Origin of the sequence: Colwellia sp. 6_MG-2023, assembly GCF_030547765.1 — a bacterium.
Classification (GTDB): Bacteria; Pseudomonadota; Gammaproteobacteria; order Enterobacterales; family Alteromonadaceae; genus Colwellia.
In genome coordinates, this window is sequence record NZ_JAUOPP010000015.1 from 1 (window position 1) to 57,671 (window position 57,671).

Annotated in this window: 47 protein-coding genes (1 of these 47 running past the window's edge); 21 read left to right on the forward strand and 26 right to left on the reverse strand. The window is 35.8% G+C overall.

From position 1 onward, the window contains the following. Positions 1-348 precede the first annotated feature (348 nt). Positions 349-1,575: a DEAD/DEAH box helicase gene (locus Q4503_RS10740; RefSeq protein ID WP_303602253.1), complete on the forward strand. Its 1,227-nt coding sequence runs from the start codon at positions 349-351 to the stop codon at positions 1,573-1,575. A gap of 82 nt (positions 1,576-1,657) precedes the next feature. On the opposite strand, the gene Q4503_RS10745 is transcribed toward Q4503_RS10740, so the two are convergent. The 5 genes from Q4503_RS10745 to fldB form a co-directional block, all read right to left on the reverse strand. Then, on the reverse strand, positions 1,658-4,477 hold the full coding sequence (locus tag Q4503_RS10745) for a TonB-dependent receptor plug domain-containing protein (RefSeq protein WP_368506797.1): 2,820 nt from the start codon (positions 4,475-4,477) through the stop codon (positions 1,658-1,660). A gap of 281 nt (positions 4,478-4,758) precedes the next feature. Continuing rightward, on the reverse strand, positions 4,759-5,829 hold the full coding sequence (locus Q4503_RS10750; protein WP_215971909.1) for a FecR family protein: 1,071 nt from the start codon (positions 5,827-5,829) through the stop codon (positions 4,759-4,761). Between the two features lie 53 nt (positions 5,830-5,882). Next, on the reverse strand, positions 5,883-6,452 hold the full coding sequence (locus Q4503_RS10755) for an RNA polymerase sigma factor (RefSeq protein ID WP_215971910.1): 570 nt from the start codon (positions 6,450-6,452) through the stop codon (positions 5,883-5,885). Positions 6,453-6,591: 139 nt separating this feature from the next. Then, positions 6,592-7,845, reverse strand: a complete 1,254-nt coding sequence (gene srmB, locus Q4503_RS10760) for an ATP-dependent RNA helicase SrmB (RefSeq protein WP_215971911.1) — start codon at positions 7,843-7,845, stop codon at positions 6,592-6,594. A 108-nt stretch (positions 7,846-7,953) separates the two neighbouring features. Continuing rightward, positions 7,954-8,469, reverse strand: a complete 516-nt coding sequence (gene fldB, locus Q4503_RS10765) for a flavodoxin FldB (RefSeq protein ID WP_215971912.1) — start codon at positions 8,467-8,469, stop codon at positions 7,954-7,956. 252 nt (positions 8,470-8,721) lie between these two features. Between fldB and dsbC the strand changes: the two genes are divergently transcribed. The 4 genes from dsbC to lysS all read left to right on the forward strand — a co-directional run bounded on the left by dsbC (position 8,722) and on the right by lysS (position 14,246). Continuing rightward, a complete protein-coding gene (gene dsbC / locus Q4503_RS10770) occupies positions 8,722-9,525 on the forward strand; it encodes a bifunctional protein-disulfide isomerase/oxidoreductase DsbC (protein WP_215971913.1) in 804 nt (267 codons plus the stop codon). A gap of 36 nt (positions 9,526-9,561) precedes the next feature. Beyond that, complete coding sequence (gene recJ / locus Q4503_RS10775) at positions 9,562-11,331, forward strand: single-stranded-DNA-specific exonuclease RecJ (RefSeq protein WP_303602254.1); 1,770 nt, start codon at positions 9,562-9,564, stop codon at positions 11,329-11,331. 161 nt (positions 11,332-11,492) lie between these two features. Continuing rightward, a protein-coding gene (gene prfB / locus Q4503_RS10780) for a peptide chain release factor 2 (protein WP_215971915.1) occupies positions 11,493-12,591 on the forward strand; the annotation gives its coding sequence in 2 pieces (ribosomal slippage) (positions 11,493-11,567 and positions 11,569-12,591; 1,098 coding nt in all). A 62-nt stretch (positions 12,592-12,653) separates the two neighbouring features. Then, complete coding sequence (lysS, locus tag Q4503_RS10785; RefSeq protein ID WP_215971916.1) at positions 12,654-14,246, forward strand: lysine--tRNA ligase; 1,593 nt, start codon at positions 12,654-12,656, stop codon at positions 14,244-14,246. A gap of 59 nt (positions 14,247-14,305) precedes the next feature. On the opposite strand, the gene Q4503_RS10790 is transcribed toward lysS, so the two are convergent. Continuing rightward, the gene (locus Q4503_RS10790) at positions 14,306-17,293 is read right to left on the reverse strand and encodes a two-component regulator propeller domain-containing protein (RefSeq protein ID WP_215971917.1); all 2,988 of its coding nucleotides are present in this window, start codon (positions 17,291-17,293) and stop codon (positions 14,306-14,308) included. A gap of 307 nt (positions 17,294-17,600) precedes the next feature. Here Q4503_RS10790 and Q4503_RS10795 point away from each other — a divergent pair, with 307 nt between their 5' ends. Beyond that, the gene (locus Q4503_RS10795; protein ID WP_215971918.1) at positions 17,601-18,947 is read left to right on the forward strand and encodes a sodium-dependent transporter; all 1,347 of its coding nucleotides are present in this window, start codon (positions 17,601-17,603) and stop codon (positions 18,945-18,947) included. Positions 18,948-19,037: 90 nt separating this feature from the next. On the opposite strand, the gene Q4503_RS10800 is transcribed toward Q4503_RS10795, so the two are convergent. Further along, positions 19,038-19,748 (reverse strand): TIGR01621 family pseudouridine synthase, encoded by a 711-nt coding sequence (locus tag Q4503_RS10800; protein WP_303602255.1) that lies wholly within the window; start codon positions 19,746-19,748, stop codon positions 19,038-19,040. 78 nt (positions 19,749-19,826) lie between these two features. Between Q4503_RS10800 and Q4503_RS10805 the strand changes: the two genes are divergently transcribed. From Q4503_RS10805 to Q4503_RS10815, 3 genes are all read left to right on the forward strand, one after another. Beyond that, on the forward strand, positions 19,827-22,715 hold the full coding sequence (locus Q4503_RS10805) for a pitrilysin family protein (protein ID WP_303602256.1): 2,889 nt from the start codon (positions 19,827-19,829) through the stop codon (positions 22,713-22,715). A 121-nt stretch (positions 22,716-22,836) separates the two neighbouring features. Next, complete coding sequence (gene gshA / locus Q4503_RS10810; RefSeq protein ID WP_303602257.1) at positions 22,837-24,426, forward strand: glutamate--cysteine ligase; 1,590 nt, start codon at positions 22,837-22,839, stop codon at positions 24,424-24,426. Between the two features lie 769 nt (positions 24,427-25,195). Beyond that, positions 25,196-26,209: an MBL fold metallo-hydrolase gene (locus Q4503_RS10815; RefSeq protein ID WP_303602258.1), complete on the forward strand. Its 1,014-nt coding sequence runs from the start codon at positions 25,196-25,198 to the stop codon at positions 26,207-26,209. 168 nt (positions 26,210-26,377) lie between these two features. Here Q4503_RS10815 and Q4503_RS10820 read toward each other — a convergent pair whose 3' ends face one another. Next, entirely contained in the window at positions 26,378-28,720 is a 2,343-nt protein-coding gene (locus Q4503_RS10820; RefSeq protein ID WP_303602259.1) for a TonB-dependent receptor, read from the reverse strand. 383 nt (positions 28,721-29,103) lie between these two features. Between Q4503_RS10820 and Q4503_RS10825 the strand changes: the two genes are divergently transcribed. Continuing rightward, positions 29,104-29,433 carry a multidrug efflux SMR transporter gene (locus Q4503_RS10825; protein WP_215971962.1) on the forward strand — a complete coding sequence of 110 codons (330 nt, stop codon included), beginning with the start codon at positions 29,104-29,106 and terminating at the stop codon, positions 29,431-29,433. Positions 29,434-29,518: 85 nt separating this feature from the next. On the opposite strand, the gene Q4503_RS10830 is transcribed toward Q4503_RS10825, so the two are convergent. Beyond that, positions 29,519-30,262, reverse strand: coding sequence for a DNA/RNA non-specific endonuclease (locus Q4503_RS10830; protein ID WP_303602260.1), 744 nt, complete (start codon positions 30,260-30,262; stop codon positions 29,519-29,521). A gap of 241 nt (positions 30,263-30,503) precedes the next feature. Next, the gene (locus tag Q4503_RS10835; protein WP_303602261.1) at positions 30,504-31,406 is read right to left on the reverse strand and encodes a LysR family transcriptional regulator; all 903 of its coding nucleotides are present in this window, start codon (positions 31,404-31,406) and stop codon (positions 30,504-30,506) included. Positions 31,407-31,566: 160 nt separating this feature from the next. Here Q4503_RS10835 and Q4503_RS10840 point away from each other — a divergent pair, with 160 nt between their 5' ends. Both Q4503_RS10840 and Q4503_RS10845 read left to right on the forward strand, forming a co-directional pair. Further along, entirely contained in the window at positions 31,567-32,088 is a 522-nt protein-coding gene (locus tag Q4503_RS10840) for an NADPH-dependent FMN reductase (RefSeq protein WP_303602262.1), read from the forward strand. Positions 32,089-32,872: 784 nt separating this feature from the next. Next, the gene (locus tag Q4503_RS10845) at positions 32,873-33,493 is read left to right on the forward strand and encodes a hypothetical protein (RefSeq protein WP_215971925.1); all 621 of its coding nucleotides are present in this window, start codon (positions 32,873-32,875) and stop codon (positions 33,491-33,493) included. 372 nt (positions 33,494-33,865) lie between these two features. Here the strand turns inward: Q4503_RS10845 and Q4503_RS10850 are convergent, their stop codons facing one another. The 3 genes from Q4503_RS10850 to Q4503_RS10860 form a co-directional block, all read right to left on the reverse strand. Further along, positions 33,866-35,170, reverse strand: coding sequence for an HlyC/CorC family transporter (locus tag Q4503_RS10850; RefSeq protein WP_215971926.1), 1,305 nt, complete (start codon positions 35,168-35,170; stop codon positions 33,866-33,868). Positions 35,171-35,214: 44 nt separating this feature from the next. Beyond that, on the reverse strand, positions 35,215-36,015 hold the full coding sequence (locus tag Q4503_RS10855; protein WP_303602263.1) for an inner membrane protein YpjD: 801 nt from the start codon (positions 36,013-36,015) through the stop codon (positions 35,215-35,217). Between the two features lie 101 nt (positions 36,016-36,116). Then, the gene (locus Q4503_RS10860) at positions 36,117-37,295 is read right to left on the reverse strand and encodes an SO_0444 family Cu/Zn efflux transporter (protein WP_303602264.1); all 1,179 of its coding nucleotides are present in this window, start codon (positions 37,293-37,295) and stop codon (positions 36,117-36,119) included. A gap of 197 nt (positions 37,296-37,492) precedes the next feature. On the opposite strand from Q4503_RS10860, the gene ffh reads away from it, so the two are divergent. Together ffh and Q4503_RS10870 are read left to right on the forward strand one after the other, a co-directional pair. Next, positions 37,493-38,878, forward strand: a complete 1,386-nt coding sequence (gene ffh, locus Q4503_RS10865) for a signal recognition particle protein (RefSeq protein ID WP_215971929.1) — start codon at positions 37,493-37,495, stop codon at positions 38,876-38,878. A 347-nt stretch (positions 38,879-39,225) separates the two neighbouring features. Further along, positions 39,226-40,092 carry a mechanosensitive ion channel family protein gene (locus Q4503_RS10870; RefSeq protein WP_215971930.1) on the forward strand — a complete coding sequence of 289 codons (867 nt, stop codon included), beginning with the start codon at positions 39,226-39,228 and terminating at the stop codon, positions 40,090-40,092. Positions 40,093-40,159: 67 nt separating this feature from the next. Here the strand turns inward: Q4503_RS10870 and Q4503_RS10875 are convergent, their stop codons facing one another. From Q4503_RS10875 to rimK, 4 genes are read right to left on the reverse strand one after another with little or no spacing between them, the layout of a single operon-like run. Then, a complete protein-coding gene (locus tag Q4503_RS10875) occupies positions 40,160-41,041 on the reverse strand; it encodes a mechanosensitive ion channel family protein (protein ID WP_303602265.1) in 882 nt (293 codons plus the stop codon). Positions 41,042-41,090: 49 nt separating this feature from the next. Next, positions 41,091-41,519 (reverse strand): ATP-dependent zinc protease, encoded by a 429-nt coding sequence (locus tag Q4503_RS10880; protein WP_215971932.1) that lies wholly within the window; start codon positions 41,517-41,519, stop codon positions 41,091-41,093. 8 nt (positions 41,520-41,527) lie between these two features. Further along, positions 41,528-42,553 (reverse strand): succinylglutamate desuccinylase/aspartoacylase family protein, encoded by a 1,026-nt coding sequence (locus Q4503_RS10885; protein WP_215971933.1) that lies wholly within the window; start codon positions 42,551-42,553, stop codon positions 41,528-41,530. Between the two features lie 11 nt (positions 42,554-42,564). Further along, positions 42,565-43,470 (reverse strand): 30S ribosomal protein S6--L-glutamate ligase, encoded by a 906-nt coding sequence (rimK, locus tag Q4503_RS10890; RefSeq protein WP_215971934.1) that lies wholly within the window; start codon positions 43,468-43,470, stop codon positions 42,565-42,567. 147 nt (positions 43,471-43,617) lie between these two features. Between rimK and Q4503_RS10895 the strand changes: the two genes are divergently transcribed. Beyond that, positions 43,618-44,466: a LysR family transcriptional regulator gene (locus tag Q4503_RS10895; RefSeq protein ID WP_215971935.1), complete on the forward strand. Its 849-nt coding sequence runs from the start codon at positions 43,618-43,620 to the stop codon at positions 44,464-44,466. Between the two features lie 77 nt (positions 44,467-44,543). Here the strand turns inward: Q4503_RS10895 and Q4503_RS10900 are convergent, their stop codons facing one another. From Q4503_RS10900 to Q4503_RS10920, 5 genes are all read right to left on the reverse strand, one after another. Beyond that, positions 44,544-44,792: a hypothetical protein gene (locus Q4503_RS10900; RefSeq protein ID WP_215971936.1), complete on the reverse strand. Its 249-nt coding sequence runs from the start codon at positions 44,790-44,792 to the stop codon at positions 44,544-44,546. A 25-nt stretch (positions 44,793-44,817) separates the two neighbouring features. Next, positions 44,818-45,096, reverse strand: coding sequence for a hypothetical protein (locus Q4503_RS10905; RefSeq protein WP_215971937.1), 279 nt, complete (start codon positions 45,094-45,096; stop codon positions 44,818-44,820). A gap of 315 nt (positions 45,097-45,411) precedes the next feature. Next, positions 45,412-45,621 carry a hypothetical protein gene (locus Q4503_RS10910; protein WP_303602266.1) on the reverse strand — a complete coding sequence of 70 codons (210 nt, stop codon included), beginning with the start codon at positions 45,619-45,621 and terminating at the stop codon, positions 45,412-45,414. A gap of 79 nt (positions 45,622-45,700) precedes the next feature. Further along, a complete protein-coding gene (locus tag Q4503_RS10915) occupies positions 45,701-47,074 on the reverse strand; it encodes a serine hydrolase (protein WP_303602267.1) in 1,374 nt (457 codons plus the stop codon). A 354-nt stretch (positions 47,075-47,428) separates the two neighbouring features. Beyond that, positions 47,429-48,397, reverse strand: a complete 969-nt coding sequence (locus Q4503_RS10920; protein WP_215971940.1) for an integron integrase — start codon at positions 48,395-48,397, stop codon at positions 47,429-47,431. Positions 48,398-49,088: 691 nt separating this feature from the next. On the opposite strand from Q4503_RS10920, the gene Q4503_RS10925 reads away from it, so the two are divergent. The 6 genes from Q4503_RS10925 to Q4503_RS10950 all read left to right on the forward strand — a co-directional run bounded on the left by Q4503_RS10925 (position 49,089) and on the right by Q4503_RS10950 (position 52,544). Next, on the forward strand, positions 49,089-49,604 hold the full coding sequence (locus tag Q4503_RS10925) for a hypothetical protein (RefSeq protein ID WP_303602268.1): 516 nt from the start codon (positions 49,089-49,091) through the stop codon (positions 49,602-49,604). A gap of 456 nt (positions 49,605-50,060) precedes the next feature. Further along, positions 50,061-50,504, forward strand: coding sequence for a DUF3592 domain-containing protein (locus Q4503_RS10930; protein ID WP_303602269.1), 444 nt, complete (start codon positions 50,061-50,063; stop codon positions 50,502-50,504). Positions 50,505-50,618: 114 nt separating this feature from the next. Further along, positions 50,619-51,020 (forward strand): IS200/IS605 family transposase, encoded by a 402-nt coding sequence (gene tnpA, locus Q4503_RS10935; protein ID WP_303602270.1) that lies wholly within the window; start codon positions 50,619-50,621, stop codon positions 51,018-51,020. A gap of 116 nt (positions 51,021-51,136) precedes the next feature. Next, positions 51,137-51,541, forward strand: coding sequence for a hypothetical protein (locus Q4503_RS10940; RefSeq protein ID WP_303602271.1), 405 nt, complete (start codon positions 51,137-51,139; stop codon positions 51,539-51,541). A 205-nt stretch (positions 51,542-51,746) separates the two neighbouring features. After that, on the forward strand, positions 51,747-52,274 hold the full coding sequence (locus Q4503_RS10945; protein WP_303602272.1) for a hypothetical protein: 528 nt from the start codon (positions 51,747-51,749) through the stop codon (positions 52,272-52,274). Between the two features lie 15 nt (positions 52,275-52,289). Beyond that, positions 52,290-52,544, forward strand: coding sequence for a hypothetical protein (locus Q4503_RS10950; RefSeq protein WP_303602273.1), 255 nt, complete (start codon positions 52,290-52,292; stop codon positions 52,542-52,544). A 51-nt stretch (positions 52,545-52,595) separates the two neighbouring features. Here Q4503_RS10950 and Q4503_RS10955 read toward each other — a convergent pair whose 3' ends face one another. The 4 genes in view from Q4503_RS10955 to Q4503_RS10970 are tightly spaced (at most 6 nt apart) and all read right to left on the reverse strand, a layout consistent with a single transcriptional unit that may run on beyond the window. Continuing rightward, a complete protein-coding gene (locus Q4503_RS10955) occupies positions 52,596-53,147 on the reverse strand; it encodes a hypothetical protein (RefSeq protein WP_303602274.1) in 552 nt (183 codons plus the stop codon). Continuing rightward, entirely contained in the window at positions 53,147-53,737 is a 591-nt protein-coding gene (locus Q4503_RS10960) for a hypothetical protein (protein ID WP_303602275.1), read from the reverse strand. Before Q4503_RS10960 ends, Q4503_RS10955 begins: the two co-directional genes overlap by 1 nt. Before the next feature lie 3 nt (positions 53,738-53,740). Beyond that, the gene (locus Q4503_RS10965) at positions 53,741-55,207 is read right to left on the reverse strand and encodes a hypothetical protein (RefSeq protein WP_303602276.1); all 1,467 of its coding nucleotides are present in this window, start codon (positions 55,205-55,207) and stop codon (positions 53,741-53,743) included. 6 nt (positions 55,208-55,213) lie between these two features. Then, positions 55,214-57,671, reverse strand: the 3' portion of a protein-coding gene (locus Q4503_RS10970) for a phage tail protein (RefSeq protein WP_303602277.1). It continues 878 nt past the right edge of the window; the window shows 2,458 of its 3,336 coding nt (coding positions 879-3,336); its start codon lies off the right edge, out of view — the gene reads right to left on this strand; its stop codon occupies positions 55,214-55,216.

Here is a 57,671-nt window from a genome sequence, read left to right on the forward strand (position 1 = left end):
TCGTCTGAGCTTATATTAGATCATAAAACTGTTGAAATTGATATTTTATTAGATCATAAAAATATCGGAATTGGTATAATGTGTTGTTATTGCTTACGGTTTAATGATTTGTTATGCGAACTAATATCGAGGAAACCATCGCATCAGGTTAAGGAGATTAAAGTTTTATATGAACATTAATAAACTTATTTTTTTATGCTGTACCTTGATAGATGTAAGCTATAAAAAAGGTAGCTATCTATAAAGTGGGTAATAATTTTAAAAGCCGCAATTTTCTTTTTTGAGTTTTACCTATATCAGGAGAAAAATCTGATAAACTGACCTTCTTATTTTGTTATGTAAATTGATATGAAATTCTCTAGTATTCCACTCATAAATTCCTTACAAGAAAACCTTAAAGTACTTGAGTATACACAGGCAACTGATATTCAAGTAAAAGCAATACCTCTTATTTTAGCGGGTAATGATGTTATGGCTAGGGCAAAAACAGGTACAGGTAAAACTGCTGCTTTTGCGTTACCAATACTCAATAATCTTCTTGTTACTCCCAACAGAACTAGAGCATTATCTGTTCTGGTGCTTGCGCCAACTCGGGAACTAGTTCAACAGATTTATACGAACTTTAATCAGTATAGTGTTAATACTGATATTAAAGTGGTAGCGGTCTTTGGTGGGGTAAGTATCAAGCCGCAAGTGAGTAAGCTTGCTGAAGGTGTTGATGTTTTGGTTGCAACACCTGGACGATTACTGGATTTATTATTTAATAAGCATATAAGCTTGGAAGCGTTGTCTGTTTTAGTTTTTGATGAAGCTGATAGAATATTAGATCTTGGTTTTAAAGCCGAAATTGATCGTATCATGCAGCAAGTACCAGAAAAAAGACAGACGTTGTTATTTTCTGCCACGTTTGATGATTCTTTATATAAATTTAGTAAATTATTATTAAAAGATCCTCAAGTGATCACTATTGATGAAAAAACGGAAGTGGCCGATAGTGTTGAGCAGTTAGTCTATACTGTTGATGCAGATCGAAAGCGTGAATTACTTTCTTATTTAATTGGCTCTAGGAATTGGAAACAAGTTCTTATTTTTACACGAACTAAGCAAACAGCAGATGAGCTTGCAAAAGAGCTTTGTAAAGATGGTATTAAAGCTAAATCACTCCATGGTGATAAATCACAAGGTGCGCGAGATAAAGCACTATTAGAGTTTAAAGAAGGAAAAACACGCGCTCTGGTTGCTACTGATGTTGCTGCTCGTGGTATTGATATAGCTGATTTGGGCTATGTAGTAAATTATGAGTTACCTTATGTTGCGGAAGATTACGTACATCGTATTGGTCGTACAGGTAGAGCTGGTAAAAGTGGTTTAGCACTTTCGTTAGTTTCACCAAGTGAAGAATGGTTATTAACCGCGATTGAAAAAGTAATTGATGATAGATTATTACAGCAATGGTTACCAGGATATGAGCCTGATTTAACTAAGGTTAGTACTCCTAAAAGACCTGAAAGCAAGAAGAAAGCGCGAGATAAAGCATTAAGAGGTCGCAATAGTAATAATAGACGTAGAAAATAATTATAACTACTATTAATGTTATAAATAAAAAAAACCTGAATTAATTCAGGTTTTTTTTATTTTTATACTTTAGCATACTGTCTTAAAATTTATATTCAACACCAGCATAATAGAATGCGCCATTAAATCCAAATGGTGCAGAACGTCTAGAATATGTAAATACGCCAGGGCTATTAACGATCACATTACCACTTGCATCAACAATAGTACCTGTACGTGAGTTACCAATTTCATTTTTATCAGGGTAAACATCAAATAAATTATTGCCGCCAATATTGAAAGAAATATTCTCATTCATTTGGTAACTTACACGTAAATCAGTTAACACTTCAGCACCATAAGTTTGTTGGCCACCATCCGTTACTGTGTATTCACCATAACGATTAAAAGCTAAGTTTACAGTAAAGTCTCCCACTCTATATAAACCACTTAAACTGATACGATCTTGTGGCTGCCACTCTTCGATAATTGATATATCTTGCTCTGAAAATATTTTATCAGGTGAAACATCGCCTAAACCACTATTGGCAGGTGCAAATATTTTAACAACATCAGTTTCTGTAAAGTTAGCTGCGAAAGTTAAATCTAAATCACCGCCTAACATTTCACCATTCCAAGTGGCTATTATATCAATACCTGATGTTTCGGTATCAGCACCATTAAGAAAGAATTGACCTCCACCAGCACCAGCAGCTAATAAGGCTGAATCTAATGCTGAAGATAAACCTTGGCCTAGTGAGTTGCTTAGGACAATACGATCATCAATATCAATTGAATACCAATCGATAGTTAAATTAATGCTATCAGCAAGTCGAATAACAGTACCAAGACTTAGGTTTGTTGATTCTTCTTCTTTTAACTCAGGAATGCCAATTGCTTGTGCTAACGTTGAATCATTACGGAATGTACCAACCTGGACGGCAATTTGATTACCCGTAGGATCATCTGGATTAGTTTTAAATTGTGTACTGATGTTATTAAAATATAACTGTTGCATTGATGGGGCACGGAAGCCTGTGCTCATAGCACCACGGATGGCAACATCTTCAGTTAAAGACCAATTAGCAGCAAGTTTGAAGTTGCTGCTATCTCCAAAACCATCGTAGTCATCGTAACGTACAGCACCACTTACGATTAAATTTTCAGTGACTTCCATTTCAGTATCTACATAAAATGAAACAACATTACGTGTTTCATCCACTGCAGATATTGCTCCAATACCTCCAAACCCTTGAATACCTGCGCCAGTATCTGTTGCAAATAAACTTTGGCCTAATACCGTATCGTAGTCTCGATATGAATATTCATCACCAGGTGTTATTTTATAAGTATCAGTACGAATCTCAGCGCCCATTGCTAATGAAAACAAATCGAAGTCTTGAGTATAATCAATATTTATTGTTGATAACGCAAGCTCTAAACCATAAGCAAATGCTTCTCTAGGTACTGAATTACGTATTTCATCAGGTGTGATATCAGCGTATGAACCGTCAGCATTATATTGTAAAGCATTAGCATAAGATGAATTGATAGAATCACTTGTTGTATAGTCAATATTGTTTTGACCATAGGTATAAGACAAATCTAATGAAGCACCATTATCAAATTCAGTTTGGTAGCCAAAGTTATAAGAAATATCTTTAATATCTGAATTTATTTTAGGTAAAAAGCCCATTGGTACAGTGGCATCGCCATCTAGCAATGGTGCATTACCATCAGTATTTGCATTATGGCGAAAGAAAGCGGCTGATTCATTGTCACGTTTTGAGTAAGTAATAAAACCATATAATTCGCCATTACCTAGCTCATAACCAGTGTTAACGGTTAAACCAAATTGATTTGAGTCTGCATCGCCAATTCTAAAAGTATTACGTGTCGCTGTTGCCTCACGAGGATCTCCTAGTAGCATGGTGCCATCGCCTATGTCAGTACAGCCAGTAAATTGGCATGAACCATGTAAACCAGCTCTGTTCGTATAGCCGCGATCTCGAAAATTCAAGGTAGTATTTAAATACCCATTATCTCCCAAAGCAAATCCCTTTGAAATATCCACATTTGTGGTTTCACCATCACCTTCTGAATATTCACCATAAGAAACAGCTGCTTTACCACCATCACTCGCATCATTTAGAACAATATTAATAACACCTGCTATTGCATCAGAGCCATATTGTGCAGCAGCACCATCTCTAAGTACTTCTATCCGTTTAATTGATGAAGCTGGAATCGCATTCATATCTGTACCGGCTGTGCCACGACCAACAGAAGTATTTATATGTATTAAACTTGCTTGATGGCGTCGTTTTCCGTTGACAAGAACTAGGGTTTGATCAGGTCCTAAGCCACGTAAAGTTGCCGGACGAAGTGCATCTGTGCCATCACTGATAGCAGAGCTTGAAAAGTTAAAAGAAGGTGCAATCGCTTGTAGCATTCTACCTACTTCTGTTTGTCCTGTATTAGCAAGAGCTTCTGCTGAAAGAATGTCAACAGGTACAGGTAAATCATCAGCTGATCGTCCTGCAACACGACTACCAATAATAGATATTTTCTCTACACTAGTCTCATCTATTTGGGCTGTTTCTTGGGCTAGAGCAGTTTGGCTAGCAGCACCCAATATCATAGGGATTAGTGCTAATTTTACTTTGTTATTTTTCATTGTTGTAATTCCTCTATAGTGTTTATCAACTTGAATGCTAAGTTGACCAGAGTTATTAACAACAGCAATTAAGCCAGAGTCTTGTAATAATTTTTTGAGACCAGAGCTTACTGAGAAATAGCCTTTTAACTCATTTGCTTGATACTGCTTGGCTAAATCAAACGAGAATATAATGGTTTGATTTGATTTTTGGGCAAATGCAATTAGGGCTTTATCAGCTCGTTGTTTGTTAATATCATAGCGCATCAAACTAGCAGCATTTGCACTGAGCGTTACTAGAACTATATTCACGCTAATGAAATATTTTAATAACGGTTTTAGCTTAGCTGAAAGTTGGAACAGACGAAATTTATCTCGCCAACGGTGCAGTATTAATAAACAAGTGAGCAGAAGAAATCCTCTATGGTTTTATAAATTAATTTTAATTATTTAAATTAAGCTAAATGGTGAGAAATAGCTAGTAAACAATGAAAGCATATTTTTATAAAATGGCAGGGAGATTAGAATCTATATTTTACGTAGGTAGATCATTCATTAAGCGCAAGTAAAATTGTACTATTAGCAGCCTTTGAATAACTAATATTAAAATTACTTTTCAGTGATGCTAATAAGCCTTCTACATCATTAGCTTTAAAATACCCAGAGACTTTAATATCAGCAATTGTCGGATCAGATATTTTAAAATGAGTTTCTGTGTATCGGCTTACTTCAGCGAGCGCATTAGATAATGATTCACCATTAAAAATGAGCATACCTTGCTGCCAAGCTAAATCACGTTGTATCTGATCAAGTGATACTTGTTCAATAGGCATATCAGGCTGTTTGGTTATTGTGGCTTTTTCGCCTGAACTTACCAATATTCCAGGGAGTTCTGTTTGGTTTGTGTTTTCATCTGTTGTCAACAGAGTATGCCTTATTACTTCAAGTGTTTCTGTTGCTTTAGTAATTAAAACTCTACCTTCAGTTACCATCAATTCAATATCACTATGACTATTTTTTTGTACATTAAATATAGTCCCTAATGCGGTGAATGATTTATCCCCCGAGGTTACAGTGAAGGGACGTGATTTATCTTTAGCTATATCAAACCTTGCTTCCCCTTGCATTAATGTTAACTGGCGTGATGATGGGGTGTAAGATACATGAACAATCGTATTGGTATTTAATTGAATGTGAGTACCATCATTCATAGTGAAGCTGTTCTGTTCACCTATATTGGTTTTTAATATTTGTATTTGTGTTAATGATTGCTCGTTTAGTGAAGGGATGAAAGGTATAAATGATTTATCAACAAAGGCATTAACTGAAAGTATAGAAACAATAGCAACACTGGCAGCTAATACTATAGCAGAGAAATGATGACGAATTTTTTTAAGCTTATCTAGTGGAAATAAATCACTTAATTCATTAAGAACAGAAACATCATCCCAATAAGAAGCCATTTCCAATAACGCATTGAGATGTGCAGTATTTTGCTCGCACCAAAAAACTAATTCTTTTTGTTCAGATAGTGATAAGCCACGATCCATACGACTAATCCAAAGGCACGCCTGTGCCTGGATGTCTTCTTTAGTGTGAAACTGGCTTACATTACTCATTGCGTTACTCGATTATTCTTCGATATTTTTAGTTTATTGGCTAGTATTAGTTGCTACATTTGTACTTTTGCTTTTTTAATATTTTTAATTACTGAAGTTTGACCTTCTTTATGATGCCTTTGTTCCATATATTGAAAACTTTTTAATAAACCTTTAGCGACGTGCTTTTCAACGGTACTTTCACTTAACTGTAAGTACTGGGCTATTTCTTTTTGACTAAGCCCATACACTTTCTTTAAAATAAAGCATTTACGTACAGTGCCTGATAATTGCTCTGTAGCTCGACAAAAAGATAAAAATCGTTCTTTAGATTCGTAGTCGTCTTCAAAGTGATTACTACTCAACTCTAGAGGAAGTTCAACAAAGCTCTCTATTGAATCATTATATTTATTGTCCCATTTCGCATTATGGTTATAGGCAATGTTTTTAGCTGTTTTAAGCATATAACTACGAGCATACTTTATTTCTTGCTTCATATTTGCTTCGTAGCTACGTACAAAGGTTTCTTGTACTATGTCATCAATATCATCAGGTTTAACAATACGACTAATAAGGGCTTTGATCGTCCTACGATAACTGATAAAAGTGTCGGTAAGCTTATTTTTATTATCTTTTTGGGTCATTTTCAATCCCGATAAAGGCAACTACTTTTAGTCTGCTCGCAATGTGTGTTGTGTGATTCATTTAGGTCATTATTCATCGTTAAAGAAATCACACATGCGTTACGTTACAAAAGGCTAAACAATTATTAACGCATAATTTTTAATTTTTAGATTTGCTTTTTTTGGCTTTTTTCTTGCTCTGTTTTTTAGCTTTAGCTTTTTTCTGTGAAGTTGTACGTTTTACTTTAGCTTTTTTGCTAGCAACTTTAGCCTCTTTATTTTTTGGACGAAGCTCATTAATAATTCTTCGTTGAAGACGTTCATTTTGATAACGCTCAATTTTGCCGACAACTCCCATATCATGAGCTTCTATTAATGAAATAGCCGTACCTTTTGAGCCGGCTCTTCCTGTACGGCCAATACGATGGACATAAATATCGACTTGGCGTGGCATATCAAAGTTAATAACATGGGTGATATCATCAATATCTAACCCTCGAGCGGCAACGTCTGTTGCTACCAGTACTTTTACCTCACCATTTTTAAAACGTTCAATTGCTTGATTGCGCTTGTCTTGTGGCATTTTTCCTTCAAGCCATACACAAGGTAATTCTTCCGCATATAATTTGCCTGATAAATACTGAACTGTTTCTCTTTTATTAGCAAAAACAACCGTTCGGTTAACACCTTCCTGTTTTAATGTATTTACTAACAAATCTAGTTTATGCGATGCATTGTCTGCAAGATGTATCCATTGATGTATTTTAGCTTTTTCTTTACGCGAAGGCGTTGCTTCTAAAAACTCAGGCTCTGTTAATACTTCTTTTGCAAAACGAATAACACCTGTACTTTCTAATGTTGCTGAAAAAAGCATGGTTTGTTTACGCCAACGAGCTTCACCTACTATGCGATTTATGGCTTCGCTAAAACCTAAATCTAACATGCGATCGGCTTCATCAAGGACTAATATTTCAATTTCTCGCGCATCAAACTGCTCATTCTCTATGTATTCTAATAATCGTCCAGGTGTTGCAACTAAAATATCGGTTGTGCTGTTTAAAATATCATTATGGCTACCATAATTTACTCCACCAGTGATAACGCCTGTTTTTATTTTAGATAATTTAGTCAGGTTTTCACTATCTTCACCTATTTGAATGGCTAATTCGCGTGTAGGCGTTAAAATTAATACTCGAGGAAAACCAGGTTTAGTACGAGGGTAATCAAGTAGGTGCTGAGCAATAGGAAGCAAAAATGCAGCTGTTTTACCTGTTCCTGTCGGTGCAGAAGCAAGTATATCTTTACCTGTCATTGCTTGTGGTATGACTAAGTCTTGGATAGAGGTAGGTTTTTTGTAACCTAATGCTTTCACATTGGCTAATAATTCTGAGTCGAGATCAAATTGCTCAAACATAAATGATTTTCACTAATTTTAGATGGATATTACTATTGCGTTATTATAGAGGTTTTCATGATGTCTGTAACTACTTTATCTCATAAGCAATAACCATCTATATTAAAACTAACTTTCACTATATTCTTCTAAAATTTGCTCACACCATTGTTGAATTCGATGTTCACTGAGATCGTACTGATTATCTTCATCAAGTGCTAAACCAACAAAATGTTGACTATCTTCAGTGAGTGCTTTTGATGCTGAAAATTCATAGCCTTGGTTAGGCCAATAACCGATTAATGTTGCTCCTTGAGCAATTACTTGTTCATGTAACATGCCTAACGCATCTTGAAACCACTCGGTATAACCTATTTGGTCTCCCATGCCATATAACGCAACAACTTTGCCACTCAAATCAATAGCATTAATATCTAGCCAAATAGATTCCCAATCTTCTTGAAGTTCGCCATAATCCCATGTGGAAATGCCCAATATAATAAAGTTGTAATCAAGACAATGTGCTAACGGTACATCTTTAATATTATGTAATTCAACTAAATCAGCGCCTATGGTTTCTTGAATTTTTTCAGCTGCTATTTCGGTATAACATGTACTTGAGCCATAGAATAAGCCAATTTTCATATTAGTTTGCCTAAAGTGTAAGAATAGATGTAATACTAAATGAAGTAGTTTATTAATTATTTCATTTGGTATAAATTGCCATGATCTTAACAAAAGCATTTAGTACAATTCAATTTATTGTTTGCAAAGTTACACTATCGGCTGTAATTTCATTGGCAACAAAGCGGTCTGCTTATCTGCGTAGTATTAAGTGAGTAAAAAATTACTGCACTTAGTTTCATTATTAATCGAAATAAATTTAGGAAATAAAGTATGTTTAACAAGTTGTTTATTATTGGTGGTGTAGTTACTGCAGTCGCAGTTGGCTTTTTCTCAGTGAATCAAATGGCCGAAGCACATGACGCATCTGAATCAAATCATGTTGTAAAAAATGTTGAACCAGCGTCAGCAAAATTAAATGTTAATGTGCTAAAGGCAAAAATCAAAGCAAAGTTAGGTTTAACTATTAATAAAGTTGAAAAAACACCTGTACCAGGTATCGCTTTGCTTATGAGTGATCAAGGTGTCTTTTATTCTAGTTACGATGGTGATTACTTTATTCAAGGTAAAGTTTACAGTTTAGTTTCTAAAGTAACAGACTTATCTGAAGCGAGTTTAGCTAAAGTTCGCCTTGATGGCGTTGACAAATTTAAAGATGATATGATTGTTTTTAAAGCAAAAGATGAAAAATATGTTGTATCAGCTTTTACTGATATTAGCTGTGGTTATTGCCGTAAAATGCACAAACAGATGGCTGAATATAACGATCTTGGTATTACTTTTCGTTATTTAGCTTTTCCTCGTGCAGGTATTAAAGATCAAGCAGGAAACTATTCTCAAGGATTTAAAGATTTACGTTCGGTTTGGTGTAATGAAGATCCAAAAGCAGCCATGACTCGTGGAAAAAATACCGGTAGTGTTGCTTATCGTGTTTGTGATAAACCTATTGAAGAACAGTTAAATTTTGGTCGTCAAATTGGCGTTAATGGTACACCAGCATTAGTTTTATCAAATGGCATGTTAGTACCAGGTTACCAAGAGCCAAAACAATTATTAAAATTATTAGAAAGCATATAATTTAAATTTTAAATAAACAATTAAGACCTATAAAGTATGAAAAAAATAATTCGCCGCGAGCATTTTAGTGACGATCACCTCCCTAATAGCTTGCCGCCTATTATTAAACAAATTTATGCTTGTCGAGGTGTTCAAACAGCAAAACAATTAGACTTAAAAGTAGCAAATTTAGAAGGATTGAGTGCTGTTGAAGGGACTAGCTATGTCTTAAAGGGGTTAGACGATGCTAGTGCATTGCTCTATCAGGCTCTACTCGATAACACTAATATTATTATTGTTGGTGATTTTGATGCTGATGGAGCAACGAGTACGGCCTTAATGATGGTTGCTTTATCTTCTATGGGGAGCAGCAATCATTCATTTTTAGTGCCTAATCGATTTGAATATGGTTATGGGTTAACGCCTGAAATAGTCGATATTGCTGCAAGCCAGGGGGCAGAAATGCTAGTGACCGTTGATAATGGCATTAGCTGTGTTGCCGGTGTTAATCGTGCAAAAGAGCTTGGCTTACAAGTGATTGTTACGGATCATCATTTACCTGGCCATGAGTTACCAAAAGCCGATGCCATTGTTAATCCTAATCAACCTAATTGCCCATTTCCAAGTAAATCGCTCGCTGGCGTAGGGGTCGCTTTCTATGTAATGCTAGCTTTACGCAGTTATCTTCGCGAAAAAAACTATTTTACAAAGCAAAATATTAATGAACCCAATATTGCTCAATTACTTGATTTAGTTGCTTTAGGTACAGTCGCTGACGTTGTTTCACTTGATGGCAATAATCGAATCTTAGTCGAGCAAGGCCTAAAACGCATACGTGCAGGACAAACTCGCCCTGGTATTCAAGCATTAATTGAAATAGCCAATAAAAACCAACAGCGTTTAGTTGCGTCAGATTTTGGTTTTGCGCTAGGGCCAAGAATAAATGCAGCCGGTCGCTTAGATGATATGTCTTATGGGATTAATTGCTTACTTGCTCCTGATTTAATTAGTGCTAGAGCGATGGCAGTAGAGTTAGATGACTTGAATAAAGCACGAAGAGAAATAGAACAAGGCATGCAGATAGAAGCTGAAAGCGTTTTTAAATCATTAAGCTTTGATGAACATAACTTACCCAGTGCGATAGCACTGTATCAACAAGACTGGCATCAAGGTGTTATTGGTATTGTTGCTGGGCGTTTAAAGGAAAAATACCATCGTCCTTGTATCGTCTTTGCAAAAGGCAAAGACGATGAACAACGTCAATCAGAAGGCCAAGAAATTAAGGGATCTGCTCGTTCTATCCCTGGCTTACATATACGCGATTTGTTAGAACATATCGATAGTCAAAATCCAGGCTTAATTTTGAAATTTGGTGGTCATGCTATGGCTGCCGGCTTATCAATTAACTTGAAAAACTTTGAAAAATTTCAAAAGGTGTTTAACGAGTTAGCAAGCCAATGGCTCAAAGCAGAAGACTTACAAAGTATCATTTTATCTGATGGCGAATTAGACACTAATCACATCACCTTAAGCTTTGCTGAGCAATTAAGAGACGCAGGACCATGGGGCCAAAACTTTCCAGAGCCATTATTCGATGGCGTATTTTCCTTAATACAACAGCGTATTGTTGGGGAAAAACACCTTAAACTAGTGCTTGAAAAAGCAGGTGTGGTGATTGATGGAATCGCCTTTAATGTTGATCTTAAAGCTTGGCCAAATCCTAAGGCAAAACAAGTACATTTAGCTTATCGATTAGATGTTAATGAGTTTCGTGGTAAACGAACAGTACAGTTGATGGTTGAACACCTTACCGTTGCTGAATCCTAGACATTAATTACTTTAACGCGAAGTCAAAAATCACTGATTCTTAGTCGTTTATTTACTCATATTTTTGCGCTATAATGCGCCACTATTTTTTGCTGTTTAGCTCGTTATTATCAGCTGTATATTAATGCTTATTTAGCTTGAAGGATTCTATTCGAAGACTTATGTTTGAAGTTAACCCAATAATAAATAAATTAAAAGAAATCCGTGAACGTGCTGACTTACTTCGGGGGTACCTTTGACTACGATGTTAAAGCTGAGCGCCTAGTTGAAGTTTCACGAGAATTAGAATTACCTGATGTTTGGAATGAGCCTGAACGGGCACAAGCATTAGGTAAAGAGCGCAGCTCACTAGAAGAAGTGGTTAATACCATTGTTGAATTAGAAACGGGTTGTGATGATATAGAAGGTTTACTTGAGCTTGCGATTGAAGAAGAAGATCAAGAAACCTTTGATGATGCTCAAGCCGAAGCTAATACGCTAGATACTATTTTACAAAAGCTAGAATTTCGCCGCATGTTTTGTGGTGAACAAGACGCTAACAATTGTTATTTAGATATTCAATCGGGATCTGGCGGTACAGAAGCGCAAGATTGGGCTGAAATGCTAATGCGCATGTATTTACGTTGGGGTGAAGCGCATGGTTATAAAACCGAAGTGATTGAAGTGACTGGCGGTGATGTTGCGGGTATTAAAGGTTGCACTATTAAATACACGGGTGAATATGCTTTTGGCTGGTTACGAACTGAAACTGGTGTACATCGCTTAGTGCGAAAATCACCATTTGATTCATCAGGTCGACGTCATACTTCATTTGCTTCAGCGTTTATTTATCCTGAAATAGATGACAATATTGAAATTGATATTAACCCTGCAGACCTGCGTATTGATACTTTTCGTGCTTCTGGCGCAGGTGGTCAGCATGTAAACAAAACTGATTCAGCTATTCGTATTACTCATGAACCGACGGGGGCTGTAGTTGCGTGTCAGGCAGACCGTTCTCAGCATAAAAACCGTGCCACGGCGATGAAGCTTCTTAAAGCAAAATTGTATGAAATGGAAATGCAAAAGCAAAATGAAGGTAAACAAGAGTTAGAAGATGGTAAGTCAGATATAGGTTGGGGTAGTCAAATTCGCTCTTACGTACTAGATGATAGCCGGATTAAAGATTTAAGAACGGGTGTTGAGAATAGAAACACCCAGGCCGTATTAGATGGTGATTTAGACAGATTCTTAGAAGCCAGTTTGAAGTCTGGTTTGTAGGATTAATCTTTAAATAATCCATTCAACACATTGAAAAACTAAAGATAACTTTGAGAAACATAATGACAGATAAAGCCACTAAAGCCAGTCAAGCAAATAATGCACCTGCAGCACAAGATGAAAACAAGTTGATTGCTGAACGTCGTGTAAAGCTTGAAAAAATTCGCTCTAATTGTTCAGCAAATGGTTTTCCTAACGATTTTAATCGTGAACATTTAGCTGCAGATATTCAAGCTGAACACGGTGAAAAAACAAAAGAAGAACTTGAAGCGCTACAAGTTACCTATGCTATTGCTGGTAGAGTAATGGCAAAACGCGGACCATTTTTAGTAATCCAAGACTCGTCAGGTCGTATTCAAGGTTATGCTGAAAAAACGGTACAAAAAGAAATTAGAGAAAAATGGGGTTCATTAGATATTGGCGATATCGTTGGTATCAAAGGTATTTTACATAAATCAGGTAAGGGTGACCTTTACGTGAATATGGATGAATACTCATTATTAACTAAGTCTTTACGTCCATTACCAGAGAAATTTCATGGTTTATCTGATCAAGAGACTAAATATCGTCAACGTTACATTGATTTAATTATTAATGAAGATACACGTAATACGTTTAAAGTTCGTTCAAAAATTGTGGCTGGTATTCGCAACTTTTTAACACAACGTGATTTTATGGAAGTTGAAACGCCAATGCTACAAATTATCCCTGGCGGTGCAACAGCTAAACCATTTATGACTCATCATAATACCTTTGATCTGGATATGTACTTACGTATAGCACCAGAGCTTAACTTAAAACGTTTAGTTGTTGGTGGCTTTGATCGTGTATTTGAAATTAACCGTAGTTTCCGTAATGAAGGTATTTCAACGCGTCATAACCCAGAATTTACCATGATTGAATTCTACCAAGCCTACGCTGATTACCATGATCTAATGAATATTACCGAAGAAATGTTACGTACCATTGCACAGGACGTTTTAGGTACTACTACAATTCGTAATACGGTTAAAAATAGTGATGGCGAAGTAGTTGAAGAAAAATTCTATGACTTTGGTAAACCTTTTGCTCGTTTATCTATGGTTGATGCAATTTTAACTTATGGTAAAAATCATCATGGCGCTGATCAATTAGATGAAGCGGCATTACGTGATCCAGAAAACAACTTCGACGCAATAAAAGCAATGGCAAAAGCGGTTGGTGTTAAAGAAAGTAGTGCTTCTAAAGTATGGGGGCCAGGTAAATATATTTGTGAAATCTTTGAAGAAGTAGCAGAGCATTTATTAGACCAACCAACGTTTATCACAGAATACCCATGGGAAGTGTCACCACTTGCACGCCGTAATGATAAAAACCCATTCATTACTGACCGTTTTGAGTTTTTTGTTGGTGGTCGTGAGTTAGCGAATGGTTTCTCAGAGCTTAATGATGCGGAAGACCAAGCTGAACGTTTCCAAAAGCAAGTAGCTGAAAAAGATGCTGGCGATGATGAAGCGATGCATTACGATGCCGATTATATCAATGCGTTAGAGTACGGTTTACCGCCAACAGCAGGTGAAGGTATTGGTATTGATCGATTGGTTATGTTATTTACTGATTCACCAACAATTAAAGATGTTATTTTGTTCCCGCATATGCGCCCAGAAACAGACTAATAATAGCCTCTATCTAAACGACGATATTAATATGTTTAATATCGTCGTCTTATCGCTAACTAGCTATCATCTCCCCTTGATTTTGTCCGTATCACTTGAGTGATACGTTTATCTACTCTTTTGTTATTATCACTGTCTTGGCTTTGGTAAATTCTGGCTTGATTACGCCCATTATGTTTAGCAAAATATAGTGCCTGATCCGCTTGATTAAGCATTTTATCGTACTCACTGACTTCACTATTATCAGTTAATCCTATACTTATTGTAATATTAAGGTTTTCTGCGATACTTGAAAAATCATAATTCTTTATTGATACTCTGAGTAAATCACATAAATCATAAGATTTTTTAACATTGTTGTTAATTAATAATGTGAACTCTTCGCCACCCCAACGTGCTAATTTTATTTGTGCTGAACTAGTTTGAATAACCGTTTGTAGAATGTCAGCAACCTTTTTAATTACTTGGTCACCAATAAAATGTGAGTACTTATCGTTAACATCTTTGAAGTGATCAATATCTATTATCGCTACTGTTAATGGTTGCTGTGCTAATTTTGCTTTCTCAAAATCATTATTACACCATTCATCAAATGCACGACGATTAAACAATCCCGTGAGCTGATCATGATTAGCTTGATAAGAAAATAATTCTGCCTGTTTTTTTATCTCAAGTGTTTGCTGCTCAATAAGTTGTTTTAATTGTTCTTGACTACGTTTGATGGTGATAATTCGGTAGCGATAAAGCATAAATAAGGTGAAGCAAACAATGATGACAATAAATAATCTAAAAGAGGTTGTTTGCCAATAAAGCGGGGTAATGGTGAAATTAATAGTCGCTAAATGCTCTTGCCATTGACCACTAGGATACTTTGCTCGCATTTTAAAAGTATAGTCACCGGGCTCTAAATTTGTAAATTCGGTGAATGTTTTATTATTTTTATTTTGCCATGTTTTATCAAAACCAATCAGCTGGGTTTGATATTCAATATGTTTAGACATTAAATAACCTAAACCTGCATAATGAATTGTGATGCGAGATGCGCCTTTAGGTAAGATTATTGTGGGCTGTATAGGGTAAGATTTTCCATCGACTTCGAATTGCTCAATAACTACAGGAATGACTTTTTCTGCCATTCGTTGTAATCTTTCATTATTAATATGGCTAACGCCTTTTGAGGTAGCAACCCAAACACTGCCATCTTTATGAAGCGTGGCGGCAGGTGTTGATCCCCCATTAGCTTGTGAGCTAAGTAGGCCAACACCCTCCGCAAATAATTTAAAATCGACGGACTTACTCTTGCCGTGAATAATACTATCAATTTCTTCTCTGGTAACACTAATAATGCCTCGGTTACTCGTTAACCAAAACGTATTGCTTTCATCGATAACTATTTGAAATATTTTATCTACGGGCAAACCGTTTTCTTTATTGACGGCCTTCATTTCATTGGTTGTTAAATTAATATAAATAAGGCCTCGATCGGTTGCCATCCATAGAGTGTTTTGTTCAACATAAAAACCAAAAGCATATTCCGCATCAAATTTATCATTCAATCTATAAGTTTGTATTGCACCTTTATCGTAAGAAGCTATACCATCACCGGTGCCAATCCATACTTTACCAAACTCATCTTCAGCAAGGGTCATTATAAAGCTGGCCGGTAGGCCACTTTGTTTGTTAAATATCTCTAACGTATTGTCAGGTGATATTTTTGCTAAGCCAGAAGCTGTTCCGACCCAAAGGTTATTAGCTGAATCAACTAAGATACTTCTGATCTCATTGCTTGGTAGGCCTGTTTTGACGGTTAATAATTCTTCAAGTTGATTATTTGAAGTGGTAAATAGCCCTTGATTGTATGTGCCTACTAAAACTTCTTGCTGTGGTGTTTCTGCTAAACTTAAAACGGAAAGGCTTCTGTTTTGGTTGACGTTAATAGAGGTAACTTGCTCGTTAACAATTTTATTTAAGCCTTTGCTGTTACCAACCCATATACTGCCATCTGAATGAGATAAAACGCTGCGTACGTAATTCCCTGATAAGCCTTGCTTCGTCGTTAAGGTAATAAATGGTGCTTCTCGTAAGCGAAACAAACCACTACTTGTACCAATCCATATACTCTGCTCTCTATCTTGGTAAAGTGCGGATATTCTATTATTGGGTAAACCACTTTGATCATTTAATTGTTCCAAGTTATTGTTATGGAGTCTAAATATTCCGTGGTTATCAGTTCCTAACCAAATATTGTGAGCTTTATCTTGCAGTAAGCTGCTAATTCTTTCATTAGCCAGTTGAGGGTGTAATAGTTCAAAAATACCATTAACTTGTTTATAAGCTCCTTGCTTGGTCGCTACGATAAGTTTGTTGTCATGGGTTAAAAGAATATCGTCGGTGGGAGAGTTAGGTAAACCATATTGTTCATCAAAATGGCGAACAATGCTTTGATTGTTAACTGAAAATATACCTTTATTTGTTGCTACCCAAATAGTACCTTTATTATCTTCAACTATTTTATAGGCGCGTATATTATCAATAATAACTGTATCTTGTTGAGAGCTTATATTACGGTAAATAACGCCTTTTCCTTCTAGGGCTAACCAGATATTGCCATTGTGATCGTAAATGGCGTGGTTAATCATAGTAGTTGCTAAAGAGGCTGCTGCCCATTGGTTATTATAGCGCTCTGATAAGCCACCACGAGCACCTGCAACTAATAATTTACCCTCGGGCGTAGAGGTTAGGCTTTTTATTGATGAATCGGGTAACCCAATGGCAGAGCCACGCGTAAATACTTTGAATTCTCTGCCATTGAATCGAGCTAATCCTTCCCAGGTGGCCACCCAAAGGTAGCCATCAGTCGTTTGAGATATAGCGTTAATTCCATTGTGTGGGAGCCCATCATGGGTACTCCATGTTTGGCTAAAGTAATCGGTTAAAGGAAGTGTTTTTTCAATGGAATGTGTTTCAGCTGCTGATACATGGATGTAAGTGGTTGAGATACAAAATATAAAAAAGGAAAAGTTAATCGCGATTGATAAATATTTCAAAGCAGAATTCCTGTAACAGTAAATAACTTGTTTAATTAATATTCTAGCAATGTTCTACAGTTTTTGGCGATTTATTTAATGATGAGGAAAATAAGTCTACTGTTGAACTATAGATATAACTTCATAGTTACATTGATGAAAAAAACTATATATTATAAGACTACTTTTCTTGATCGCTTTTAAGTAGATTATGTTGTTGCGTGAAATAAGCATCAAACTATAAAGTGAATGACTTTGTAGAAAAATGAATTGTAGAAGAAAATAACCGTGAGTTAATAAATGAAAATAATAAAAATGAGAGTTAGTAATGGATAAATTAAGAGGTGGTTTTAGCTCACGCTTAGGTTTTATTTTAGCTGCAGCTGGGTCAGCTGTCGGACTAGGTAACATCTGGGGGTTCCCAACACAAACAGCAAGTAATGGTGGCGCAGCTTTTGTTTTAGTGTACTTGGTTCTTGCATTTAGTTTAGCATATCCAGCATTTATGGCTGAATTATTAATTGGCCGTTATGGGCAAGCCAATGCGGTTACGTCCATGCAGAAAATGTCTCGCGCACTGTGGCAAAAACGTTTTGCGTTTGTTGTTGGTTTTGGCGGTATTGTTTGTGCTGCACTTATTTTGAGTTTTTATGGCATTCTTGCCGGTTGGATGATGTCGTATGCAATTGAGCCAATCACATCAATGTTAGGGCTTAACGAAACATCAAGTTGGTTAACATCACAATCAATTATGCGTAATTTAGTCTTTACTGGTTTGTTTATGTTACTTACGGTGGCCATTATCAGCCGTGGTGTTGAAGAAGGTATCGAGAAATGGTCAAAAAGATTAATGCCAATGCTTATTGGATTACTAGTTTTATTGATTATCTATGTCTTTACTTTAGAAGGCGCAGAAGAGGGCTTCGCTGCTTATTTACAGCCTGATATTTCGCGAGTTTTCGAGCCTGATTTGTTAATTAGCGCACTTGGCCAAGCTTTCTTTTCTTTATCGCTAGGAACGAGTGTCATGATTATATATGGCTCTTATATTTCTAAAACAGAAAACCTAGTTTCACTTGGAGCGCAAGTAACGTTAATTGATGTTTCCATCGCCTTCCTTGCAGGCTTGTTAATTATCCCTTCTATGTATGTCGCACAATATCAAGGTGTTGCTATTTTTAGTGACGATGGAAGCTTAATTTCGGGTCCTAATTTAGTGTTCGATGTGCTGCCAACATTGTTCAATAGTATGGGCAGTATTGGTTTATTTGTTGCTCTTGGTTTCTTTGTTTTAATGTCTATTGCAGCGTTAACGTCTTCTATTTCAATGTTAGAAGGGCCAGTATCTTTTGCTGTTGAACGTCATAATGTAGAACGCAAGAAAGCAACGGCATTAGTAGGATTAGGGATATTTATACTAAGTACAATTATCATATTAAATTTTGATGAGCTTTTTGGTTTAGTTATTTCTATTTCAACAGTATACGGACAACCATTAATTGCTATGTTGTGTTGTGTTTTTGTTGGTTGGATTTGGCAACGTAATCAAATACTGAAAGAACTAAAGCAAGGGAATGACATGGTTGAACATAGCTTCTTTTGGAAAATTTGGCCGTGGTACACTAAATTTGTTTGCCCAAGTGCTATTGCTATTGTATTTTTTCATTCTTTATAAATGGCTTTATTATAGATAGTTAGCGCCATACCCGATTACTGCATATTGTTGTTAGATTAGGTATGGCGTAAATGATGGCTTTTTTTTAGGTTACAGTTTAGGCCAATTTAACAACCAAGGTTTATTTAGCTGCTCTAGCATATCAGCTAAACAACCTGCTTGAAAAAAATCGCCTTCATCAGGTGGAAAAATAAACTCATAAGGTTCACCTAAAAACTCAAACCGTAAAGCATAGGCGTGTAGATAACCTCTATCAGCAGGTACTTTTGAGTGAGTTTTCGAATTTGTACTATATAACGGGTCGCCAATAATTGGAGCGCCAATACTACTTAATGCTACCCGTAGTTGGTGTGTTTTACCTGAGTGAGGTTTTAGTAAATATAGACGCTGTTTGTTTTCCATACTATAAGAAAAAAACTGTGTAATCGCAGGATTTTTCTGCGTTCTCATAAGCTTAAACATGCCTCTACGACTTTTTGCCATATCTCCTTTGATCAGCCCCTGTTTTTTAGTTGGTTTAGTATCGCTAATAGCAAGGTAATACTTTTCTACTTGGTGTTTTTCAAATAACTCACCAAAGATTTTTGCACTGATATTATTCTTTGCAAACACCAGTAAACCCGAAGTCATCTTATCTAACCGATGAATAGGGTAGAGCTCTTGGCTGCTATCTTCGCCAAGTATATATTCTTTTACTTTTGAGAATAGCCCTGAACCTGGTATGCCTTCATCATGAAAATTCACGTCTGCATTTTTTGCTATGACAACAAAATCATTGGTTTGTGAAATAACTTTAAACATTTTATCAGTCTACTTGTTGGTATTATTTGCTATGATAATTCAATCAATCTATTTTTACTCTCAATATCGGATGTTATTTTGAAAAATACGTTTTATTTTATCTCTAAAATTAGTGCTGTTGCCGTTGCTAGTGCTTTACTATTTGCCTGTACGAATCAAGGAAATTCTCAGCAAAATTCCGCTAACATTGGTGCACAAGTCAGCTTGCCTGCAGGTGTTGAACTAGTTGAGACTGTCGTTGCTACCGACGAACGTTTAGTTATACCGTTTAAAAAATATAAATTAGACAATGGTTTAACCGTTATTTTACACCAAGACGACTCTGATCCTTTGGTTCACGTTGATGTTACATATCATGTCGGTTCAGCAAGAGAACAGCTTGGAAAATCAGGTTTTGCTCACTTTTTTGAACATATGATGTTTCAAGGTTCAAAAAATGTAGCTGATGAACAGCATTTTAAAATTGTTACGCAAAGTGGTGGTAGTTTAAATGGAACAACTAATGCGGATAGAACGAATTATTACGAAACAGTACCTAAAAACCAATTAGAGAAAATGCTTTGGCTTGAGTCAGACCGCATGGGTTTTTTATTAGAAACTATCACTGAAGAGAAGTTTGAAATACAACGTGCTACCGTCAAAAATGAACGTGGACAAAATGTTGATAACCGCCCTTATGGTCGGTTGAACGAAACGATTAATCAAATGATGTACCCAAGAGAACATCCATATTCTTGGCCGGTAATTGGTTATTTACCTGATCTTGATCGAGGCACGGTTACCGATTTGAAAGAGTTTTTTAGCCGCTGGTATGGTCCAAATAATGCCGTGTTAACTATCGGCGGTGATATAGATGAAGTGCAAACATTGGCTTGGATTAAAAAATATTTTGGTGACTTAAAAGCTGGTCCTCAAGTAGATAATATGCCAAAACAACTAACAACATTAGCTGAAGATCGTTATTACTCATTCAGTGATAATGTGTCTTTGCCTTTACTTTATATTAGTTTTCCAACGGTTTATGGCATGCATGAAGATGAAGCTGCTTTAGATGTTTTTGCAAATATTATAGGTAATGGACCCACATCGTTACTTTATAAGAACTTAGTCAAATCTGGTATTGCAGTACAAGCGGGGGCAAATCACCCTTGTAAGGAATTATCTTGTCAAATGAGCTTTTACGCTTTGCCCAATCCACAGCAAGGCATGGCGTTAGCTAAAATTGAACAGGTTATCAACGACACTCTACTTGAGTTTGAAGAACGTGGTGTTAATGATGAAGATTTACTCAAAACGAAAGTAAGTATTGAAACCGGTACTATTTATGGCTTACAAAGTGTTTCAGGTAAAGTGTCAACGTTAGCGCATTATCAAACAGTTTTAGGAAATGCTGACTATTCTGAACAGCAAGTTGCTCGTTACAATAAAGTGACTAAAGCCGATGTTATGCGTGTTTATCAAACTTATATTAAGGATAAAGGCGCGGCTATATTATCCATTTACCCTAATGAACAAAAAGAGTTAATCGCTAAAGCAGATAATTTTGTTTTACCTGACATTAATACTCCTCCAGCACTTACTCCAATTGATACGCCTATCATGAGCAATAGCAGCACCTTTGATCGTAGTGTTATGCCAAAGTCTGGTACTAACCCGCAAATTGAAGTACCGACATTGTGGCGTGATAGTTTTGATAATGGCATACAAATTATTGCAACAGAAAATAATGAAACGCCAACGGTAAGTTTATTATTAAGTATCGAAGGAGGACCTTTACTCGATCCTATAGAAAAAGCAGGTCTTGCCTCGCTTACTGCAAGTTTAATGAATGAAGGTACTACTAATTATACTAAAGAAGAACTCTCTAATGAACTCGCCAAACTAGGTAGTGATATTTCAGTGAGCGCATCAGGAAGAAATACAACGATTAGAGTTAATTCTTTGGTCAAGAATCTTGATGCAACTTTGCTGTTAATGGTTGATATGATGAGAAACCCTGCTTTTGCAGAAAGTGATTTTGACCGAGTTAAAAATCAGCTAATTCAGGGGTTAGAGCAAGGTAATAAAGATGCTCGCAACTTAGCAAATAAAGCATCTAAGTTGGTAACTTATGGCGAAAATAACCGTATAGGCTTATCAAATGAAGGTACTATAAGCACAGTTTCTGGTATTACTTTGGCTGATGTTAAAGGCTTCTATCAACAGTATTTTTCACCTAAGCAAGCGAGCTTGGTTATTGTTGGTGATATCAGTAAAAAAGAAATTCTACCTAAACTGGATTATTTAAAATCATGGAAAGGGGCTGACTATACAATCCCTTCATATGAGTCATTCCCTGAAATAACGCCGAATAAGATCTACTTTGTTGACTTACCAGGCGCCAGCCAGTCAGTTATCAGCTATAGTCGTAGAGCAATGACTTATGATGCGACAGGAGATCACTTTAAAGCGACATTAATGAACTATCCATTAGGTAGCGCATTTAATAGTCGCATTAACTTGAACTTACGTGAAGATAAAGGTTACACCTATGGTGCATCAAGTTATTTTACGGCAGGAAAAACGTTAGGGTTATTTAGTGCAGGCGCTAGCGTTAAAAAAGAGCATACTTTTGATGCTATGGTTGAAATTGAGAAAGAATTAGCTGATTATCAAGAGAATGGTTTAACAGGTGAAGAAGTTGACTTCATGCGCCAAGCGATTTCACAAAATGAAGCGTTAAGTTACGAAACACCAGGAAAGAAAAGTGGTTTTTTAAGACAGTTACTACAATTTAATTTACCTGAAAACTATAGCGAACAGCAAAATAAAATTATCAACACCATTACACTTAAACAGTTGAACGAGATTGCTGCAAAAGAATTGAGCCAACCGATGCAATGGATTGTTGTTGGCGACGGTCAAGTTATTAGATCGCAGTTAGAAAAAATGAATTTAGACATTGTAGAACTACAATTGGCTAACTAAAGACCCTTTAAAATGGTCAATAGATTAGCTTAAATCTAATATTAACTTGAAAAATAATAAAAACACCTTATTTATAGAGGATTAAATAAGGTGAATTTATTTACCATCGTTAGGAATTATTTTGACATTATCTTTGAACGACTATATTAACGTTTTCAATCAAAACGAAAACTTTAAAACACTCGCCGGCATTGGTCGTGGTATTGAACGTGAAGCATTAAGAGTATTGCCTGAAGGAAAATTGTCTGAACATGGTCACTATCATGAATTAGGCTCAGCATTAACACATGGTGAAATAACCACTGATTACTCAGAAACCTTACTAGAGTTCATTACACCAGTAAGTCACTCGCCTGAGATGGCTATCGCCCAATTACAAGATATTCAAAAGTATACCTTTGATAATATTGATGGTGAATTACTGTGGCCAATGAGTATGCCTTGTTTTGTTGACGACGCTAATAAAGTGCCTTTGGCACAATATGGTCATTCTAATATCGGCAAAATGAAAACAGTTTACCGTCAAGGGTTAAAAAACCGTTACGGCTCTATGATGCAAGTGATTGCCGGTATTCATTTTAATGTTTCATTTTCAGAGGGGTTCTGGGAAGTAATACGTACCGCTCAAAATAGAAATGAACATATGCCAATGAAAGATTTCATTTCCGAGCAATACTTTTCAATTTTAAGAAACTATAAACGTTATTGTTGGTTAATTCCTTACTTGTACGGTTCTTCACCCGCTATTTGTGAATCTTTTTTACAAGGAAAAACGCCACAGTTACCCTTTAAAAAAACGTCAAGTGGTGCTTTGTATTTAGAATATGCAACATCGTTACGTATGAGTGACCTAGGATACACAAGTAGTGAACAGTCTAGTTTGCAAATTTGTTATAATAACCTGCATGATTATGTTGATGGCGTACAAAATGCTATTGGATTAAAGTCAGAAGAGTTTGCCAAAATTGGCGTAAAAGTGGATGGCGAATATCAGCAGTTGAACAGTAATATCTTACAAATTGAAAACGAATTATATGCGCCTATTCGCCCTAAACAAATAATAGCACCGGGAGAAAAACCTTCCGAAGCACTTCGTGAACGCGGAGTTGAGTATATTGAAGTTAGAGCGCTTGATGTAAACCCGTTTGTTGATACTGGTATTAGTCTGGAGCAAATACACTTTTTAGATATTTTTATCACTTATTGTGCTTTTATTGAAAATAATAAATTTGATTGTGACTCTCAAAAACATTATGAAAATAATATGAATGATGTGGTCTTGAAAGGTCGTGATCCAACATTAATGCTGTCAGATCAAGATTGTGCTGGAGAAGTGCACTTAAAATCTATTTCAACATGGGGAAATGAGCTTTTTGATGATATGGCTAAGGTGGCATTGTTGTTAGACAGCGCTTATCAAACAAAGCAGTATTCAGAGTCTATTATCAGAGAAAGGGCAAAAATTAATGATGCAACATTAACGCCTTCAGCCAAAATTTTATCTCTTATGGTAGAGGGGGAGCAATGTCTTACTGAGTATTCATTAACTCTGGCAGCTAAATACCGTGAGGAAACAATTGCTCGTGATTATCAATTTTATTCACAACAATATTTTATTGATGGCGCAACTCAATCACATAAAAAACAACGTGCTATTGAAGAAAGTGATACTTTAAGTTTTGATGATTTCCTCGTTAATTACTTTAAATAAATGTTTTAAATAAGTAATGTTATTTAATACTCTTAAGTCAATTACCTAATAAAAGCGTACTAGCAATAGTACGCTTTTTTCTTATCTAAATCCTCATTAGTAAAACGCTAATAAACTGTTTCTATTAAAATAAATTTATAAAAACATGAAGCTTATCTAATAGAAAACTAGAAATAACATTCACTGTTGTTGTTACCCGAATAGAGTCATCGATTTCCAAGCAAAAAAAATGCATCTATAAGAATAGATGCATAAAAAAACATGAAACACTAACTAAGGGAAATAACATTACTGTTAAATAAGAGTCACTTCTTACGATAAAGTTCAATTTATTTGTAGAAGAATAAATTTATTTAAAAAGTTAGAAATCACTTTTAGTGTTATTTTTACCAGAATAGAATCATTGATTCTCAGGCAAAAAAAATGCATCTATAAGAATAGATGCATAAAAAACATGAAACACTAATAAAACATTAAGGAAATAACATTACTGTTAAATAAGAGTCACTTCTTACGATAAAGTTCAATTTATTTGTAGAAAGAATAAGTTTATTTAAAAGCAAGAACTCCTCTTTCATATATTAACTATATACTTGTATGGATTAGCTTAATTATTTTTAGAAAAATTACTCGTAAAGTTAATTTGCTGTTGCTCTGTTGTGTGGCTTAATAATGATGGAACATAACGAAGAGCAATAGAATAACTTGCATAATATCAAATGTTTGAAATAATAAAATTCTTGCAAAGTCATTCGGTTAAAATACCTTTATGTATAACATTATAAAATCATTCGTTTTACTACTTATCACCTGTTGTTCTTTTCATTTATTCGCTACAGAGCTTGATACCGAAAGGGCACCCGTTTTTGAACTTGTTGTACTGGGGGATTCCGGTGGTGGACGAGATGGTAATTTAAGTGCTTTTTTACTTCGAGATTTAACCGACGATAAATATGTTGCGCTTGATGCAGGGACTTTATTAAACGGTATTGAGGAGTCGCTACAACAAAATGCCTTTAGCGGTCTTAAAATTGATACTGAACAAAAATTAACGCCGAGTATTAATATTTTACGTAACCATATTGCAGGATACTTGATAAGTCATGGACATTTAGATCATATTGCAGGCTTGTTGGTAGTCTCTCCCGATGATAATGCTAAGCCTATATACGCATTACCGTCGGTTAACAAAGCAATCATTAGCTCTTACTTTAATTGGCAAGCGTGGCCTAATTTTTCTAATCGAGGTAATTCACCTAGCTTAAACAAATATCAAATGGTCGACTTACCTTTAGCAACAAACGTTGAGGTAGCAGATACATCATTAAAAGTTAGCGTCTTTAGCTTAAGTCATCCCGTAGAGTCTACTGCATTCGTTATCGAAAATGACAAAGATATTATGGTGTATTTTGGCGATACGGGGCCAGACGAGTTAGAAAAAGAAAATAAAATTGAAAAAGTATGGCAGTACCTTGCAGATCAAGTTAAGTCTAAAAATTTACGTGGCATTATAATAGAATCATCTTTTCCTGATAATCACCCTGACAAATACCTTTATGGACATTTAACCCCTAAATGGTTAACGAAAGAGTTAATGAGCTTGTCTGCTTTACTTGATGATCCTGCAATATTAAAAAGTACAAAAGTGATTGTTAGTCATGTAAAGAGTAGTACATTAAAAGGTGTCGATGCGAGTGCAGTGGTTCAAAGCCAATTACAGCAACATAATAAATTAGGTTTGAATTTTATAATGGCAAAACAAGGGCATAGGGTTTTGCTGTAAGCAAAGTGTATTCTAATAAGTCTAAACTTAACGGCAGGCATTAATCGCTAGCGTTGCTAACATGAGGAAGTTATTGATAAAGCGAAACGGTATTCCATCTCGCTTTAATGAACAAAGTAATGAATCACTCCTTGATTCATTACTTAATTAACTCCTTGCAAACGTACTTTAGAAGTTCATTAAAAAGTTTACGCCAAATGTACGTGGTGACCCTTTTAATAACGTGTCTGGTGTTAAACCTGTTGTTGGAAAATAGCCTACGTTGTAGTCTTTATCCGCTAAGTTTCTAACCCATAATGCTACTTCCCAATCTTCAGTTTCTAAAGCCATACGTGCATTAGTTACAACGTAAGACTCAACTAAGTCATTGTTATCAATTGTCTGGAAGTGTTCACCTGTGCTACTCGCATCAAGTTGAGTTCGTAAGGTAAATTGTTCGTTTAGTACTACCGCATAGATCGCCGCTACGTTCCACGAAACATCAGGAGAGAAAGGTAAATCATTACCTTCTATTGCAGCATCTTCACCTTGGAAGTTATTAATTTCAGATGAAATAAAAGAGCCTGCAGCTCTAAGATCTAATCCTTCAAAAGGCGTTAAAGTAAAGGCAATTTCTGCACCTTTAATCGTTGCATCAGACACATTTGCGCGCACATTAGTACTTGCACCCGCAACAATTAACTTAGCTGTTGATTGGTAGTCTTCAAAATCATAATAGAACAAGTTTCCTTCAGCAGAAAAAAGTCCATCTTTCGTGCGGTATTTAGAACCAACTTCATACGCAACTAAGGTTTCTGAATCAATTGGTAGCGCTTCTTCAGGCGTTAATATCGTTGAACCATCAAAACCACCTGCTTTATAGCCAGTGCTAACAGTCGCATATAGTCGCAATTCTTTTGTTGGTGAAAATATACTGCTTAGTTTCCATGTTACTTTACTGTCATCAAGTGACTGATCAAATAATAACGGTGAGTTAGGATCGATAGGAACGCCAATATAAACATCACCCGCTGGGAAGAATGTTGGTGCTGTACCATAAACACCATAAGGGTCAAGGTTTTGAGTTCGCCCTTTAAAAGTAACATCGTCTGACGAATAGCGTATACCCGCTTCTAATGTAAACCAATCTACTGGTGACCAATCTGATGAAGCAAAAACACCTAAAGACTCACGCTCTTGAATATAATCAGTTTGAACATCAGTTTGCCATAAACCAGAATTCAAGAAACGTAAGTTAGTGCCAAAATCAATTTCATCTTGCAGCGCGAAAGCACCTACTAACCAACCAATGTTGTTGTCATAGGTACCGGCAAGTCTAGTTTCAACAGTAAACTGCGTAAACTCATTTCTAAATAAATAATCAGCAACCGAAAATGGTAAGTTATCAGCTGTTTCATAGTTACGATCAAGCGTTTCGTAACCCAAAATAACCGTTCCTGTAGTGCCAGAGGCAAAATTATGATCAACTTGTATATTTAGGCCTACTTGCTCAGAATCTAATTCAGGCAACACATTTGAATAAACAGTGAAAGGGTCGTTATCAAGCGCGTTAGCAAATTCAATTAAGGCAGGATCTTGTGGGTTAAGGAAAAAAGCGTCTGATAGACTATATTCAGCCCAGTTATCAGAAGTAACATCAGGAATAGCTAATTCGCTTTTATCTTGACCAAAAGTAAGTCTTGTCGTGACTATGGTTTCATCAGATGCTTCCCACTCTACCGTAATACGAGCAGATTGCTTATCGGCTCCGCCCCAACTCCCTTGAGCAGCTACATTTTCTTGTGCGTCAATAGTACCTGGCGCATAAGAAAAATCAGTTCCTGGACCGGTACCTAAATGTTCGTAAAAACCATCAGATGTTTCATACATACCTGCGATTCTCACAAGTAGCACATCTGAAATTGGAATATCAACAGCGCCTTCACCACGATAGCTACCAAAGTTACCTATGTCTAAATCAAGGTAACCACCAAAATCAACGCCTGGACGTTTACTGATAATGTTTACCGCACCAGCGGTCGCATTACGACCATACAAGGTACCTTGTGGTCCTTTTAATACTTCAACTCTGTCAATATCAAAGTACTGACCATTTAACAATCCGTTCGTGCCTTGATAAATACCATTTACGTGAATAGCTGCAGATGCTGAGCCATTAGGGTTGAAATCATCGTCACCAACGCCTCGAATAGTGATTCTAGGTGATGAAGCGCCGGCGTAAGTTTCACTGTAAACTACGCCTGGTGTATTAAGGGCTAAAGATTCTGCATCGCCAGTACCATTCGCTCTAAGTTGTTTTCTATTTAGTACATTGACAACGCCTGGAATATCTTGAATAGACTCAGTTTTCTTACGTGCGGTTACCGTAATAACTTCTAAATTTTCAGCTGTTTCACTTTGTGCAAAGGCAGATACACTTGTTAAACTTGAAGTCGCAATAAATGCTCCACTAACTGCTAACGCAATCGTTTTTTTCATGAAAATTTCACTTGGTATTTTATGGTTTGCCATGGTCGGTCCTGTATAAAGGGGGTTGGTAGAGTTTTCTATCGCTAATTATATAGCTTAAGTAAATGTAATATAAAAAAATATAGATTTTTTGTAGTTTACCTCACGATTATTACAATTATTAGGTTAAAGGCCCTAGCGTCCCTTATCTTTCGTGATAATAATATGTTGAGGGTGTAACAGGGAGTATAGTTAGCTGTTATTGAAGCGGTTACTCAAGTTGCTACTTCATAAAGTAATAAGTAACGTCTTTGTCGCCATATCGATTAAGGCTATGAGGTTAATGCTGGTACTTTGCTAATTTTTTTTGATAACTTTATTTTGACAATTGTAGTTTAATAGCTTGCTACTGAAGTAGGCTTAATATGTTTATAGAAGGATTGAGTATGGGATATTGGTATTTGGCAATAGCGATTTGTGCCGAAGTTGTCGCAACATTAGCACTTAAAGCGTCAGATAATTTTACTCATGCAACGTTCAGTACTCTATGTGTTATTGGATATGTCGTTGCTTTCTATTTTTTATCTTTAGTGCTCAAAACGGTTCCTGTTGGTATCGCTTATGCTATTTGGGCTGGCATGGGAATTGTTTTAATTACAGCAATAAGTGCAGTTGTATATAAACAAGTGCCCGATTTACCGGCTATTATCGGTATGTGTTTTATTTTAGCCGGCGTTGTTATCATTAATGTACTTTCAAAAACGGTAAGTCATTAACGTATGTTAAGCGGGAGAATGATAGCTTGCTTTTTCTCCCGTTAATATTCGAGACTAATTAACTTCTATATAGCTTCGGATAAACCTAGCAACCGAGTCTTTTCAATATTTCTATTGAGTCAGTAAAGCTTGGGATAGCAAATGGTATTTCTGCTTTTAGCGCCTTATTATTCGTTTTTTGCTGGCAATAATCCGCTTTTCTTGGCAAGTCTTGATCAAAGATGAAACTCGCGGCATTACCTTTTAAGTCGTAGATTATTTTAAAGTATGAAGATGGAATGACGTGCGATTCATCTGCTCCGGGTAATGGCTGTTCTTCTTTTGAATATAAAGTACCTGTGATCACATAAAGTGAGTTTCTAAAACTTACGGCATTACGAACAGCAATTTCTAATGCAACCCATGCTCCTTGGTTTAACGCTGACTTTTGAGGCGTGATATTAGACAGGTAGTTTAGCTCTGTCCAGTTTTTATGTCCTGCAAAGCTAGCGAGAGGTGCCTGATGACCACGGTCTGTTTTTAATAACTTAAATGCACCTTTATAGTCCGGCTCTTCTAATGATTCATCATCGTCTACTAGCTTGTCATTTCCCCAATTTCGACCTGGGCTATCACCAAAGTTAGCTACATCGACTTCATAAGCAACCCAATCGGCAAACTTTGTTTTTGGATTATTGCTTAATGCGTAAGTATGATTAAATACAACATCGTTATTTACTATCTCTAAACTAGGGCAGCCTAAAGGGCAGTGTACGCTTCTAATTTCAGCATTGCTCATGGCGCTATAAGCGATAAGCGGTAACAGCATGAATTTTTTAATTTTTAACATTTATTCTACTCGCAGTATTTTATTGCTGAAATTTAATATAGCGCTTCATTTATAGCAACCCTTTGTTTTATTTTGTTTGCCGAGAAAGACAAACGCTTTTTTAGTCATGATACTTTACGGGGAAACCAGAGGGTAAGTAAGAAAATAAGTAAGAAGGTAAGCATGTGATAAAATAGTGTATGTTTAGCAGAGCATGAGCTTGTAGCAAATCTACTTTTTTCAAGTTTACGTAACGTTTATTTTAATCGCCTAAAGTTTCTATAATAAAGTCGATAAAACTTCGCACTTTTGCTGACATATGTTTTCTACTTGGGTAAACCATATAAACGCCTATTGCGGGTTTAGGCCAATCAGAGAAAACTTCAACTAATGTGCCGGTTTCCATTTCATCTTTCAATGCAAAACGTGGTACGCGAATTATGCCTTGGCCAGCAACACCTAAGGCTATTTCTAATGAGGCATTATTGGTTAGTACATGACTTTCAACATTTACTTGAATTGCTGCGCCATTATTATCGTGAAATAACCAAATATTGGGCTGCTTTGAATTGCTGTAGGTGATTATTTTATGTCGTGTTAAATCATAAGGGTGCTCAGGTATACCGTGTTTAGCTAGGTAATTTGGGGATGCTAATACTAAAGCTTCTGACTGAGTAATTCTGCGGCTAATTAAGCTAGAGTCTTCAAGTTGTACTGTGGCTCTTATGACTAAATCAAAGCCATCAGAAATAAGGTCAACTTTTCTGTCATTAAGCTCCAATTCTAGCTGCACTTTTTGATATTTTTCAGTAAATTGGCTCAATACTGGACTAAGGTTAGATAAACCATAAGAAATTGGGCAGCTGATTCTAAGTTTACCGCTAGGCTCTGATTGATTACCGACAATGGCATTTTCTGCTTGCTCTGCATCTTCAATAATTTGTTGGCAGAGTTGAAAGTATAATTCACCTTCTTGCGTTAAGCTCAATGATCGCGTTGTTCTATGTAACAAACGAATACCTAGACGAGCTTCTAGTTTATTAACTTCTTTACTAATGTAGGAAGTGGAGTGACCGGTAATATCTGCGGCTAAGGTAAAGCTGCCCGACTTTACTACATGAAAAAAAACAATCATGCCATCGAATAATTTATTTTTAATTGCCATGATATGTTCCTGTTAAATTAAAAATTATTTTTAATGTGAGTCAATCGTGAATCAATTAAATGTCATTTGGAAATAATATGTCCACAAAAACAATATTAATAATCAAATGATAATAATTTAAAGTGTAACCATCCAATAAGATAAAAGATAGGAAATGATAATGAAAGTACTCGCATTCGCAGCAACAACTAGTAAAAACTCTATTAATAAGCAGTTAGCCAATTATGTCGCTAAACAAATTGAGGGAGCGCAAGTAGAACTACTTGATATAAATGATTATGAAATTCCTCTGTTTAGTGAAGATAGAGAAAAAGAGTTAGGGCAACCTGCGCTTGCAAAAGCTTTTTATCAAAAGCTTGGAGAGGCAGATGTTATTGTAATCTCTTTTGCTGAACATAACGGCTCTTATGCCGCAGCTTATAAGAACCTTTTTGATTGGACGTCTCGCATTAATAGACAAGTATTTCAAAACAAGCCGGTTATTATGTTGGCAACATCACCAGGGCCGGGTGGCGCTGCAACTGTATTGTCGGCAGCTCAGGGCTCAGCGCCTCACTTTGCCGCCGATTTAAAAGGAGCTATTTCAGTACCAAACTTTTATGATAATTTTGATGTAGAAAGCGGACAATTAACAAATAAAGCGCTCGTCGATAATATAAAAGCGGTAATTGCGAAACTTTAATTAATTAACGTTAATAACTTCATTTTAGTCAATTAACTTTAGTCACTCAGTAAAGTTAACCATTTAGGCGCATTTAAACACGAGTTAATACATTGTATTTCTCATTAGATTGCGCTTGAACATATCAATAATCTCCTTTCTTCACGTAAAAAATACGTCTATAGAAATAGATGTATAAAAAAATGAAACTTATCTAATAGAAAGAGGGAAATAACATTAGTGTTCTTTTTACTTAAATATAGTCACTGCTCTGCAGGCAAAAAATATATCTATAAGAATAAATGTATAAAAAAATGAAACTTATCTAATAGAGAGAGGGAAATAACATTAGTGTTATTTTTACCTAAATATCAATCACTGATCTGCAGGCAAAAAAAATGCATCTATAAGAATAGATGCATAAAAACATGAAACACTATAAAACATTAAGGGAATAACATTACTGTTAAGTAAGAGTATGTTCTTGCGATATAGTTCATTTTATTTTGTAGAAAGATGAAGTTTATTTAAAAAGGGCAGAAATAACATTAATCACTAGTCATCTTTGAATATAGTCACTGATCTGTAGGCAAAAAAAATGCATCTATAAAAATAGATGCATAAAAACATGAAACACTATAAAACATTAAGGGAATAACATTACTATTAAGTAAGAGTGACTTATTACGATATAGTTCAATTTATTTGTTAATATTGAAAAGGGTGGGTTAATAATGCTAAACCGTTAAAAATCTGGCACTATTGTATTCATTATTTTTTACGTTTAAGTGCCACTTTATATTTTATGCTTACTGCTAAACTCTCTTGCATTACTTTGGCTAGTATATTGTTGTTGTCAAGTTGTGCGACACCTCCTCCCCAAAACCCTGAAAATATTTGCGAGATCTTTCGAGAGCATCGTGATTGGTATTTTGCTGCTAAAGACGCGCGAGAGCGTTGGGGCGTGCCCATTCATGTGCCTATGAGTATGATGTACCAAGAAAGCTCTTTTAAACATAATGCCTTACCTCCTAGAGACTATTTACTTGGCTTCATCCCTTGGGGTAGAGTGAGTACTGCTTATGGTTACTCACAAGCTAAAACAATGACATGGAATGATTATACTAGAGAAACGAATAACTCAGGAGCTGATCGTGATGATTTTGAAGACGCGATTGATTTTATGGGGTGGTTTATTTTTAAAACACAAAAAATTAATGGTGTTTCAAAGTGGGATGCCTATAACCAATACTTGAATTATCATGAAGGCTGGGGTGGTTTTAAGCGTAAAAGTTATAAAAAGAAGTCGTGGTTAGTGGGCGTTGCTCGTAAAGTAGACAATCGTTCTCGCCGTTATTCTTCTCAATTAAAAAGTTGTGAAGAAGAATTAAATCATGGCTGGCTATGGCGATTATTCTTTGGCTAAATAACAATAATTGATGTATTTCACTTGCTGGATATTTACGTTGAGAAGTTATTCTCTAGAAGATAAAAATAATAAAATCCTTGTTTAAAAGCCTTGCCATTTTATTATTTTTATGAATTTTTTTAGCTAAACCACGACTTATATGGCTTAAAGCTAGACGTTTTTATTTTTATTAAAAAAGTGTGTTTTTTTCTTAAAAATTTGTTGAAATAGTTAAAAGCTGTAATTAATAGGCTTTGACCTTGTTATCCACAGAAATTGTGGAAAGCTATTTTCATTAAGTTGCTTGTGGATAACATTGTGATTAACTTTTTTAACTGTTGATAGATTTAATCTACTTTAAGATAAACTTAAAGTAGATTGCTTGATTGGCTATTCTTCATCTATTTCTTCATCAACGAAATATTCAGGCATTACTCTTACGGTATTAATTCTATTTTCTGAAGCGTCAACTATTTCTATTGGATAGCCAGCAATACGAACGCTAATGTTATTTTGTGGAATATCTTCTAAATGCTCAATTATCATACCATTAAGTGTTTTTGGGCCATCTGTTGGTAATTGCCATGACATTTCTTTATTTACGTCTCGTATACTGGCATTACCTTTTACTAAGTAACTACCGTCAGGTTGTAAAGTAACTACATCACTTGGCGTTGGCGTTTGAGTTGTGGTGAAGTCACCAACAATTTCTTCCAGAATATCTTCTAAAGTCACTAAGCCCTGAATATCACCATATTCATCAACAACCAAGCCTAAACGTTCTTTAGCATGTTGAAATTTTAATAGTTGGATATTTAGCGGTGTACCCTCAGGAATAAAATAAAGCTCACGTACAGCACGTAATAAGGTTGCTTTAGTATATTGGCTTTTTGACAATAGTTTTAATGCATCACGGGCGTGGATATAGCCAACTACATCATCTATATTGTCACGATATAATAATACCCGTGTGTGATTTGCCTGCGTTAGTTGCTTTTGAATTCTTTTCCAGTCTTCATTAACATCTATGCCAACTAATTCACTTCGTGGGATCATTATGTCGTCAACACTTACTTTTTCAAGATCGAGTATGCTCATTAGCATGCTTTGATCTCGTTCGTGTAATAATGCGCCAGATTCATTTACTACAGTACGTAGCTCTTCACTGCTTAAACTGTGTTGTTCTCGTTGCTCTGAACTGATACCTAATAACATTAATATGCCATTAGTAATCCAATTAACGCTGACAACCAGCGGTAGCAATAACTTTAATAGTAAGGTTAAAAATATTGAGCTAGGAAAAGCAATTTGTTCTGGGTATAAAGCTGCGAGTGTTTTAGGGGTTACTTCGGCAAAAATTAAGACCACTAAAGTCAAGATAACCGTGGCTATTAAAACACTGATATCTTCTGATATCCCCAGTTCATGCGATAACCTTAACGCTATAATTGTTGCTATAGCTGATGCAGCTATATTGACTAAGTTATTGCCAATTAAAATTAAGCCAATCAGTCTGTCAGGGCGTTTTAGAAGATCGCTGACCCGTTTAGCCCCTTTGTGTTTTTCTTTTTCAAGATGCCTTAGTCTATAGCGGTTGAGCGACATCATACCTGTTTCTGAACTAGAAAAATAAGCAGATATAAGGATCAGTATGCCAAGAATAATAAATAGCATCTGAGTTGATATGTTATCCAAAAAGGAAGTCCTTCAATAATATAATAAGAATATTTAGTAAAAAATTAAGATAGCAGAAACTCTTTAACGAATCGACTACCGAAGTATGACAAAGTTAATAACGTACTAGCCGTAACCATAAGTACTAATATACGATGACCTCGCCAGCCTTGTATATGGTGGCCAACTAAAATCACTGAGTACAATAGTAATGCTAGAAGAGATAGAACTGTTTTGTGTATATTTGCTTTCGCGAAAAAGCCCTCTAAAAAAATGAAACCAATAAGCTCACTGGTAAATAAACAGATTGCGCCAACAACTAAAATAGTAAATAGTTGTTTTTCGACTTGCATTAATGGAGGAAGATGCGCCACTGCCGTTAGGTTTTTTCTTTTTAATTTAAAGTTAATATAAGTTACTTGGAAGGCATATAAAGTGGCAATAATTAAAATACAATAAGCAATTAAAGCGATACTTATATGGCTAATTAAAATAACTTTATTCGCCACTAATGGGATTGATTCAGTGGTAGGAATAAAAGTTCTCACAAGCTGCCAAATACCTGCAAAACCGTAGATAACAGGAAGTAATAGATTTACCTTTACTCGTAATGCGACAATTGAAATGGTGATAGTAATAATTAGGCTTACTAAAGAAATAACATTAGGGAGACTGAAGTTAATACCATTTTGGGTAAAAAATAATTGACTATCGTTAAACAAGTGAATAGTGATAGCCGTTATTGCTAATATTAACACTTGTCCAATGTTAGGTCCGTTAGGGTGAAATAAGCGAGATATAATTGCCATAGTGGCTAGCAAGTAGGCGATAAACGCCAAGCCTGAACCAATAACCTGAAAATCCACTAATTTAAACTCCTAAAGACACTAAATATAACTTCATTAATTCTATCAGATAAAACGTTAACTACCATGACAATTATTACTTTGCTTGATTTAGATTAAAATTAAAATATTAACTTTCGTAGTGGTTTAATTGCTAATAAGGCGATTAATGCCGCGCAAGTTAAACCAAACCATTGTGGGAGCATTTCATGTGAATGCGCCATTTGATCAGTAATACTAACCGCAAAAAAACTCAAACTATAATCGAGTATCAGGGCAAAACCAATAGCCGATAAAGCCACACCTAATAAATATCGTGTTAAAACAGCGCTACCCATTTCACTTTTAATAACACCTAAAGTGGATATATTAGTAGCGGGTCCTGCCATCATAAATACTAATGCGGTACCGGGCGATAATCCTGCCATGATAAATCCTGCAGCAATAGGGGTGGAAGCTGTTGCACAAATATACATAGGAATTGATATCGCAATCATCAATAACATTGCGGGTAAACCGCTGCCATAACTAAGTAAAAATTCGTTGGGTAAAAAAGTACGAATAATAGTGGCAAAAACAAGCCCTACAACTAACCAAATAATAATGTCGTCAATTAATTGTGTTGATGCATAATAAACACCAGTTTTGGTTTTCTCAACAAAGCGCTTTGATATAAGAGGCTTTGCTGGTTCAGTAATCGTATCTATTGCTACAGTGGAAGAAGAGGGAGGTGTTGAACAGCAAGAGCTTGGTGTTGGTGTGAGACTTGCCTCCATTTTTTTACTACTACAGCAACTGCTTGTGATTGGTTTGGTTACAGGCTCTGGTTGCGCAGGGCTGGTACAGCAGCTTGTGCTCTTTTTATTTTCAGTGGTTGGTTTTTTTATTTTTTCATCTTTAATTGTTGCGACCAGTAAGCCGGTAATAATAGCAGACATGATTGCGGCCAACGGGCGATAAATGGCAAAAACAGGCCCGAGTAGCGCATAAGATACTGATACCGAGTCAATACCCGTTTCAGGTGTTGCTACTAAAAAAGACGCTGTTGCTGGCGCTGAAGCACCACTGCGCCTTAATTCAGCCGCTACAGGAATAACGCCACAAGAGCATAAAGGTAATGGCGCACCGATTAAGGCGGCTTTGACTACGGCTGATTTTCCTCTACCGAGATGTTTACTTAATATTTCACTTGGTACCCAAGCCTTCATTAAACCTGCTATTAATAAGCCCAGTAATAACCAAGGGCTTGCTTCTGCACTGAGGTCAATAAAATTATTAATAAAATACGATAGGTGTTCCATAATTATAGCCATGAAAATTAAGATGAAATCGACAAGTTAGATTATATCACGCTTTTATCAATGGAGAAGTTTTCAATGGCTAAGTAGGCTTATATTAGAGGCAAATGATGCTGATCTCGACAATGATTTAATCACGGGTATAATAGCAGTATTAATTTTCACATTTTTCGCTATAAAGAGCGCTACTAGAGTTATTCATGTTTGAAAATCTTTCTGATCGATTGGGTAAAACCCTTAAAAATATTAGTGGCCGTGGTCGCTTAACCGAAGATAATATAAAAGATACATTACGCGAAGTTCGCATGGCTTTACTTGAAGCCGATGTCGCGTTACCTGTTATCAGAGAATTTGTTGCTAAAGTTAAAGAACAAGCTGTAGGTGTTGATGTTTCTAAAAGCCTTACGCCTGGGCAAGTATTCGTTAAAATTGTTCAAAAAGAACTTGAACTTGCCATGGGTGGCATTAATGAAAACCTAAATTTAAAAGCGGCGCCACCTGCTATTGTTTTAATGGCTGGTTTACAAGGTGCGGGTAAAACAACCTCTGTTGCTAAATTAGCAAAATTTTTAACAGAACGTGAAAAGAAAAAAGTACTGGTAGTAAGCGCCGATGTATATCGCCCAGCAGCTATTAAACAGCTTGAAACATTAGCGACAGAAATAAATGTTGGCTTTTTTCCAAGTGATATTACACAAAAACCTATTAGTATCGCTAATGCGGCGATAGATCACGCTAAGAAAAACTTTTTTGATGTTGTTATTGTCGATACGGCAGGTCGTTTACATGTAGATGAAAGCATGATGGACGAAATCAAAGCACTTCATGCGGCGATTAATCCAATTGAAACATTATTTACTGTTGATGCAATGACCGGGCAAGATGCAGCGAATACGGCTAAAGCGTTTAATGATGCCTTACCATTAACAGGTGTTATTTTAACCAAAACGGATGGTGATGCTCGCGGAGGTGCAGCGTTATCTATTCGTCATATTACTGGCAAACCTATTAAATTTATGGGTGTTGGTGAGAAAATTGAAGCGTTAGAGCCATTTCATCCAGATAGAATAGCTTCTCGCATATTAGGAATGGGCGATGTTCTATCACTAATAGAAGAAGTTGAACAAAAGGTTGATAAAAAGAAAGCAGAACAATTAGCGAAAAAAGTTAAAAGTGGTAAAGGCTTTAGTTTAGAAGATTTCCGTGACCAACTTGTGCAAATGAAAAGCATGGGTGGCATGATGGGAATGATGGATAAATTACCTGGTATGGGTAATATGTCTGATAAGATCAAAGATCAAATGGATGATAAGCTAACCATTCGTATGGAAGCTATTATTAATTCAATGACACCAGGCGAGCGTGAACGTCCTGATATTATTAAAGGTTCTCGTAAGCGTCGTATTGCAGCAGGTTCAGGTACACAAATTCAAGATGTAAATAAGTTGCTTAAACAGTTTACGCAAATGCAAAAAATGATGAAAAAAGTATCAGGTAAAGGCGGCATGAAGAAAATGATGCGGTCAATGCAAGGTATGATGCCACCAGGCGGTATGGGCGGTGGCGGCGGTATGTTTGGCCGTTAATTACACAGTTTTATTTACCGTAAACCTTCCTCGTATACTCATTAAAGAACAGCATAAAATTATAAATGATTTTATGCTGTTTTATAAAAAAATTGATTATAACCAATAAATTATTGTGTTTGATTCTTATCTATAACTGATTACAATGCGCCTCATCGTAAACTTTATTTCTGCAAAAAATGAAACAAAAAAAAAGAAGTGTTGATGGAATTGTTATTTTATTTTTACTACTATGCTTGTTTATTTCATCCCCCGCAATGATGTAGAATAAAGCAGCTGAGTATCCAGCGACTATTAGGTAATATATCTAATATTCCATGACCCGTTAAGGCATCTTATATATCACTATGAATGAGTTTTTTTCTACATTTAATTTATCTACATTGCATGCGTTAATTTTTGACAATAAATTTGTTTTCACAGTGGTTTTATTTTTGATGTTTTTTCTTTTGAAAAAATTATTAATTAAAACGATTAAGCATAAATCTAAAAGTGATAAAAGCGATAAGAAAATAAAAATTAATATGGTAAATAATATATTTACTTTATTAATTATAGTGGCCCTTTTTAATACTTGGTCACATGAAATTCAAAAGTTCGCTTTTTCTATTGCGGCTTTCGTTGTCGCCATTGTGCTAGCAACAAGAGAATTCATTCAATGTTTTATCGGTTTTCTTTATCTTATTTCTAGTCGGCCTTTTCGAATTGGTGATTGGATACAAATAGGTAATTATTTTGGTGAAGTCCATTCTACTGATTGGGCGAAGTTAACATTATTGGAAGTTAACAAAGATGATTACCAATATACGGGTAAAACCTTGTATTTACCTAATAGTTTAATGGTAACGTCAGTAATAAAGAATCTGAACTTTTTAAAGCGTTATGCTATGCATCATTTTACGATTGTAAGAGATGATAGTGTTAATCCTTTTGAGTTTATTGAGCAGTTAAATGAGAAAGCTAATTTATATTGTGATGATTTTAAAGATGTCGCTATTCGTTATAACCAACTAATAGAAAACCGTCTTGAAATTAATATTGCGGGACCTGAGCCTCATATTCAAATTGCAACATCAGAAATTGGTGATACTGAAGTCCTTTTCACTATCTTCTGTCCCACTGAGCAAGCCTTAGAGATAGAGCAGAAACTAACACAAGATTTTATGTACTTGTGGTTTGAACAAAAAAGTCTAGCTTTAGTCTCTAAAGATTAAACTTAATGCGTATCATTATGTTGGTTCCATGCAGAACTAACACAATGATACGCAGATAGTAAGTTAACTATAGTTTTAGCTTACTTTCTTCAGGTGGGAGTAAGGTTATTGAACCGTCTAAGTGGACATCTCTTTGTGGGTAAGCCACGACAATATTATGTTCTTCAAATAATTCTGCTAAACGAAACCTAACATTACTTCTTGCTCTTCTTAAGCCGCCTTCAACATTAGAGTTAATCCAAAAGTTAATATCAAAAATTAGCGCATTATCACCAAAGTCTTCAAAGGTTACTGAAGGGTTGGGAGTTGATAATATTTCTTCTTGTTCAACTGTTGCTTGTAATATTAAGTCAGCTACTTTTTTAACTGGTGAGCCATATGCCACGCCCACTCTGACTGTTGTTCGTACTAATCGATCGACAAGGGTCCAGTTGATAACCGTATTTTCTATTAATTTACTGTTCGGGATTAGCATATGAACCCCATCGACACGTTTAATGCGAGTTGAACGAGTGTTAATTTCTTCAACAATCCCTTTTGCATCTTCAATTTCTAAAAAATCACCAATACGAATTGGGCGTTCCCACATGAGGATCCAACCACTAATAAAGTTATTAATAATATTTTGTGCGCCAAAACCAAAACCTATCGCAATAGCTCCGGATAAGAAAGCAAATGCAGTGATAGGCACATTAATAAGATCCAAAATAGTAATAATTATTATCGTTATTGCAATAATATAAAATATTCGTCTCAATAAATGAATGATATTAGGATCAGTGTGTTGTGTTGTTAATTGTTTGGTTATTCTTTTTACAAACCATTTTGTTAAATAAACGCCTATTATCAGTAATAATGGGATTAATAAAATATCTCCCATAGTAATAGGCTGATTTTCAATTGAAATAATGGATGTATTGAGAAAAGCTACAATTTTTTCAAATGTCATTATTTGTTACTCTTTGTTGTATAACCTACATAGCGCATTAATGATGTTGTTATGAGTGAATAAAAACTTTAGACGGATCAACCAAAAAGCGTTTACCAATGGCTTCTCTGCCAAAAAGCATTAAATAACTCATATCTGAACGATCCGTTAAGGTGATTTCTATTGGCCATGTTTCTGTGCCAAGCGTTACCGTTGTTTCTATTACATATCGTTGTTCAGCCGTACCATTCGACGATTTTATCTTTCTAATATCGCTTATTGGTGCGGTACAGTTAACAATACTATTAACATTATGTGCATCAGGGTGAATGTCAAAGGTGACGCATTTTTTGCCGTTTTTAACTATCTTCGTTATATTATCTACATGTAGTGATGATGTTTTAGCACCAGTGTCGACCCTAACTTGTAAATCATTAATTGCAAGTTCGGGTAATGCAATTGACTCTAAGCGGCCAATAATTGTTTTGTTGTTACTCATCTTAACCCTCAATTCGTTCCATTGTTTTCTGGTAATAATAATTCTTGAACATTTTCAATTTGTTCAGCTATATCTTCATCATCTTCACTGAAGTAAGCAATATGGAACATGGCTTCACCTTCTTGTACAAGAGGAATGTTTTGTTTTCCAATTAGGATCCCTGAACGTGTTGCTTTAACAGCATCAATAACTTCACCGTAAGGACTACCAATTTCAGCTAATATTTGACCTTTAGTGATTTGGTCACCTAAATTCACTATGTTGTGCACAATACCACTGGCATTGGCTCTAACCCATTGACTACCGTTAGCAATAAAAGGGGCTAATCTTTTCTTTTTAGAAAGAGACTTTCTTGTCATTCCTAAGTGTTGTAGAACATTTAAAATGCCTTTCATACCTGCTCTTATTGAAAACTCATCAAAACGCAGCGCTTCACCGGCTTCGTATAATAAAATTTTAGTTTTATTTTTAACGGCGGATTCACGTAGTGAGCCATCCACTAAATTAGAGTTAAGTATTACTGGTACGCCAAACACTTCTGCTAATTCTTTGGTTTCAATATCAGACATATCTGCTCTGATTTGTGGTAAATTTGAACGATGAATAGCGCCTGTATGCAAATCAATACCATAATCACAATGTTTAACAATTTCATTCAGAAAAATATAGGCAACTCTGCCGGCTAAGGATCCTTTCGCTGAGCCAGGAAAGCAGCGATTAAGATCGCGGCGATCTGGCATATAGCGACTTTGATTCACCACGCCATAAACATTTACCATTGGTACAGCGATAACCGTACCTTTGATTATTTTAAATTTTTTCTGCTTAATTAAGCGTCGAATAATTTCAATGCCGTTAAGTTCATCTCCATGCACTGCTGCACTTACAAAAATAGTAGGGCCTGGTTTTTTCGAACGTATAATATGTACCGGCAAAGATACGTTGGCATCGGTGTATAACTTAGCAACGGGTAATTCAATTTTTCTTTGTTCGCCTGGTAATATATCAAATTCACCTATTCGTAGTTTTTCCATAGTCGCCTCTATTAACCTTTGCCACGTGTTTGTGTTCTATTTGGCTTCGCATTTTTTTCTAAAAATTCAAAGACCATACCTGCAACATTTTTACCTGTTGCAGTTTCAATGCCTTCTAGGCCTGGAGATGAGTTAACTTCCATTACCATTGGGCCACTTTGTGAGCGAAGTAAATCAACGCCACATAAATTTAATCCCATTGCTTTAGCGGCATTAACGGCTGTTTCACGTTCTGCTCTTGATAATTTAACCACTTCAGCGCTACCACCACGATGTAAGTTAGAGCGAAATTCACCTTCAGCACCTTGTCGTTTCATTGCTGCTACAACTTTACCGCCAATAACTAAGCAACGAATGTCAGCACCACCAGCTTCTTTGACAAATTCTTGCACTAAAATATTGGCTTTTAAGCCCATAAAAGCTTCGATAATAGCTTCAGCTGCTTTAGCTGTATCAGCAAGAACAACGCCAATGCCTTGCGTACCTTCTAATAATTTAATAACAACAGGTGCACCACCTACATTTTTAATTAAATCTTTAATGTTATCAGGTTTACTTGCAAAGCCTGTACGTGGTAAGCCAATACCTTTACGAGATAACAGCTGTAATGAGCGTAATTTATCGCGTGAACGGCTAATAGCAACTGATTCATTAATATTAAATGTGCCCATCATTTCAAATTGTCGTGCAACAGCGGTACCATAGAAGGTTACTGAAGCGCCAATGCGTGGAATAATTGCATCGTACATAGGCAATTCTTTACCATGGTAACGCACTGTTGAGCGGCTACTAGTAATATCCATATAACAGTGTAGAGTATCAATAATATCAACTTCATGACCCATAGCTTCACCAGCTTCTTTTAAGCGTCGAGTAGAATATAATTTTGGGTTTCTGGATAAAATGGCAATTTTCATAATTTAAACCTTTGTTTATCACTCTTTCTTATTAAAAAGTGATGTAATAATTGTAGTGCAGTGTATAGTCAGACTGTTAAATAATAAAATGCTATATTTTGATGTGTTCAATCAAAAAAAGTGATTACAGGCGGTTTTGGAAGTATAATGAAAATTGAATTATTAAGAACGTTCCTTGAAGTGAGTCGAACGCTACATTTTAGAATTGCGTCTGAAAACTTATTTATTACGCAATCAGCAGTAAGTGCGCGTATAAAATTATTGGAAGACGACTTAGGGGTTTTGTTGTTTGATCGCAGTCAAAAACATTTAAAAATAACGTCAGAAGGTCATAGATTAATTAAACATGCTAATGAACTTTTGTTTATGTGGCAGAAAGCTAAACAAGATGTTGGTATGTCTGAATATGATTCTCATCAGCTTGTTGTTGGTTCTATGATGTCAATATGGGATATAGTGTTACAAGATTGGCTAAAAAAAATTCATCGTAATATGGATGATGTTAGCTTGTTGACAAATACTTATTCACCCATTGAATTACGAAAAAGTGTGCTTAGTCGCGTTATTGATATTGCTTTTCTGTTTGAACCTCCTTTTGTTGAAGATCTTATTACTGAAAAGGTAGCAAGTGTTCCTTTACATTTAGTGACAACTGAGCCACATGATTTGGATAACCTGACCTCATTAGAAAATTTTATTATGGTGGATTATGGTGATGCGCTTAATGCACAATATAGACGAGATTTTCAAGATATGACCCCAGCAAAACATTATATGAGTCAGCCGAGAATAGCGTTGAATTTTTTACTTGATGCGGGGGGAAGTGCATATTTACCAAGGCAAATGGCATTTGAATATATTGAAAAAAATCAGTTGTTTGTTGTTGAAAAGGCGCCAGTGTATTCACGAGAAGTTTTTGCGGCTTATTTAGCTAAAAGCCAGAAAAAAGATATTATTGAGCAAACGATTCAATTATTTCCTTATCTAAAAATTTAAAAAAGACTCAAATTAAATAGATCACTTTTGTAAATGAGCTAAGTAATTTGAGTCAATAAATCTTCTCATTGCATAATCTATTCTTCAGTAGGAAGAGAGCTTATACGTTTATAAAAGCTAGTTTCTAACTCTTCATTAATACAATGTAATAAATATGTATTTAAATTTTCTGACGCTACTTCTTCTAGCTCAGCATATTCCTTACATTCACTAAACAAGTTTTGTATGTAACTTTTTGGTGCGTCTTCTAATTCATTGTCGTTATCTTGGCTGCAAGCTATGTTGGTGAACAAAGTTAACAATGTAAAAGCTACTATTTTTTTCATGTTGTTCTCTCTTAGGTGGTGTTTGTTAGCTATCCCAATAATCGCTAAACGAGTTGTTTTCTTTTTCGAATGTTCTTTTTTCACGTATAGAATCTAATTTTTGTCTAGTTTGATATTGTTGTCTTGCTGATCTTTTAAGATTTTTCTTAATCATCTCTTTATTTTTTGAACCATAGGCAATTTCGAAACCTGCGATGCCAGTGTCAAAAATTAAATCCGCATCTGCATCTATATCTTCCTCAAGATCAAGATCTATATCCATATCTAAATCAGTGCTAGCATCTTCATATGTATTAATGTTCATTGATTTACCCTATAAAAATCAAAGTTGAATTTTCATAAAATAATGTACCTATATTTATTAATTGAAAAGCGAAATATTTTTGTGTTTTCAATCAAAATATTTGATTGAATAAGGGAGATAAATAAATTTTAAAATGATAAGTGCAGATGAATTAAGGACAATTTAGAAGATAGGAGCATTTATAAAAGGGGAAGGGTGCTATTAACTTAATGATTTATATTTAATGTTATATGTGTGGGCTGTTATATAAATTTAACCAGCTAATTACATTGAAGATGTCAGTTATTATAGTCTAAAGCTACCATCTGAGAACATTTAGTATAAGCACTTAATTACATCTGGTTTATCATTAATAAAATTAAGTTCATTTTGTGCTTGGGTGATATTATTCTTTGTTTGACTAGCTAGAGCATAACCGACAAAACGGTCATTAGCATCAATAGCTTTTGAGTTGTATTTGTATTCAGAAGGCTTTGAGCTATCTTCACGATGATAGGCAGCAAAGCCACCATTGCTGTCGTTCAAATAATTATTTTCGCTAATAAATTGGTTATTTAATCGCTGTCAAAAATAAAGTTTATTTCGTTTAATATAGCTTAACCATTTATTGATTAATTGCAGCATTTGCATCAGTCAAGGCTTGATGAGCAAGATCTGAATTCGGAAATTTTGATATTAAAAATTTAAAAGCGGGAATTGAAGATTCCGCTCCACTACCATACCTAATCGCATAGGCACGATACAGTAAAAAACGCTCTATCAATGCTTCATCACCATTGAAAATATTCGACACTGCTTTGTAGACTTCTATTAGACCCTGATCATTTTTTTCTAAAATGTTACTTAAAAACTGTTCTTTTATGGCTGCCATTTCAAATTTATCAGGTTCAACAATTGCCATTAAACTATCTGCCAATACATCAGTCCAAACATCATAGGCATTGCCATTAGTCGCATAGACAAGTGTATAATTATCTGCGCTATCTTTGGGATTAAAATAATGGCGTAGCTTCACATGATTACCACCATCATGACCAAAGTGATAATATCCATCCTCAAAAGCGTACTCAAATCCAAATGCATAACGTCCTTTATTTCCATCAGCCAACTTCATTGGTTGCCACAACTGCTTTAAAGTTTTTTGACTGACAAATTTGCCAGTTACGAGTGCGGTCATAAATGTTGCAAGGTCTTCAGGGGTTGAGTAAAGTGCAGAATGTGAAAATGTATATTCTGGCCAATCAATATTCGTATTTTTTCTAATTTTACCGTTAGCCCCACGATAACTAGTAACATGGTTGTTGATGATATCTTTTGCGCTTGTATGCCCTGTATTTTTCAATCCTAAAGGATTAATGATTTCCTCTGACACTAATGCTTGATAAGACTTACCTGCTTTGGCTTCTAAAATAGCAGAGAGTAGGAGGAAATTTGTATTGTTATAGCTGTTTTTTGTGCCTATTTCAAAATGTTCAGGTTCATCAATAAGAGACAAGAAAACTGCTTTTTTGGTTGGTAAAAAAATACCTTTTTTCATTGCTATATCAAAATAACGAGGAATACCAGATGTGTGGCTTAATAAGTGCTCTATCGTAACTGACTGCCATTTTTTTGAGAGATAGGGTAAATATGTTCGGACTGATTTTTTAAGATCAACATTCCCTTTCTCAACTTGCTGCATCATCAGCACACTCGTTAATAGTTTGGTAATAGAATAACTAGGGAAAATGTGTCTTTCAGTAATATCAACATTCAGCTCGATGTTAGCGACTCCATGCTGACCTCGATAAAGTTGTTGATGATTCTTTAGAATTAAAACCGACTGGCCAACGACCCCATATCTTTCATTATTGATCGCCAATTGTTGGTTAAGTGATGTATGCATAGAAAGTGGAATCTCTTCCAATGCCTTGGCTGAATTACAGTTGGTTAAGATAAGTAATGAAGTTGTGAAGAAGGCGGAGAATAAATATTTCATCGTTTCCCTTGGTAAATGATTAAAGTCGTTAATTAGATGAAGCAAGTAACTAAAAGGTTTAAGACTGTCAAATATTAATATTTTATTTGTTCTTTTACAGTATTACACATACGAAATATAATCTGAATCTAGTTTGAATATTCTATGATTAATACCCATAAAAAGGTATGAACTTCAATTTCATATAGAAATTGTGAACGGCAGCTATGAACTTGAAGTCATAGACGAACAATGATAATTGTTCGTCCCCTAACAGGCTCCTGAGTGACCAAAGCTGTCATTCACGTTTGAAATATTAACGATCACTTAGTGCGTATTGTTGACGTTAACCTTAATTTTTTTATCCTATATTTTCTAATGCTTATTTCTATCAATAGGGCTTAAAATTCCAGAAGAATGTTGACCTATAACATGAGTATAAATTTGAGTCGTTTTAACATCTTCGTGTCCTAGTAGCTCCTGTACTGTTCTTATGTCGGCACCATTTAATAGTAATTGCGTGGCAAAGCTGTGCCTAAAAGTATGAGCGGTAACGCGTTTATGAATATTTGTTTTTATTAATGCTTTTCTAAGGACTTTGCTTAGTGCTGTCCAATGTAGATGATGACGACAAAAATAGCCGTCTGTTGGGTGTTGACACTTAACAGTAGAAGGAAATATGTATTGCCATTTTAACTCGGTAATAGCATATGGGTATTTTCGGGCTAATCCAGCAGGTAGACTCGTTTTTCCTTGACCTTCAGCTAAATCTTTCTGGTGAATGTGTTCAACTTTTGCAATTTGGTCTTTTAATGGGTCTATCAGAGTGCTGGGTAACAGTGTTATCCTATCTTTAGCTCCTTTACCACGAAATACATAAATTGAGTTACCTGAAAAATCTATATCCTTTATTCGTAATCTCAGAAGCTCTGCTTTTCTTAGCCCACATCCATAAAGTATGCTAAACATGAGGTGATAGGGCGGCTTTAATTCGTTAATAATAGCCATGGCCTCATCGTTTGATAATACAGTAGGCACTCTTGTTGGTGTCTTAGCTCTAATTGTACCCGCCAATAATGTTAATTCTCTTTGAAATACATGTCTGTACATAAAAACAATGGAGCATAAGGCTAAGTTTTGTGTTGATGAGGTTACATTCCGATCAACGGCAAGATGAGTTAAAAAGTTACTAACTTCCTCTTCTCCCATATCCTTAGGGTGACGCTTTTGATTAAATAGAATAAAGCGCTTTATCCATACTAAATAGGTTTTTTCAGTTTGTATGCTGTAGTGCATCGTACGAATAATATGACGTATGCTTTCTAAAAAAGGAGATGGAGACATAATTAAACCCTGTTATCTGTATATATATACAGTTATAGTTTTTAATTAAATAAATATCAAACATACTTATAAAAATATATTACTGAGCCGGCTCAGTAATATATTACAAATGGCAAACATCACTCAATATAACTGCCTATCTAACTGAATTTACGTTGATTTGTAGTTTTTATAAAGTATAGACGTTACTGAGCCGGCTTAGTAATATCTGTACTTCGGTTTATATTATATTTTTATTGTTTCTAATCCGTTGAAGTTATAAGATATTATTACGAATTAAATAATAATTATGAAACGGACATTACTGAGCCGTATACATAATAAGCTGTTATATGCAAAAGGATTTATGCACATGAATATCAATGCGACTCTATTCGGTCAGTTTGTTTTCCTCTCCATGTTTATCATAGGTGGTTTAAGTTACTACTTAGCTAAACGTAAAACTTCTACACCCAAAGTAGCAACACTAATCGGTGTCTTATTATGCATTGTGCCTCCACTTAATATTGTCTACATAATTGTTTTAATGTTAAAGAATGATGTTGTAGCAAAACAAAGCATTGAAACTTCGATATAATTTGCATATAACAAGGCACTCAAACGGAAAAATTACAGTTGGCTCGCGCTTCGCGCAGTTTAGCCTAACTGTATTTTTCCGCTTAGTTTAGCGTTAGGCATTCAAGGAGGTTATGTGTCAAATTCATATGAAAATAAATTTTACGATTCGTTAAAACTAGGTGCTGTAAATGGCTTTAAAGCTGTACAACATCCTTCTATCAAAGGAAGCTTATTAACAAAACAAATTATAGACACTTTAAGAGAAAAACTAGTTGAGGCTGTTCGCGGTGATATTAGTGTTATCGCAGGCCAATGTTTTAAAGTGCATTATATGATGCGTCCAATTGTTGAAGAGTTATTAGGTGCAAAAGCATATTTCACTTTAGGTTATATTAAACTTAACGGTGAATACCAACATAAAATGGAACTAAGTGTTCTACTTGATATGCTAAGTAAAGGGTTGATTACGGATCCAAAAATGAAATTACATGCGTGGATAACACTTCCAAATATGGAAATAATTGATTTCACCACATTAACCTCTGTTGCATTTGCTAATAATTCGTCCCTTGAGCTAGTTGATATAATTTATGGTCTCTCTGGTTCTAGAGATGTAGATTATTATCCTCAATTATCAGGCAATGAGTAAAAAATGCCTAACAAGAACTTCAAACGGAAAAAATACAGTTGGCTGTTTTCACTCCGTTCAACATTTTAGCCAACTATATTTTTCCGCTTAAGTAGGCGTTATGAGTATGCTGTTTTTTGTCAGTAAATACTTATAAACAGTGTTGTTGTAATAAGTTAATTTTGTAAGCGCTTCATACGAGTTGAGCTAGGTAAGGTTTATCAATAGCCACTAATAGGCTTTGCTTTTTGAAGGGAATTTTGTGGCAAAACCATCAGTTCGTTAAGGTGTATTTAGTAGCTCAAGTTAAGCTTCATTTACAAATTAGGTTTTTACTAATAGTGTAGCGTTTTGAGTTAACCTAAGTTACTCATAACAAGGCGTTCAAACGGACAATTAACAGCTGGTTGTTGCTCGTTCCTCGCTATTTTAACCAGCTATTAATTGCCGCTTAACGTGGCGTTAGGTAACTCAAATATGTTCCGCATCGTACGCAAGATGAATAACAGTATCAAAATTGGATATTTATATTTGGTTCTTGGTATTTTGATGGTACTTGGTGGCTTTTATGTTACCAAAAATACATCTGATTTTATTGATGGTGCATTATTATCAAAAGGTACGGTTATTGAGTTAATTCAAAAAGAAGATTCTTTATACCCTAAAATAGAATTTCAAGATGATAATCAGAACTACCACACATTTAAATCTAGCTTTGGTTGCAGCCCTGCTTGTTATAAAGAACAAGAGCAAGTATCCGTTATTTATAGTGACGCAGAGATAAAAAATCCAAGAATAAATAGTTTTATGTCTTTATGGTTACCAAGTTTGCTTTTATTTGGCATAGGTATTAGTTTTGTCTCCGCAAGCCTATTTCAAATAAAAAAATTAAAGCGCAGTATGGTGCAAAACGTCACCTAACAAGAAATTAAACAAGGACAAAAAACAGTTGGTTTTTTCTCCTACGTCGCTTATTTTAACCAACTATTTTTTGCCTGTTAATTGGGCGTTATGCCGCAAGGAGAAATTGGCACTATGTTTTATCGTTCAGAATACGATGCTTTTGAAAATTGTTACCATTTTACAGCGGCTACTAAATACAGGAAGAGTGTATTTGATGAAGCTATTCGACAAAGGTTGGAGCAATTACTTACAGAAAAAGCAGAAAGTATTGATCTTAAAGTTCATGCTGTTGCTGCGGCTGTGAATCATATACATATACTTGTTCAAGGGGATGCAGAGCCTCCATTTATTTCTCAAACAATTCTTGGGTACACTTCTAGATTAATAAGAAAAGAGTTTCCCATATTAAAGCAGTTACATGAAAAGCAATTGTGGGGTGGTAAAGCTTGCACAAACATTAAAGATGCGAGTCATTTACAAAATGCAACTGATTATATTCAGCGACATGATCCTATGGATAGTCGAGTCGAATAGCGGCATAACAAGTCGTTTAAAAGGACAAAAAACAGTTGGCTTTTGCTCCTTCGTCGCTAATTTTAGCCAACTATTTTATTGCCTCTTAACGAGGCGTTATATAGCCAAAGAGGTTTATGAGAAATCTGCTAATTGGATTAACTACTATTCTGGCTTGGGTTCCATCAACATTGATGGTGATCCTCGCACTTTTCGCTTTAATCGGCGCAGTTGGTAGTATTCTTGATTTACCTATTATTTTCAGCCTTAAGTGGATTGTAACCTCTGTATTTGGAATTTTTGGCTACATTGCTTTAACTTCTGTAAGTTGGGGTTTAAAGCTAAAGCATAAAACTCGGTTGGTATTTCTCATCTTTGGTTTACTAGCTTTGGCATTTACTTATTGGTCAGGTGTTAACTTTGACGGTGAATTGTTTAAAATTGGTAGTAGCTGGTTTGAGTTCTATTTGTTTTTATGTCCAGCCATATTTTTAATAATACATATAGTTTTGCATCTGGTTTGGGTGCGTAAGGCTATATAACAAGAAAATCAACAAGGACTAAAAACAGCGGGCTGTTCGCTTCGCTCCATTTTAGCCCACTATTTTTAGCCTGTTATTTGTGACGCCGCTTGCGAAAATTAAACGGTAGAACTGCGATAATTGCGAAAACTTCTATTTTCCTAATGTTAAACTCTATTTAAAATTACATACCCAATCTTAAAATAGATAAAGGTGAATTAGTCGAATGAAAAGAAATTTTAACCGTAATGAATTATTAGAGTGGTTGAGAGCGGCAGCAAATATTACTTTACTTACTATTAGCCTAAGTAATAATGTTTCATCTGTTATTAGCAATGTGTCTTCTCCTAGTTTTGTCGCAAAAACAATGAAAGAAATGCCTTATGCATTTCCTAAAGGGAAATACATAGTTGAATACGAAGATATCGAATCAACTGATGAACAGGACAAGTTGCCTTATACTAAAACTATATTCGCTATGGCATTCGATGCTAGCATAGTTGGTGGATATAAAATTTTCAATTTAACTTACTTACTTTCTGATATTAGCGAATATGAATATGTTGTGACTAGCACTAAACTTAAAGAGGCGTATAAGTTAGTTTCCATTTTTGTTAAGCAACCTGAAAATCCTTTAGAGCTAGATAAATTGCTAATGACCCTAAATAAATACGCAAATATTGTTACTGTTGGGGATGGCTCAAATTTAATTAATTTGGCTAATTCATTTATTAATGGTAAAAGTAATATATAAACAATAAGGATAATTATGAAAGCTGAAATTAGTCATATTAATAAAGATACCCAAACGTATGCTGCAAAAATTGAAGGTTATACTGATTATGTGGTTATTGAGGTGTTGGAAGGTTGCTCTATTGATAAAGGTGATATTGTTAGCCATATTGAATTTAAAAACATGGGAAAGGCAACGTACTCAAACATCACTAAAGGCTATAAATTTAAAGTCTTTGTTCAAGATTTATGTACGGAAAACTATCTACTTAAAAACTATAAAATGCAATAAACTTTCTTCGATAAGTGATGTCGAGTGCGAAAAGTTATATTTTAATGTGCGTTAAACGTAAACATCAAACTCGACATCATCAAACGATAAGTGGACAGGCGAACCGATACGGTCTAAACCTTCGTTCATTCTTTTTGCTGTTAATAGGTAATTACCGGTTATTGGGAAATGAACAGTCATTGTAAACTTACCATTCAAAATAGTTGCTACAAAACGTACATCATCAATTACATTCGTGGCATTGGCAACACGTTCTGCCATGATCATGTATTCACCATCAGGTAATGCTAAATCAGCAGTAACAACAGCATCTGTATCTCTTTGTAACCAGTAAATATCACCAACTTTATTAGCCGGACTATCTATCACTAAGTTAGATAAAGGTGCTACTGGTTTAGGTGTGATGACAGGTACACCTACAACATCATCAATCGGAACTGTGAGAACTTCAGGTGATACAAAATGGTCATCTTTAAATAAATAACCAATTGGATAAGAACCCTTTATTACTATATCATCACTGTGTACGGTATTTATGTAATCCATATCTGCTTCAATCACATTGTCTACTACGCCATTTTTTACTATTGTATATGTTGCCATTATTCTACTACCTCTACTATTTCAAATTTAAGTGTTATGGTTGAACGGTTGCCATATACGGGAGTATTAACACCCAATGATCCTATTGGCTGTACTACACCAGCAAAAGTTACTGTGACATTCCCTGAAGTTCCTGCCGAACGAAGTTGTAGATTTCCTACGGTTATATTAGTACCTGCGACAATATTCAGAGTTCCCCCAGGACTTACACCTATTTCATACTCTGTTACTGAACCCCCATAAATACCAGAACCACCAGATGTAGCTGAAACCCAACAACGACTAGCGTTAGCTGGTATAGGGTAGGATGAGTTAGAGGTTGTTACAGTGTGTGTATCAAAATACGTGTGGGTTTTAGCTTGTGTAGCACCCACAAGCAGTGAGGCCAACATTATTTCTGTATCAGGTGTACTTGTAGTTTGTGCATCAATCTTTGCCTGAATAGCGGCTTCTAACACACTGTAATTTGAACAGTTCAATCCTTGTGCTGCTTTACTCGCAATTGTTAATTCTTTTACTGTAGGGCTAGAACCAAGATCACTTATAATAGCCTCGGCATTAGCCTTTAATGTTGTTGTTGCGTACGTCATAGTTTATAAACCTGCTAGAGCAAAAAGCTCGATTTCATCTAATTTGTCTTGTAAGCCCACTACCTCTGAAATTTCTGGTAAGTGATTCTCACTAAAGTCTTGGTTCCAATCTCCAAAAACTAAAGGTTGACCTGTCCCATATCTCCAATGTACAGAACCACCCTGTATTTTTACCTCTTGATACACAGCGAACCCTGCATCAAATGCTCTACGTTCAACTTTCAGTATTCCTGTCACGTTTGAAGAGCCAGAACCAAGAGGGCTATTAGTATAAGACCCACTCAACGTTGTTATTAAATTCTTATCTGTGATTTTATTTAAATCTGTAGAATAACCATAGGCTGAGGTTGTTACTTGGTGTTCTGGTAACGCTTCAACATCACCTGCATCAGGTAAGTGTCCTGTGTGATAAACACGCTTACCGTCTAAATAAAGCTCAGTCCCCCTAGATTCCTCCCCTGTATCTGCGGCAAGAAATATCTCTTTATCTCTAACGTACCCTCTAATGCCTTTGTTAGCGCTGTCGGTTTCATCATAATCACCAAAATAGAAGTACTTAAGGTGCTTACCTCCGACACTAGATATTGCTCCAACATCTTCATGATCTAGTACTATATCCTCACTTAAGGCTTTACCGTTTACCGTTGTTGATTGATCAACATAATTACCACCAACAATTTGACCGGCTTGATCCTTAAATGCTTCGGCTTCATCACGATATTGCTCTGCTAAATCTCGTGCAGATTCGGCAGCAGTTTTCCAACCGCTAATAGAAGTATGCCAACCACTTACTTCGTTTCGGTAACTGTAAGTGGTGTCACGTAAGCCCTCAGCCTCGTCGCGATAATTTTCGGCTGTGTTGCGGTATGTTAACGCATTATCTCGGTATGTTTTAGCCGTAGCGACATAGCCAGAGAGTACAGCATCAACCGCTTCTAAATCGTCGCTAACTTGTGCGGCTACTTCCACCAAACCACCCGAACCATTAATAGCAGTATCAATGGCGTTAAGGTCGGCAACCGAACTAGAAGCAGAGGCTTCTAAGGTAGACAAATCCGCATCCCATTGATTAATACAACGCACAGTGACGTCACTCTCATCAACACGAACCGCTTTAAACGTGACATTGCCTGTTGCTTGAGTACCAAACGAGAAATAAGAACCTAATTGGGCGAATACATGCTCATATGTGTTAGTTAACACCTGAACACTGTCATTAAAGTGTGCTGCAGTTGGAACTACTTGCGCTGCTTGCTCAGTTTGGGAAGCATGAGGCCAAGGACGAACGAGTTGTATAACTTGATCGCCTGTGCCTTCTTCCGTATAAGTAAGCTCAATGTCTACTGCATTAAATGAATTTATCTCTAAACCGTCATGTGCACGGATAGCCGCAACTGATTCACCGCTGACAACTCGGACAATAGTCGAACCACTAGAAACTGTTACGCGCTCTGCTGTATACCAATTCATAAATTCTTAACCTCCTTTATAATAAACAGCAATAAGTTTTGTATTACTGGGTTCGTTATCCCACACAACATCTTCTCTCGACTTTGCGACAGTGTAGTCTGTAAAATATTTCTCATAGTCACCGGTGGTTTCATCAGTTTGAAGCATTGCATGGCCTTTAGTAGAAGATGAGCACAACCACTGGCCTTTACTTATATCGCCAGACTCAGAACAAACCCACATAAGACCTTCACCTAACCCGTTGATATAACTTAATGCGTTAGTGCTACGTAATGCAGATTCTTCTGTCAATGAAAGACCTGCAACCGTTTCATCTTTTTCTGAACAAAGTTTAGTACGTTGAGCATGTGAACCAACAGCCATACGACTTCGTGGTATTGTGCTCAGTTCGCCAAACGACAGCGCATTGTTTACATCAGAATGTTTATATATATTCGTTTCAGCAACCAATTTACCTGTTGGCTCAACACCCAAATTTAATGGTGTAAGGAATGGATGCTTCGCTGTAAATTGTGCAACACCATCTGCAAAATCTGCTATACCTGTAGTGGCCTCTGATTTAATAGCTGTACCGCCTGAGTGTGTTGCATTACTTGATTTAATAGTAATTGCAGGGCTAGACGAACCCCTTACGAAAGTGTGGTAACCATTGCTACGTAATTCAGCCATACCAACATTAGCAGAACTTGCTACGATAACGGATTGGAGGCCAAAGTTATCACCAATAGCAACCCTGGCCTGATTGTTAAATACAGGTTTGCCACCTACATGTGATATTGCACCTGTACCTGTCTGAATTGTTTCGGCAAGTACCCATGAATCTTCTAATATCATTTGATTAGACGTTAGATATAAATGAGGGATGAATTCACCATTTACCCATCTGCCTACACGAAACTTACTAGCAAGAATATCAAATTGAGGCTCTAGACCATCATTGTGATTAATGAAGCCTGATATAGTGCCATTAACGTCTGTTAACATGCCGCCACGAGCAACTAAATTGCCGTTCACATCTTGAAAAGCTTGTGTTATTTCGTTAACTCTTGCGTAACCGCTTGCTGTTTCAATTCTTACGTTACGTATACGTTCGGATATAGCTCCTTCGTACCAAGTACTACCGACCCAGCGGCCTACACCGTTATACGTATAGTCATTAGCCTGAGCCAAAATTCCAGTTTGTGAATGTGTTATTTGGTTCAGTACAGAAGTGTATCCTGCGCTTTGGATATTCAAAGTAGATATATTGCTTTCAGCACCATCAAGTTTAACTGTATTAGTTTGTAGCTGAATCTCAGCCTCTATATCACTTCCAAGGTTTTCAATAGTGCGAATTTCTTCCTCTGTTACTCTGTCACTAAGCTGTGCAAAGTCTCTATTCGTTTCACCTATAATACTTGCAAGGTTTTCATCTAACTGCTCAATGCTAATGTTAGAGACAAGTGCATTTGATTCTAACGTTGTTGCTGAAATTTCTACCCAGTCAGATTCACCCGCAATGTTTACGGTTCTACATTTGAATTTATATGTGGTTTCTGGCAACAAACCGGTATAAGTAAAGATATCGCCCTTAACAACTTTAGCGGTAACTGGTGAGCTAGTTGTACCTAAGAATTGCCAAAGAAAGGTTGTTTCTAAGCTAGGTAACCCACCAACTGTTGCAGATAAGGACACACTATCATCAGAGATTGAATCAATCGTAATACTAGGTACTGTTGGTAATAAAATATTAAATTGGATTACTGACCAGTCAGAAAGATAACCAACACCACTAACTGCAGCTACTTCTGCGCTGTAACTTCCTTGTGCAAGCTTTTCAATAATGAATTTTTTTTCATTCGGCTCGCCTTTGAAAACAATGACATCATCATTATTGTAAACATGCACAATAAATGTGGTGCGGCTGCTTTCCCAAGTCAATTCAAGCTTAGAATCAGCTAATGGTAATAATGCAAGACTTGTTGGTGATTGAACATTACGAGGATCATGATAAGTAACATCAGGAATACTACGAATAACACCATCCCAATTATAGATATACGGCTGATGCTCTCTAACATGTAATGTGACTGTACCTTCTTTATGATAATCAACATTAGTAATTCTAAAAGGCTTATCAACCCACATTGGTGAAGAATGACTAATAGGTACAATGTCGCCAACCGTAAATTGAATGCACTCTGGCGCGCACTCGATAGTTCCGCTTAACGCCTCTCTACTAAGCAAACAAAGTATGCGCGCCATTTGAAGTGCTTCGTTGTAATTAGTTGCTGTTTCTAGCGTAATTTTCTTTTCAAGTAACTTGCCATTATCTTCAGCTTTGAAAAGGTTATGTTGTGCAGTAGCCGGCCAAATAGCTTCTTGGCTTTTCCAGTTTTGTTCTTTATCAATAAAAGAAACAATAACGCGGTTATATCGTTCATTAGCACCAGATTCTTTTATCTTGATGTTGCCGGTGATTAAA

Excerpts from the sequence above, each read along its gene's own strand:
- Q4503_RS10920 (WP_215971940.1), bottom strand. The coding sequence starts at position 48,397 with ATGTCTCCATCTCCTTTTTTAGAAAGCATACGTCATATTATTCGTACG.
- fldB (WP_215971912.1), bottom strand. The coding sequence starts at position 8,469 with ATGAAAATTGGCTTATTCTATGGCTCAAGTACATGTTATACCGAAATA.
- Q4503_RS10965 (WP_303602276.1), bottom strand. The coding sequence starts at position 55,207 with ATGAATTGGTATACAGCAGAGCGCGTAACAGTTTCTAGTGGTTCGACT.
- srmB (WP_215971911.1), bottom strand. The coding sequence starts at position 7,845 with ATGTTTGAGCAATTTGATCTCGACTCAGAATTATTAGCCAATGTGAAA.
- Q4503_RS10860 (WP_303602264.1), bottom strand. The coding sequence starts at position 37,295 with ATGGAACACCTATCGTATTTTATTAATAATTTTATTGACCTCAGTGCA.
- Q4503_RS10745 (WP_368506797.1), bottom strand. The coding sequence starts at position 4,477 with ATGCGCTATGATATTAACAAACAACGAGCTGATAAAGCCCTAATTGCA.
- Q4503_RS10825 (WP_215971962.1), top strand. The coding sequence starts at position 29,104 with ATGGGATATTGGTATTTGGCAATAGCGATTTGTGCCGAAGTTGTCGCA.
- Q4503_RS10800 (WP_303602255.1), bottom strand. The coding sequence starts at position 19,748 with ATGTTTAAAGTTATTTCACAAACCAATGATTTTGTTGTCATAGCAAAA.
- Q4503_RS10950 (WP_303602273.1), top strand. The coding sequence starts at position 52,290 with ATGAAAGCTGAAATTAGTCATATTAATAAAGATACCCAAACGTATGCT.
- Q4503_RS10915 (WP_303602267.1), bottom strand. The coding sequence starts at position 47,074 with ATGAAATATTTATTCTCCGCCTTCTTCACAACTTCATTACTTATCTTA.
- Q4503_RS10750 (WP_215971909.1), bottom strand. The coding sequence starts at position 5,829 with ATGAGTAATGTAAGCCAGTTTCACACTAAAGAAGACATCCAGGCACAG.
- Q4503_RS10940 (WP_303602271.1), top strand. The coding sequence starts at position 51,137 with ATGAGAAATCTGCTAATTGGATTAACTACTATTCTGGCTTGGGTTCCA.
- recJ (WP_303602254.1), top strand. The coding sequence starts at position 9,562 with ATGAAAAAAATAATTCGCCGCGAGCATTTTAGTGACGATCACCTCCCT.
- rimK (WP_215971934.1), bottom strand. The coding sequence starts at position 43,470 with ATGAAAATTGCCATTTTATCCAGAAACCCAAAATTATATTCTACTCGA.
- Q4503_RS10840 (WP_303602262.1), top strand. The coding sequence starts at position 31,567 with ATGAAAGTACTCGCATTCGCAGCAACAACTAGTAAAAACTCTATTAAT.
- Q4503_RS10830 (WP_303602260.1), bottom strand. The coding sequence starts at position 30,262 with ATGTTAAAAATTAAAAAATTCATGCTGTTACCGCTTATCGCTTATAGC.
- Q4503_RS10795 (WP_215971918.1), top strand. The coding sequence starts at position 17,601 with ATGGATAAATTAAGAGGTGGTTTTAGCTCACGCTTAGGTTTTATTTTA.
- tnpA (WP_303602270.1), top strand. The coding sequence starts at position 50,619 with ATGTTTTATCGTTCAGAATACGATGCTTTTGAAAATTGTTACCATTTT.
- Q4503_RS10955 (WP_303602274.1), bottom strand. The coding sequence starts at position 53,147 with ATGGCAACATATACAATAGTAAAAAATGGCGTAGTAGACAATGTGATT.
- Q4503_RS10815 (WP_303602258.1), top strand. The coding sequence starts at position 25,196 with ATGTATAACATTATAAAATCATTCGTTTTACTACTTATCACCTGTTGT.
- Q4503_RS10900 (WP_215971936.1), bottom strand. The coding sequence starts at position 44,792 with ATGAAAAAAATAGTAGCTTTTACATTGTTAACTTTGTTCACCAACATA.
- Q4503_RS10885 (WP_215971933.1), bottom strand. The coding sequence starts at position 42,553 with ATGGAAAAACTACGAATAGGTGAATTTGATATATTACCAGGCGAACAA.
- Q4503_RS10870 (WP_215971930.1), top strand. The coding sequence starts at position 39,226 with ATGAATGAGTTTTTTTCTACATTTAATTTATCTACATTGCATGCGTTA.
- Q4503_RS10930 (WP_303602269.1), top strand. The coding sequence starts at position 50,061 with ATGTTCCGCATCGTACGCAAGATGAATAACAGTATCAAAATTGGATAT.
- Q4503_RS10905 (WP_215971937.1), bottom strand. The coding sequence starts at position 45,096 with ATGAACATTAATACATATGAAGATGCTAGCACTGATTTAGATATGGAT.
- Q4503_RS10820 (WP_303602259.1), bottom strand. The coding sequence starts at position 28,720 with ATGGCAAACCATAAAATACCAAGTGAAATTTTCATGAAAAAAACGATT.
- Q4503_RS10880 (WP_215971932.1), bottom strand. The coding sequence starts at position 41,519 with ATGAGTAACAACAAAACAATTATTGGCCGCTTAGAGTCAATTGCATTA.
- dsbC (WP_215971913.1), top strand. The coding sequence starts at position 8,722 with ATGTTTAACAAGTTGTTTATTATTGGTGGTGTAGTTACTGCAGTCGCA.
- Q4503_RS10845 (WP_215971925.1), top strand. The coding sequence starts at position 32,873 with ATGCTTACTGCTAAACTCTCTTGCATTACTTTGGCTAGTATATTGTTG.
- ffh (WP_215971929.1), top strand. The coding sequence starts at position 37,493 with ATGTTTGAAAATCTTTCTGATCGATTGGGTAAAACCCTTAAAAATATT.
- Q4503_RS10835 (WP_303602261.1), bottom strand. The coding sequence starts at position 31,406 with ATGGCAATTAAAAATAAATTATTCGATGGCATGATTGTTTTTTTTCAT.
- Q4503_RS10755 (WP_215971910.1), bottom strand. The coding sequence starts at position 6,452 with ATGACCCAAAAAGATAATAAAAATAAGCTTACCGACACTTTTATCAGT.
- Q4503_RS10740 (WP_303602253.1), top strand. The coding sequence starts at position 349 with ATGAAATTCTCTAGTATTCCACTCATAAATTCCTTACAAGAAAACCTT.
- Q4503_RS10875 (WP_303602265.1), bottom strand. The coding sequence starts at position 41,041 with ATGACATTTGAAAAAATTGTAGCTTTTCTCAATACATCCATTATTTCA.
- lysS (WP_215971916.1), top strand. The coding sequence starts at position 12,654 with ATGACAGATAAAGCCACTAAAGCCAGTCAAGCAAATAATGCACCTGCA.
- Q4503_RS10895 (WP_215971935.1), top strand. The coding sequence starts at position 43,618 with ATGAAAATTGAATTATTAAGAACGTTCCTTGAAGTGAGTCGAACGCTA.
- Q4503_RS10960 (WP_303602275.1), bottom strand. The coding sequence starts at position 53,737 with ATGACGTACGCAACAACAACATTAAAGGCTAATGCCGAGGCTATTATA.
- Q4503_RS10945 (WP_303602272.1), top strand. The coding sequence starts at position 51,747 with ATGAAAAGAAATTTTAACCGTAATGAATTATTAGAGTGGTTGAGAGCG.